The 57,671-nt window shown below is 68.6% G+C and carries 46 protein-coding genes and 1 pseudogene (2 of these 47 running past the window's edge); 27 read left to right on the forward strand and 20 right to left on the reverse strand.

The annotated features are described in order from the left end of the window. The 3 genes and pseudogenes from NR810_RS53000 to NR810_RS00450 form a co-directional block, all read right to left on the reverse strand. Positions 1 to 126: pseudogene (locus NR810_RS53000) on the reverse strand (AHH domain-containing protein) (its annotated part extends 599 nt beyond the left edge of the window); the annotation flags it as partial. Positions 127 to 228: 102 nt separating this feature from the next. Beyond that, positions 229 to 1,101, reverse strand: coding sequence for a DUF2381 family protein (locus tag NR810_RS00445; protein ID WP_257447735.1), 873 nt, complete (start codon positions 1,099 to 1,101; stop codon positions 229 to 231). Between the two features lie 46 nt (positions 1,102 to 1,147). Continuing rightward, entirely contained in the window at positions 1,148 to 2,815 is a 1,668-nt protein-coding gene (locus tag NR810_RS00450; RefSeq protein ID WP_257446104.1) for a serine/threonine protein kinase, read from the reverse strand. Between the two features lie 269 nt (positions 2,816 to 3,084). Between NR810_RS00450 and NR810_RS00455 the strand changes: the two genes are divergently transcribed. Further along, the gene (locus NR810_RS00455; RefSeq protein WP_257446108.1) at positions 3,085 to 3,243 is read left to right on the forward strand and encodes a hypothetical protein; all 159 of its coding nucleotides are present in this window, start codon (positions 3,085 to 3,087) and stop codon (positions 3,241 to 3,243) included. 174 nt (positions 3,244 to 3,417) lie between these two features. Here the strand turns inward: NR810_RS00455 and NR810_RS00460 are convergent, their stop codons facing one another. Then, positions 3,418 to 3,990 (reverse strand): hypothetical protein, encoded by a 573-nt coding sequence (locus NR810_RS00460; protein WP_257446110.1) that lies wholly within the window; start codon positions 3,988 to 3,990, stop codon positions 3,418 to 3,420. A 797-nt stretch (positions 3,991 to 4,787) separates the two neighbouring features. Between NR810_RS00460 and NR810_RS00465 the strand changes: the two genes are divergently transcribed. Continuing rightward, on the forward strand, positions 4,788 to 9,128 hold the full coding sequence (locus tag NR810_RS00465) for an AAA domain-containing protein (protein WP_257446113.1): 4,341 nt from the start codon (positions 4,788 to 4,790) through the stop codon (positions 9,126 to 9,128). A gap of 3 nt (positions 9,129 to 9,131) precedes the next feature. On the opposite strand, the gene NR810_RS00470 is transcribed toward NR810_RS00465, so the two are convergent. Further along, positions 9,132 to 10,712: an N-acetylmuramoyl-L-alanine amidase gene (locus NR810_RS00470; RefSeq protein WP_257446116.1), complete on the reverse strand. Its 1,581-nt coding sequence runs from the start codon at positions 10,710 to 10,712 to the stop codon at positions 9,132 to 9,134. 144 nt (positions 10,713 to 10,856) lie between these two features. Here NR810_RS00470 and NR810_RS00475 point away from each other — a divergent pair, with 144 nt between their 5' ends. After that, positions 10,857 to 11,786, forward strand: coding sequence for a hypothetical protein (locus tag NR810_RS00475; protein WP_257446119.1), 930 nt, complete (start codon positions 10,857 to 10,859; stop codon positions 11,784 to 11,786). Between the two features lie 9 nt (positions 11,787 to 11,795). Here NR810_RS00475 and NR810_RS00480 read toward each other — a convergent pair whose 3' ends face one another. From NR810_RS00480 to NR810_RS00490, 3 genes are all read right to left on the reverse strand, one after another. Then, positions 11,796 to 12,560 (reverse strand): DUF3592 domain-containing protein, encoded by a 765-nt coding sequence (locus NR810_RS00480; RefSeq protein ID WP_257446123.1) that lies wholly within the window; start codon positions 12,558 to 12,560, stop codon positions 11,796 to 11,798. A 9-nt stretch (positions 12,561 to 12,569) separates the two neighbouring features. Then, entirely contained in the window at positions 12,570 to 13,190 is a 621-nt protein-coding gene (locus NR810_RS00485) for a DUF2378 family protein (protein ID WP_257446126.1), read from the reverse strand. A 206-nt stretch (positions 13,191 to 13,396) separates the two neighbouring features. Further along, a complete protein-coding gene (locus NR810_RS00490) occupies positions 13,397 to 14,551 on the reverse strand; it encodes an SAM-dependent methyltransferase (protein ID WP_257446128.1) in 1,155 nt (384 codons plus the stop codon). A gap of 186 nt (positions 14,552 to 14,737) precedes the next feature. Between NR810_RS00490 and NR810_RS00495 the strand changes: the two genes are divergently transcribed. Continuing rightward, positions 14,738 to 15,757, forward strand: a complete 1,020-nt coding sequence (locus NR810_RS00495; protein ID WP_257446130.1) for a PKD domain-containing protein — start codon at positions 14,738 to 14,740, stop codon at positions 15,755 to 15,757. 52 nt (positions 15,758 to 15,809) lie between these two features. Here the strand turns inward: NR810_RS00495 and NR810_RS00500 are convergent, their stop codons facing one another. After that, the gene (locus NR810_RS00500) at positions 15,810 to 16,184 is read right to left on the reverse strand and encodes a hypothetical protein (protein ID WP_257446132.1); all 375 of its coding nucleotides are present in this window, start codon (positions 16,182 to 16,184) and stop codon (positions 15,810 to 15,812) included. A gap of 207 nt (positions 16,185 to 16,391) precedes the next feature. On the opposite strand from NR810_RS00500, the gene NR810_RS00505 reads away from it, so the two are divergent. Beyond that, complete coding sequence (locus NR810_RS00505) at positions 16,392 to 16,766, forward strand: YccF domain-containing protein (RefSeq protein WP_257446134.1); 375 nt, start codon at positions 16,392 to 16,394, stop codon at positions 16,764 to 16,766. Between the two features lie 86 nt (positions 16,767 to 16,852). After that, positions 16,853 to 17,419, forward strand: a complete 567-nt coding sequence (locus tag NR810_RS00510; RefSeq protein WP_257446136.1) for a 2OG-Fe(II) oxygenase — start codon at positions 16,853 to 16,855, stop codon at positions 17,417 to 17,419. A 13-nt stretch (positions 17,420 to 17,432) separates the two neighbouring features. On the opposite strand, the gene NR810_RS00515 is transcribed toward NR810_RS00510, so the two are convergent. Continuing rightward, on the reverse strand, positions 17,433 to 18,329 hold the full coding sequence (locus NR810_RS00515; RefSeq protein ID WP_257446138.1) for a LysR family transcriptional regulator: 897 nt from the start codon (positions 18,327 to 18,329) through the stop codon (positions 17,433 to 17,435). Positions 18,330 to 18,393: 64 nt separating this feature from the next. Between NR810_RS00515 and NR810_RS00520 the strand changes: the two genes are divergently transcribed. Beyond that, complete coding sequence (locus NR810_RS00520) at positions 18,394 to 19,023, forward strand: MBL fold metallo-hydrolase (protein ID WP_257446140.1); 630 nt, start codon at positions 18,394 to 18,396, stop codon at positions 19,021 to 19,023. Further along, on the forward strand, positions 18,986 to 19,174 hold the full coding sequence (locus NR810_RS00525; RefSeq protein WP_257446142.1) for an MBL fold metallo-hydrolase: 189 nt from the start codon (positions 18,986 to 18,988) through the stop codon (positions 19,172 to 19,174). Before NR810_RS00520 ends, NR810_RS00525 begins: the two co-directional genes overlap by 38 nt. Before the next feature lie 33 nt (positions 19,175 to 19,207). Here NR810_RS00525 and NR810_RS00530 read toward each other — a convergent pair whose 3' ends face one another. The 3 genes from NR810_RS00530 to mutS form a co-directional block, all read right to left on the reverse strand. Beyond that, positions 19,208 to 20,224, reverse strand: a complete 1,017-nt coding sequence (locus NR810_RS00530; protein ID WP_257446144.1) for a beta propeller repeat protein — start codon at positions 20,222 to 20,224, stop codon at positions 19,208 to 19,210. A 14-nt stretch (positions 20,225 to 20,238) separates the two neighbouring features. Continuing rightward, the gene (locus tag NR810_RS00535) at positions 20,239 to 21,000 is read right to left on the reverse strand and encodes a hypothetical protein (RefSeq protein WP_257446147.1); all 762 of its coding nucleotides are present in this window, start codon (positions 20,998 to 21,000) and stop codon (positions 20,239 to 20,241) included. 145 nt (positions 21,001 to 21,145) lie between these two features. Then, on the reverse strand, positions 21,146 to 23,767 hold the full coding sequence (gene mutS, locus NR810_RS00540) for a DNA mismatch repair protein MutS (protein ID WP_257447736.1): 2,622 nt from the start codon (positions 23,765 to 23,767) through the stop codon (positions 21,146 to 21,148). 306 nt (positions 23,768 to 24,073) lie between these two features. Between mutS and nhaA the strand changes: the two genes are divergently transcribed. Together nhaA and NR810_RS00550 are read left to right on the forward strand one after the other, a co-directional pair. Further along, positions 24,074 to 25,435, forward strand: a complete 1,362-nt coding sequence (nhaA, locus tag NR810_RS00545; protein ID WP_257446150.1) for a Na+/H+ antiporter NhaA — start codon at positions 24,074 to 24,076, stop codon at positions 25,433 to 25,435. Between the two features lie 67 nt (positions 25,436 to 25,502). Further along, entirely contained in the window at positions 25,503 to 27,191 is a 1,689-nt protein-coding gene (locus tag NR810_RS00550) for an ABC1 kinase family protein (protein ID WP_257447737.1), read from the forward strand. 12 nt (positions 27,192 to 27,203) lie between these two features. On the opposite strand, the gene NR810_RS00555 is transcribed toward NR810_RS00550, so the two are convergent. After that, a complete protein-coding gene (locus NR810_RS00555; protein WP_257446152.1) occupies positions 27,204 to 28,637 on the reverse strand; it encodes a sensor histidine kinase in 1,434 nt (477 codons plus the stop codon). Between the two features lie 252 nt (positions 28,638 to 28,889). Between NR810_RS00555 and NR810_RS00560 the strand changes: the two genes are divergently transcribed. From NR810_RS00560 to NR810_RS00595, 8 genes are all read left to right on the forward strand, one after another. Next, complete coding sequence (locus tag NR810_RS00560) at positions 28,890 to 30,203, forward strand: cation:proton antiporter (RefSeq protein ID WP_257446154.1); 1,314 nt, start codon at positions 28,890 to 28,892, stop codon at positions 30,201 to 30,203. Between the two features lies 1 nt (position 30,204). Continuing rightward, on the forward strand, positions 30,205 to 31,143 hold the full coding sequence (locus NR810_RS00565; RefSeq protein ID WP_257446156.1) for a universal stress protein: 939 nt from the start codon (positions 30,205 to 30,207) through the stop codon (positions 31,141 to 31,143). Positions 31,144 to 31,350: 207 nt separating this feature from the next. Beyond that, on the forward strand, positions 31,351 to 33,054 hold the full coding sequence (locus NR810_RS00570) for an ABC transporter substrate-binding protein (RefSeq protein ID WP_257446158.1): 1,704 nt from the start codon (positions 31,351 to 31,353) through the stop codon (positions 33,052 to 33,054). 121 nt (positions 33,055 to 33,175) lie between these two features. After that, positions 33,176 to 34,069 carry an ABC transporter permease gene (locus NR810_RS00575; RefSeq protein ID WP_306817754.1) on the forward strand — a complete coding sequence of 298 codons (894 nt, stop codon included), beginning with the start codon at positions 33,176 to 33,178 and terminating at the stop codon, positions 34,067 to 34,069. Positions 34,070 to 34,093: 24 nt separating this feature from the next. Then, positions 34,094 to 35,038, forward strand: coding sequence for an ABC transporter permease (locus NR810_RS00580; protein ID WP_257446162.1), 945 nt, complete (start codon positions 34,094 to 34,096; stop codon positions 35,036 to 35,038). Between the two features lie 19 nt (positions 35,039 to 35,057). Continuing rightward, positions 35,058 to 35,999: an ABC transporter ATP-binding protein gene (locus NR810_RS00585; protein ID WP_257446166.1), complete on the forward strand. Its 942-nt coding sequence runs from the start codon at positions 35,058 to 35,060 to the stop codon at positions 35,997 to 35,999. After that, the gene (locus NR810_RS00590; protein ID WP_257446168.1) at positions 35,996 to 37,084 is read left to right on the forward strand and encodes an ABC transporter ATP-binding protein; all 1,089 of its coding nucleotides are present in this window, start codon (positions 35,996 to 35,998) and stop codon (positions 37,082 to 37,084) included. The genes NR810_RS00585 and NR810_RS00590 overlap by 4 nt, the downstream gene beginning before the upstream one ends. A gap of 91 nt (positions 37,085 to 37,175) precedes the next feature. Further along, complete coding sequence (locus NR810_RS00595; protein ID WP_257446170.1) at positions 37,176 to 39,482, forward strand: beta-glucosidase family protein; 2,307 nt, start codon at positions 37,176 to 37,178, stop codon at positions 39,480 to 39,482. 94 nt (positions 39,483 to 39,576) lie between these two features. Here NR810_RS00595 and NR810_RS00600 read toward each other — a convergent pair whose 3' ends face one another. The 3 genes from NR810_RS00600 to NR810_RS00610 are packed head-to-tail and all read right to left on the reverse strand — an operon-like array spanning position 39,577 to position 45,242. Then, positions 39,577 to 42,708, reverse strand: coding sequence for an efflux RND transporter permease subunit (locus NR810_RS00600; RefSeq protein WP_257446172.1), 3,132 nt, complete (start codon positions 42,706 to 42,708; stop codon positions 39,577 to 39,579). Further along, on the reverse strand, positions 42,705 to 43,877 hold the full coding sequence (locus NR810_RS00605) for an efflux RND transporter periplasmic adaptor subunit (protein WP_257447738.1): 1,173 nt from the start codon (positions 43,875 to 43,877) through the stop codon (positions 42,705 to 42,707). Before NR810_RS00605 ends, NR810_RS00600 begins: the two co-directional genes overlap by 4 nt. 21 nt (positions 43,878 to 43,898) lie before the next feature. Beyond that, positions 43,899 to 45,242: a TolC family protein gene (locus tag NR810_RS00610; RefSeq protein WP_257446175.1), complete on the reverse strand. Its 1,344-nt coding sequence runs from the start codon at positions 45,240 to 45,242 to the stop codon at positions 43,899 to 43,901. A gap of 178 nt (positions 45,243 to 45,420) precedes the next feature. Here NR810_RS00610 and NR810_RS00615 point away from each other — a divergent pair, with 178 nt between their 5' ends. The 9 genes from NR810_RS00615 to NR810_RS00655 all read left to right on the forward strand — a co-directional run bounded on the left by NR810_RS00615 (position 45,421) and on the right by NR810_RS00655 (position 56,073). Continuing rightward, positions 45,421 to 47,355 (forward strand): MopE-related protein, encoded by a 1,935-nt coding sequence (locus NR810_RS00615; RefSeq protein WP_257446177.1) that lies wholly within the window; start codon positions 45,421 to 45,423, stop codon positions 47,353 to 47,355. 4 nt (positions 47,356 to 47,359) lie between these two features. Next, positions 47,360 to 48,058, forward strand: coding sequence for an ABC transporter ATP-binding protein (locus NR810_RS00620; RefSeq protein WP_257446180.1), 699 nt, complete (start codon positions 47,360 to 47,362; stop codon positions 48,056 to 48,058). Next, on the forward strand, positions 48,055 to 48,831 hold the full coding sequence (locus tag NR810_RS00625; protein ID WP_257446182.1) for an MlaE family ABC transporter permease: 777 nt from the start codon (positions 48,055 to 48,057) through the stop codon (positions 48,829 to 48,831). Before NR810_RS00620 ends, NR810_RS00625 begins: the two co-directional genes overlap by 4 nt. Positions 48,832 to 48,889: 58 nt before the next feature. After that, positions 48,890 to 49,819, forward strand: coding sequence for a hypothetical protein (locus NR810_RS00630; RefSeq protein WP_257446184.1), 930 nt, complete (start codon positions 48,890 to 48,892; stop codon positions 49,817 to 49,819). A 22-nt stretch (positions 49,820 to 49,841) separates the two neighbouring features. Then, the gene (locus NR810_RS00635) at positions 49,842 to 52,250 is read left to right on the forward strand and encodes a hypothetical protein (RefSeq protein WP_257446186.1); all 2,409 of its coding nucleotides are present in this window, start codon (positions 49,842 to 49,844) and stop codon (positions 52,248 to 52,250) included. A 75-nt stretch (positions 52,251 to 52,325) separates the two neighbouring features. Then, complete coding sequence (locus NR810_RS00640) at positions 52,326 to 53,069, forward strand: MlaE family ABC transporter permease (protein WP_257446187.1); 744 nt, start codon at positions 52,326 to 52,328, stop codon at positions 53,067 to 53,069. Further along, on the forward strand, positions 53,066 to 53,797 hold the full coding sequence (locus tag NR810_RS00645) for an ATP-binding cassette domain-containing protein (protein WP_257446190.1): 732 nt from the start codon (positions 53,066 to 53,068) through the stop codon (positions 53,795 to 53,797). Before NR810_RS00640 ends, NR810_RS00645 begins: the two co-directional genes overlap by 4 nt. Beyond that, a complete protein-coding gene (locus NR810_RS00650) occupies positions 53,790 to 54,803 on the forward strand; it encodes an MlaD family protein (RefSeq protein ID WP_257446192.1) in 1,014 nt (337 codons plus the stop codon). Before NR810_RS00645 ends, NR810_RS00650 begins: the two co-directional genes overlap by 8 nt. Positions 54,804 to 54,912: 109 nt before the next feature. Beyond that, positions 54,913 to 56,073, forward strand: a complete 1,161-nt coding sequence (locus tag NR810_RS00655) for an ATP-grasp domain-containing protein (protein WP_257446195.1) — start codon at positions 54,913 to 54,915, stop codon at positions 56,071 to 56,073. Between the two features lie 18 nt (positions 56,074 to 56,091). Here NR810_RS00655 and NR810_RS00660 read toward each other — a convergent pair whose 3' ends face one another. The 3 genes from NR810_RS00660 to NR810_RS00670 all read right to left on the reverse strand — a co-directional run. Then, positions 56,092 to 56,865: an alpha/beta hydrolase gene (locus tag NR810_RS00660; RefSeq protein ID WP_257446197.1), complete on the reverse strand. Its 774-nt coding sequence runs from the start codon at positions 56,863 to 56,865 to the stop codon at positions 56,092 to 56,094. Between the two features lie 178 nt (positions 56,866 to 57,043). Beyond that, complete coding sequence (locus tag NR810_RS00665; protein WP_257446199.1) at positions 57,044 to 57,487, reverse strand: hypothetical protein; 444 nt, start codon at positions 57,485 to 57,487, stop codon at positions 57,044 to 57,046. 2 nt (positions 57,488 to 57,489) lie between these two features. Continuing rightward, positions 57,490 to 57,671, reverse strand: the 3' portion of a protein-coding gene (locus NR810_RS00670; RefSeq protein ID WP_257446201.1) for an RHS repeat-associated core domain-containing protein. 11,596 nt of this gene lie beyond the right edge of the window; the window shows 182 of its 11,778 coding nt (coding positions 11,597–11,778); the start codon falls outside the window, past its right edge; it ends in the stop codon at positions 57,490 to 57,492.

Raw genomic sequence — 57,671 nt, forward strand, 5'->3', positions numbered from 1 at the left:
CTTCACGTCTCGGCGAGGGATGTAGACGCCAGGCTCGCCTGATCCTGTGTCCAGGCGGACGACCTTCGTTGGCGTACTGCACCCCACGAAGAAGGAGAACAGCAGGAGAACCGCCCAGCGTGCCATGGAGAGCCTCTTGGCCATGCTTCCCGTTCTCAGGAGCACCCCAAGATTAACAGGTAATATCCTGAGATGAGGTCGCTGAAAAGCACGGCGTGCTGACCCTCCCTATGGGAACATCATGCGTGGAAAGGTAACGACGCGCAGGCCCTCATCCCAGAGCTTCAGCTTCAAATAGCCTCGCGCCTGGGTCCTCTTGGCATTGGCTTCCACGATGACCACGCTGGCCCGGTCGGACACAATCGCCTCCTCCTGACGAATCTTCAAACCCGTCAGTTCCTCTCCATCGGAGTCAATCAGGGTTCCCCCCACCGTCGTCCAAGGCTCCGAGCCGGAATTTCTCAGCCAGATCTCCGCGGCGATCGTCGACTCGCCGCGATAGCTGAGGCCCCTGTCGAAGTAAAGAATCCCCCCCAACTCCGAGAACGCTTTCGGGTCGAGTTCCTTGGCTTGGATTCCATGGATCCCCACCGCCTCGTTGGCAACGAGGCTCCCGAGCTCCCTTATCCGCTCGAACCGAGCCCGCAGCCGCCGGTTATCCTCGCGGAGTTGCCGATTCTTCGCACGCTCCTGCTCCACCTCTTGCTGAAAGGATTCCCGGGTGCGCTTGTCCCGAAAGACCTCCACCTGATGGGTGGCCCTCCCTGAGTGAGCCACCAATGTGAAAGCGATGGACCCCTGGGCCACTCCGCCCCCGAAATGAACGACGAACCGCAGCCGCTCCCCAGACACCATATCTTGGGGTGGTAACAGCGTGAGAAGCTGGCGTCCACGCACCACCTCCTCGAAACGGACTTCGTCCTGCAGTTCCACGACGACAGGAGCATCGAAGAGGAATCCCGTCATGAGCCCTGGGCTGATGCATACCTCGCGTGTCGCCTCGGACGAAAGTGATAGCTCGATACGCTGCACCTCCGCACATGAGCCAACAGTGGATGGCTCCACGACGGGCGAGCCCCGAAGAAGCACCAGAGCCAGCATGGCAGTAAAGGATGTAGGGAGCACGGCTGCGGTCTCCGGTGCGTGGCTACTCGAAGCGCCTCACCGACATGACATGGAGGTTGTTGATGACGCGGACCTTCCTACCCATGCGCTCGGGCTGCATCGCGATACCCGTTCCGCTGGACGAGGTCACCTCCAAGCAGACCGGAGCAACCTCCCCACCCGGCAGGCGAATCCGCGTAAAGCGGCCATAGACACGACCGTTCCCGAAAAGCACCTTGCCATACATGGGGGTCCCCTCCGGGAGTCCCTTCCAGCCCCTGTCGACAATGGCGGTGACGTCGCCCTCCGCCAGATACAAATCAACAGGAGGACGGAAGAACTCGATGAACACGGGACCATAATCCCCCTCTTCGATACCGAATGGCTCGAGGGTATCCGCGGAGCCAGCCGGGCACGCCTCGGGCGGAGGGGGCGGACGCTGCTGCGGGCTGCTCACGCAGGCGGAGGTGGAGACGCAGAAGGAAACAGCCAGGGAACGGACCGTCTTGGACTTGAGCACCGGGTCTTCCTCGCTTGACGTCGCACTGGCGACGGGCGCGGGGGTGAATGACTTCGGAAGTTCCGCGCCGTGCTCAACCTCTCCCGTCATGCCGGTGGGCGCCAATTCCTGGCAGGAGTTGGCCTCTGACGTCGGCTGAGAGGGGGTCGACTCCTCGCGTGGGGTAGGCTCGGGGGAGTCGTGCCACGGGACGAGCGCGGAGAGAGCGAGACCGACAGCCCAGGGCCATCTCATCGAACGAGAACGAGCCGCCGTTGACGGACGAGGAACGAGGCGCTTCTCTCGTTTGCCTCCAGGGAAGAGCGGCGCGTGCCATGCACCATCCGCGCGGGCCAGTACCTCCTCCAGCGCCTGCCCGAGCGCTGTGGCGTCCGCATACCGGGACTCGGGCTGTTTCTCCAGCATCCGCAGGCACAGCTCGCCCAGCGCCGGGGGAACGCGCGGGTTGAGCACATGAGGCGCCACCGGATTCTCATGGAGGATGGCGTGCATCATCCGCGCGTCGTTCCGATCACCGAAGGGCAGCTCGCGCGTGAGGAGGAAGTAGAGCGTAACGCCCAGCGCCCACAGGTCGTCCCGTGGCCCGGACGGGTACCACTCGCCCTCCCACTCCCGGGCGAAGCGCCATGCCTCGGGGCTGCGGTACTCCCGGGTACCTGGCGGCAGCCGCATCGTCAGGCGTTGCGCGCCCTCGTATGCGGCAGCGCCGAAGTCCACCAGCACCGGCTGCCCGTCCGACTCGCGCATGACGATGTTGGCTTCCTTCACATCCCGGTGCACCACGCCCTCGGCATGCACCGCCGCGAGAGTGCGCGCGAGCGGCAACAACACCTGACGCACCAGCTCGAGCGCGGAGGGGTTCTCGTTCCTGGCCCACACGTCCAGCGGGTCACCCTTGACCAGCTCCAGCACCAGCACGAGGAAGTGCGGCTCGTCTTCCGGCCAGAGGCAGTACCCGCGGAAGCCGACGACATTGGGGAGCCGCGCGCGGCGCAACGCATCCACCTCGCGGTCCCCCCGTTCCCCCATGGGCACCAGCTTGAGGGCGAAGGGCTTCCCGTCCCGGGTGGCCTCGTAGACGATGCCGAAGCTACCGCTGGCGATCTTCCCCTCGATGGTAAAGCCCGCCACGCGCTCGCCAGGGGCGAATTCCAGCCAGGGCCCCTCGCCCGCGCCAATCGAATCCTTCATCCAGCCCACCTCCATCCGAAATCCGTGGAGGAGACCGCTCCGGTGAGGCGCCCGTCCAGAACCTGTGGGAGAGGGCCAGGGCACACGCCCTACCCTACATCCTGTCCGCCTGGTGCTCATGTCCGCCTGGCGTCAAACCCACGACGCGGGAGCCTGATGGAGACGGGGGCGCCCCCTCGCATTCGTGGTAGGAGGAGCGAGTCCCCCTGGAGGTGCACTCTGTCGGAGCCCCGCAACCGCTCTCCCGCCCTGCGAGCCCTGGCCGCCGCTTGGACGCTGAGGACGGGCTGGAGAACCAGGGCTCACCGCGCGTGCGAGGCCCGGCGAACCGGATGTGCACGCACGTGCTGGCCTTCGCCATCGGCGGCGCCCCGGTGCCCACCTGCCCGCCCGAGGTACCGGTGTACGTCGACCTCGCCTTCCTCTGAGGGCCCCGCGACTACAACCGGTAGGCGACGCGGCGCCGCCGCTCCACCTGCTGGGGAGAGCGCTCTCCGGTGAGCCGCCGATGGGAACTGCACTCGCTGCGGCTGCCTGGCACTGAGGTGCGCCTGTCGCTGCTCAACGCCATCCTCGGCTGGCGATGAAATCCGCCCGTGAAATCAAGGCAAGGATGCAGGCTCGCTCGTGAAAAATGCATGGAACAAAGTGGTATTGGGCGGCTCGATCGGCTCGACATAGAGCGGGATGGGGGTATCGGCGATCTCACGAGGAAGCGCACTCACCCCGAAAGTTGCTTCGATTTTCCTGGAAACAACATCCGCGGGGTGGCGCATTTCGGCTGGGAGAGGCTCGAAAAATGCTCTGGGATTGTGTCGCTTCTTTTCAATCCGTGAGTACTCCACCCCGTAAACAGTGTAAACGGGCGCGAGAATGCTGACACAGCCAACGACAGCGAAGCGGCGCGTGTTGGACAGGTCGCCCACGGGCGAGTATGCGGCGCAACGAAAGCAGGCATCGGGAGTCGCGGTCGCATCGCCAATCGTGAACCCGGGAAGCTCCTTCTTGAGCTCATCCAGGAACGCCCACCACCGCTCAATCTTCTTCAGCTCTTCTTCCCAGAGGCCGCAGAGCCGCTCATGCTCTGGGCTGCTGTCGGATCTGAAATGATAAATCTTGTCAGCGCGCCAGTAGTTCCGTGCAATAGCCAGCAGCTGCTCTGATGTGAAGGACATGGAGATTAGCGGCCGGTCCTCGCGGATTCAGCCTTGGGATGGCATGCCGTCTTCACGCGCGATCCAGCGATTGCGGCATTTAGCATCAAATGGAATGAGTTCTTGAAGCTTTCGCACGCGACACCAAGAGGCGTCTCAAGGGTTGTGGCCGTCAAGGCATGTTGCGCTGCACTGTTTGCGCAGTTCGCGGCGATGCGCTGGGCCAGTGAGAGGGAAATGAACCCATCCTCCTCGGTCTTTATCGGCATATCGACCCCCATCCGGCAGATGATTGCGTCCCCCGTATCGCTCTGGATTGGCAAGTGGAGACAGGCGGCACGCCACCCACCCGGGTCATTGCCGCGCTGCTCAACGATCGTGACAAACCGAAAGTGCCTCGGCTCGAGTTGCCCCTCGACCAGGGTAACGGACCTCGGTGCCGCACACCCCGACAGAAGCAAGAGCAACAAGGGGAGATTGCAAATAGACATTGGCACGCCTCACCATGCGAGCAGCCCGAGCCTGAAACCCCTCCCGTCGATTACAAAAACTGCTTACAACCATGTCAAGCCGTCGAGCCCAGCAAGGTGCTGGAAACGAATGGAAAGGTTGGGTTCCCTTTCAAGGCCGATTGCAAGGCGGGCGCTATCGTTCATGATCCGACGAAACTCCCGCTCCCAGTACGTCGGGCACGGGGGTTCAACACGAGGCTCGGGAGCCTGACGAAGGCGAGGGCGCTCCCTCTCATTCGTGATAGGAGGAGCGAGTCCCCCTGGAGGTGCGCCCTGTCGGAGTCCCACAACCGCTTCCTCGAGAAGATGCTCGATCGGCTGTACGCCTCGCTCGCCTCGGGCCCGAGCATCAACTGCCGTCCCCACAACAGCCGCCAGCGCGTGGACCTCACGCTGCTGAGCCGCCTGGATGGAACCTCGCCCCAGGCCGTGCTGGCCGGACTCCTCGGAGAAAAGGGCGCGGCGAAGCTCTCCGTGCGCGCCACGCCTCCCGCGAAGGATGCCGCGGACGCTCCCTCCAAGCGTGAGGACGACGAGCGGCAGGCACTGCTGCGCAAGCTGTCCACCATCGCCGAGGATGCCCGCACCTTCGAGCAGGACACCGGCGCCCAGGTGCTGCACGTGGGCTATCCCCTGCTCCACCTGCCTCCCGACGCCAAGGACAAGCGGGGCTTCGCCAACACCCGGCGCATCCTCGCCCCCATCGCCTTCATCCCCGTGCGTCTCACCCTCAAGAAGGGCCGCACGCCGGGCGTGGAGCTGGAGGCCGCCGCCGACGGCGTGGAGCGCGTCATGCCCAACACCGCCCTCATCGCCTGGGTGGAACGGCAGACGGGCAAATCCCTCGGGGCGCTCTTCGCCGATGAGCAGGGCGTCGAGCCCTGGCGCGAGATCAACGAACTGGCCGCCGCCGTGGCCAGGGCCCTGGAGCTGCCCGCTCCCGCTCCCTTCACACCGGAGACGCCCCTCTCCCCCACCCCGCGCTCCGAGGACGAGTCCACCACTGGAGCCTCCATCCTCCCGTGCGCCGTGCTCGGCCTCTACCCGCTGTCCAACCAGAGCCTCGTGGACGACATGCGGGCCCTCGTGGACGGCGAGCCCGTCCAGGGTCCCATCGAGAGCTTCCTGCGCGTGGGCGTCTCCCTCGGGGGCACGGGCACTCCCAGGCCGGAAGCGGCGTCCCAGGGCACCTGGCGCGCGGGGGAGGACCGGCTCGTCTCCCATGCGGATCCCTGCCAGGCGCGAGCGGTGCGGCTCGCGCGCAGCACCCGGGGCCTCGTGGTCCACGGGCCTCCGGGCACGGGCAAGTCCCAGACGATCGCCAATGCCATCGGAGACCACCTGGCGCGCGGCGAGCGCGTCCTGCTCGTCTGTGACAAGCGCACCGCGCTGGACGTGGTGAAGCACCGGCTGGAGCACCTCGGCCTGGGCTCCCTCTGCGCGGTGGTGCACGACGCGCAGCGCGACCAGCGCGAGCTCTACCTCGGCATCCGCGAGCAACTCGACAACCTGCCCGAGACCCGGGGCAACCCCGCCGCCCAGGCCGAGCTCTCGCGCGTGGACACCGAGCTGCAGACGCTCCACGACGAGCTGTCCTCGGCCGAGCGCGCCCTCTCCGAGCGTCCCGCCGGAGGCACCGAGCCCTCCTTCCACGAGCTGGTGGGCCAGTGGCTCGGCCAGGAGGCGCCCGAGTCCCTGGCGCGTGCGACGGAGAGCCTCGGCACCTTCCGCCTCGCCGATGCGCGCCCGCACGAGCGCGAGGTGCGCGAGGTGCTGGATCGCGCCGTGAAGGAGGGCTACCCGGACAACCCCTGGCGCACCGCGCTGGGCGCCGAGCTGAAGGACTACCTCTCCACGCCGCTCGCCACGTACCGCGAGCGGATGGCGTCCACCGTGGAGGCCGCGCGCGAGGCGGATGCGCGGTCCTCACCGGACGTACCGGCCTTCTCTCCCTCGGGAGACGTGGTGGCCGAGGGCCGGGCCCGCGCCGCGCTCGCCGACAAGCTGGAGCCGGTGCTGAAGGACGCGGCCCCCGAGACGCTGGCGCGGTGGATCTCCGCCACGCCCGAGGCCGTGCAGGCGGCGAAGACCCAGCTGGAGGGACTGGCGCCGCAGGTGCGGGTGTTGAGCGAGGGGCCGCTGGACGCGGAGCTGGCGCTCGTGCACCGCTCGGAGCCGCAGGGCCTGGGTGTGCTGGGACAGTGGATGGCGTTCCTCGCGGCCTGGATGGAGGTAGCGCGCAAGTGGTACCGCTTCCTCTTCTTCTTCACCCGGAGATCGAAGGCCGTTGAGGTGCTGCGGCGCTTCGGGCTCACCCTGGGGATCGAGGCCGTCGAGCGCGTCTCCCGCTTCCTCAACGGCGTGCGCGCGCGAGCCCTGCTCACCGACTATCACCAATCGGTCCTCTCTCCGGGCGCCACCGGGACGCTCGCGGACGACGCGCTGGCCCGTGGCCTGCGGACCCATGCCGCGCTGTTCGAGGTGTTGCTGACATTGGAGAGCGAGCCGACGCTCGCCTCCTGCCGGCAGATGGTGCGCGAGTCCCTGCGCGGCGATGAAGCGGCACGGGCACGCCTGCTCGCGGGCCTGCGCCAGTCGGCCGCGCGCGCCGAGGACGTGGCCGGGCTGGAGACGCGGCTGGCCGAGGTGGGCCTCTTCTCGTCCGCCTGGTGCGTGGCACAGGGCCGGGCGTTGCGAGCGGGCGCGCAGGCGCAGCCGCTGCTCTCGTCGCTCGCGGCGCGGCTGTCCAGCGTGGAGGGACTGCTGAGGATCCAGTCGGTGGTGGCCGGCCTGCCCGCGTCGCTCGGCGCGGCGGCCGAGAAGCTGGCCCTGGCTGGCGCGGACCCCGAGGACGGCTGGCGCGCGGTGCGCAAGACGGTGCTGGCCTCGGAGATCTCCGCGCGGGTGCGGGAGAATCCAGTGCTGCAGCACATCGACGCGGATCGCCACCACGCGAGCCAGACGCGCCACCGCGCCCTGGAGGCGAGGAAGCGCGAGCTGGTGCGCGACGTCATCCTGCACCGCTGGACGGAGCGCCAGCGCGAGCGCCTGCTGGCCTCCACGGGCGGGCGGCTCAACGGGCTCGGGGCGGAGCTGCGCCGCCGCCTGCTGCTGCGGGGCGAGCGCGCGTTGCGGGTGCGTCAGGTCATCGCCGCGGGCGCGGGAGCCGAGGGAGGCGATCCGCTCTTCGACATGCGGCCGGTGTGGATGGCGAGCCCGCAGACGGTGGCGCAGATCTTCTCCCGCCGCGAGCTCTTCGACGTGGTCATCTTCGACGAGTCCTCGCAGTGCCGTCTGGAGGAGGCGCTGCCGGTGCTGACGCGGGCGAAGCGGGTGGTGATCGCTGGAGACCCCAAGCAGCTGCCGCCCACGCGCTTCTTCGAGTCCGCCGTGGTCCAGAGCCAGGAGGAGCTGGACGCCGAGGACGAGCAGGGCCTCTTCGAGGATCAGCAGTCCGAGGTGGAGGATCTGCTCGGCGCGGCGCTGAACCTGGAGATCGACCAGTGCTACCTGGACGTGCACTACCGCTCGCGCAACGCGGATCTCATCGGGTTCAGCAACGAGCACTTCTATGACTCGCGGCTGCAGGCGATTCCGGGGCACCCGTCCAACCGGGTGGAGCACGCGCCGCTGCGGCTCGTCCATGCGGGAGGCCTGTACGAGAAGCGGGTGAACGTCGTGGAGGCGCGCGCCGTGGGAGCGCTGGTGAAGGAGCTGCTCTCGCGGCCGGAGCCGCCGTCCATCGGCGTGGCGTGCTTCAACCTGTCGCAGCGCGACGCCATCACCGAGGTGCTGGAGGAGCTGGCGGCGGCGGACGCGGACTTCGCGGCGAAGCTGGCGGCGGCGCGGACGCGGCGTGGCGAGGGCTCGTTCGAGGGCCTCTTCGTGAAGAACCTGGAGAACGTCCAGGGAGACGAGAGGGATCACATCATCATCAGCACCACGTATGGCCCGGACGCGAAGGGGCGCTTCTACCGGCGCTTCGGTCCGTTGGGGAGCGCGGGCGGAGGGCGGAGGCTCAACGTGCTGGTGACGCGGGCGCGGCAGATGGTGCACCTGGTCACGTCGATTCCTCGCGAGGTGTACACGGCGCTGCCTCCCGTGGAGAGCGGCCGGAAGCCGAACGGAGGCTGGCTGCTCTTCGCCTACCTCCAGTACGCCGAGCGGCTCGCGGAGGAGTACGCGCGCGAGTCCGGACAACCCGAGGAGGCCACCCAGGAGCGGCCGGAGCCGGTGGTGCGCGAGCGGGAGACGGAGGCGGGCTCGGTGTTCGCGCGGGCGCTGGCGGAGGGCCTGGCGCGCACGCACGGCGTGTCCTCGGACGTGCACTGGGGCAACGACGGCTTCTGCGTGGACGTGGCGCTGCACCACCCCCGCCGGGCCGGGGACGTGACGGTGGGCGTGCTGTGCGACGGCGCGCGCTACCCGAAGGCGGCGGATCCGGTGGAGTGGGATCTGTTCCGCACGGCCATGCTGGAGGGCCAGGGCTGGAAGCTGGTGCGGCTGTGGTCGCCGCACTTCTTCCGCGATCCCGAGGGCGCGACGGCCAGGGTGCTCCAGGCGGCCAGCGAGCAGATCGCCCGCCAGCCTCCGGTGACGGCGTCCGCCGCGAGCCAGGGAGAGCCGGCCCGCCGCGTCATCAACTGAGGCTCAATTCACCTGCACCTTGGCGACCTGACGGCCGCCGAGGAAGTCCTCCACGCCGTGGGCGATGGCCTGGGCCACGTCGTCCTGGTACTTCTCCGAGGCCAGCCGCTGCTCCTCCTCGGAGTTGGACAGGAAGGAGGCCTCCACGAGGATGGCCGGCATCTTCGCGCCGAGCAGCACGTAGAAGAGCGCCTCCTTGGTGCCCAGATCCTTCACGCCGGAGTAGCTGCTGGACAGGTGGCTCACGAGGTTCTTCTGCACCCGGGTGGCCAGCCGCGTGGACTCCTCGGTGTTGGCCTTGGTGGCCAGGTCCGCGAGGATGAACTGCAGGTCGCTGATGCCCTTCTCCGAGGAGGCGTTCTCGCGCGCCGCCAGGCGGATGGAGTAGCGGTCCGCCGAGGTGTTGAGCGTGTACGTCTCGATGCCCCGCAGCTTCGAGGTGTGCGCCGAGTTGCAGTGGATGGAGATGAACAGGTCGCCCTTCATCTCGTTGGCCATGCGCGCGCGCTCCTCCAGCTTCAGGTAGTGGTCGTCCTCGCGGGTGAGCATCACCTCCAGGCCCCGGTTGCGCAGCTCGTTCGCCAGCTTGCGCGCGATGGCCAGCGTCACGTCCTTCTCCCGGGTGCCCTTGCGGCCGATGGCGCCGGTGTCGTGTCCGCCGTGGCCCGCGTCGATGACCACCCGGCGCACCTTCAGCCCGAGCTGCTCCGCCAGCGTCAGCTCGGTGCCGTTGGACGCCTTCGCCACGGCCTTGAGGCGGGCCTGCGCCATCTTCTCGTCCACCGGGGCCGTCACCGGCTTCGCGGGCTCCACCACCGGCTTCGACTCCGGAACGGGAGCCGGCTGCGGAGCCTGGGCCACCTTGGTGGGCTCCGGCTCGGCTGGCTTGGACAGCTCGACGTGGATCACCGGCACCTGCTCCGCGGGGGCCTGCTTGTCGACCGGCTGCTTCTCGACCGGGGGCTGCTTCTCGGCCGGGGCCGGCTTGGGGGGCTCGGCCGAGGCGACGGCGGGCCTGGGCTCGGGAGCGGGCGGCGGCTCCGGAGCGCGAGCCGGTGCCTTGCGCACGGGCGCGGGAGTCTTCGGCGCGGGCAGCAGGGCCAGCAGCGCCTTCAAGTCCTTGGCGCGATCTCCCTTCGGGTTGGCCGCGAGGATGCCGTTGAGGACGCGGCGCGCGGACTCGGGCTGATCCAACTGCTCGAAGTAGATGCGCGCGAGCATGTAGGCCGCGTCGTCCGCGAGCCGGTGCCTCGGGTGGGACTCCACCACGCGCGAGTAGTCGGCGATCGCCGCCTGCTGATCCTCGGGGACGAAGGAGATGCGGCTCAGATCGTTGAGCAGCTCCGCGGCCGTGTAGAGGGCCTCCGGAGCCCGCTGGCTCTTGGGAAAGCGGCTGTACACGGACTCGAACTGGTGCGCCACCTTGAGCCAGTGGTGGCGCAGCTTGCGCCGGGCCGCGTCGTCCTTGAGGGTGTAGTAGGATCGACGCGCCTCCTGGTAGGCGGCCTCGGCCGGATCGCGCTTCGCCTGGGCGGCGAGCGGCAGCAGCAGGGCCAGCAGCAGCGGGGCGAGGCGTGGGCTCATGGGTCGAGTCCTCCAGACAAGGGCGAGGGCTACAGACGTGTGTCACGGCCCACCTACACCGGCAACTTTTCGCCCCACCGGGGTTTGAAGCCCCACCCCGCGCGCGAGTACACTCCGTGTTTTCACGGATTCTGGGGAGCTCCCATGTCGCAACCCCCCTCGGGACAGGGCAAGGGTCAGGGCGGTTCGGGTTCGGGTCAGCGCACTTCCACCAGTGGCTCCACCCCGGCGGTCCGGACGAGCACGGGCACCGGCATACCCCGGACGGCCACCAACGGCGCGGTGCCCGTGGCGAGGAGCCCCACTGGGGAGCAACCCGCCATACGCCGCAGCCCCACCCTGTCGGGGCTGCCCAACGTGCGCGCCGGCGTCAATGCCTTCGAGCTGGCCTCCACCCAGGACTCCAAGTCCTACAAGAAGCGCCTCGACCAGTCCGCCTTCGACGGCGAGGGGGAGCACACCCAGGTGGACGCCCTCCTGGGCGCGCGCCGCCAGCCCGCGGCGCCCCCCACGGAGGAGAATTCCGCGGCGGCGGGGAAGACCTTCGACGGCACCACGCCTCCCCCGGAGGTCATCAGCCGCGACGTGTGGAAGGCCATCCACGCGCCCCTGCAGAGCCGCCAGGGCCGGCGCTCCCCGGACCTCTACAAGCAGGTCATCAACCAGTTCGCCGCGGGCCACAACCCGCGCTACGAGTCGGCCGACCCCAAGCAGCTCCGCGCCCACATCTTCGTCTGGGACGTCACCCGCGCGATGAACGCGGAGATCCCCCACTTCGTCGGGCCGCGCGAGCTCACCCTCGTGCAGACGTGCGACTGGCTGCGCCACGAGGGCACCATGCGGGGCTGGCGCCGGGCGGACGTCGAGAGCGCCGCGGCCGCCGCGAACGAGGGCAAGCCGGTGGTGGCCGTGCCCAGGGACTCCAGCGTCCGAGCCATGGGCATGGTGCGGCCGGGAGGGCTGGGGCAGGACGGCCGCCCCCGCTTCGCCGCGGCGGGCCTCCAGCGGGGCAACGATCTGGGCACGAAGGAAGCCTTCGGCGTGATGGCGCTGGAGTACTTCGTCCACGACTGAGGGGGCGCCTCAGCGCACCCACCCCAGCGCCCGGGCCAGCGCCTCGTCGATGACACGGGCCTCGCCGGGCAGCGAGGACAGCACCGCCGCCAGCACCTTCTCCCCGTTGCGCACCGGAGCCCCGCCCGGGCGCAGGCGCGCGCGCACCGCGTGCTTCTGGTCCTGCTTCCAGTAGCTGGCTGGGAAGAGCACCTCCCGGCGGGCCTCGGGCAGCGGGCCCTCCGGGGTCAACCACACCAACATCCCCTTGCGCAGTGGCTCCAGCTCCGCGCGCAGCGTCCGCCGCAGCTCCCGGCCGAAGAGGCCCACCGCCACGAGCCCTCCGAGCGCGAGCCCCCACGGCACCAGCCCCAGCGTCCTCGCCCGCGAGCGCACGTAATCCGCCTCGCGCGGCCTGTCCGGCACCTGGGGATCCACCAGCAACCGCACGCGGGCCCCGGGGCCCAGGCCCTCGGCATACTCGGCCCGGGTACGCACCCCGCTGGCCGAGTACTGCACCTTCCCCACGGCGTAGATGACCTCGAGCCTCGCCTCGGCGCCCTCGCGCTCGTCCCGAGGCGGGAGCGTCATCGCCGCCACCTGGCCCTCCAGCTCCTCGGCCCGCGAGAGGAAGGCCTGCTCCTCCACCACGAAGCGGCCCAGGAGCGACGCCCCCACGCCGAGCGCCGCCATCACCGCGAGCCCCACCCCCCCCACCCGGACGAGCCGGGGGATGGCACCGGGCACTTTCGACAGGGGGACACTCCGGGGGGCCTGGGGGATGGCGAGCTGCATGCCCCCATCCTACCCCCAGGTCACCGTGTACTCGATGGAGAGTGGCCCCGTCGGCCGTCCCCGAACCCGCGGCTCACGCGTCCCCACCACCTCGAGCGCCGTCGCCAGTGCCCCCTCCACGTACTCGCGGGGGAGGAAGTCGCGATCCAGGACGACGAGCGCATTGTCCCGCGCCCCGAGCGTCACCGAGCACCGCCCGCCATTGGCCGAGGCCACCGCGTACGCCATGGGCAGGCTCTCCAGCAGCCGCTTCGGGTTGCCCATCAGCAACGCCTGCAACGGCCTGCCCGTCGAGGAGGACAGGAAGTCCGTCGCGCCCCGGCGTCCCAGCGCCCGCAGGGCTCCCTCGAAGCTCCCGTACCCGTCCCTCAGCAGATCCGCCGCCGACCACAGCAGCCGCAGGAAGGAAGCCGTCGGGTAGCAGGTGAAGTCCACGAACCGGCGCCCGCCGCACGCCTCCGCGCAGCGCTCCACGGCTGCTTCGTCTCCCAGCGCCCGCACCACCTCCAACACGCTGCGGAAGAACATGCCCCGCACGCTGTCCGCCGGGGTGGCCAGCGCCAGACTCCGCTTCAGCTCCGGTTCGGCTCCAAGCCCTACCGGTTGCTTTCCGGCGACACCACGCTTCATGTGCTCTCCGCCACTCCCCACCTGAGGTCAGCGCATACCCAATATCGGTGGGGATGACCCCTTCCGCCGCAACCTGGCCGCCTGGATTTTTGGATCCGAAACATCTGGGACGGTGGGGGACTGTCACATGTCCGACACAACCCCTCCCCGCAGGTGCCGAAGACGCCCCGGGGCCGGGCGGCAACCCCGGGGCAATCGGGCCAGGACTACTTCTTCAGATCGCGCTCGCCGAGGTTCACGGCGCCGAGCCACCGCCGGCGGTTGAAGCCATCGAGGTTCTTGTTGGCGACGACCTGGAAGCAGGTCGACGAGCCCTGGGCGGCGATCTCCACGGACCAGCCGAGGAACATCTGCCAGAGGCGGAACCACCACTCGCCGTAGACCTTCACGATCTCCTCGCGGTGGGTCATCCAGTTGTCGTACCAGCGGGAGATGGTGAGCGAGTAGTGGATGCCCACGTTCTCCACGCTGTGGATTTCGAAGCCCGCGGCCTCCATGTTGCTGACCACGAAGGAGAGCGGCATCGAGGCGTCGGCGCCCGGGAAGATGTACTTGTTCATGAACAGGCCCCACACGAGATCCTCGAAGTGGAAGCCCAGGGTGCCCTTCTTGGCGCGCAGCCCGGCGATCTGCAGGTAGAAGAGGCCGTCATCGGCGAGCATGCCGTAGACCTGCTCCATGAAGGACTGGAACTTCCTCACGCCGACGTGCTCGGCCATCTCCAGGCAGGAGATCTTGTCGTAGGGGCCGGGGGGGATGTCGCGATAATCCAGGGTGAGGATGCGGGCGCGATCGGCCACGCCCATGCGGGCGATCTGCTCCGTGCCGTACGCGGCCCCCTTCTGCGCGATGGTGATGCCCGTCGCGTCGACACCGTAGTCCCTGGCGGCGGTGGCCACGAGCGTTCCCCAGCCGCAGCCGATGTCCAGGTAGCGCTCCCCCTTCTTCATCTGCAGCTTCTCGCAGACCAGGCGCATCTTCTGGTCCTGCGCGTCCTCGAGACTCTGGTTGGTGTCGGTGAAGAAGCCCGACGTGTAGATCATCCTCGGCCCGAGGAACCAGCCGAAGAAGTCGTTGCCGCGATCGTAGTGCTCGCGGCCGATGCGGACATCCTGCTCCTGCGAGTGGACCAGCACCTCGGGCAGGAAGTTGGTGATGAGGAACTTGAAGTGGTCCGCGACGAACTTGTAGTCGGCCACGGTGTGGCGCTCGCGGATGAAGGTGCGGAAGTCCCCTTCGATGTCAAGGCGCTCGTGGATGTAGTCCTCGATGAGCGTGGTCATCGGGACCTTTCCAGCGGCATAGCGCGCGTTCAGGGACGGGTCTTTCGGCTTGAGACGGAACGAAACAGGTGCATCCATGTAATTCCTCCAGCAAAAAACTCTGTTCCACGGAGGAAGGCAGCCCGACGGTCCGGGCCATCCCCCGCGGAGCAGAGGGCCGGCACTGTAGATAAGCACGCTGGAGACCGTGAGACTTTCTGACGGACACGCATGCGATAGTTGGTGGTGCCGGGCACGCGGGTGAAGCCCGAGCAAGGGAGAGCCATGCACACGCTTCAGCGGAAGTCGCTCCATGCGGTACTGCTCCTGAGCCTGGGATGGATCGGATGCGATCTGTTCGACCCCGACCCCACGGACCCCAGCCCCAATCACGCCCCCACCCTCTCCAAGGTGACCGCCACGCCTGCCTCGGTCGACGAGGGAGCGAGCACAACCCTGGCGGTGACCGCCGCCGACAGGGACGAGGACGCGCTCACCTATACATGGACGCAGACCCCGGCAACTCCCGCTGGCACCTTCGGCCAGGAGACCGGGGAGAACCGCACGTGGACGGCGCCCGCGGTGCCGGCCAACACGACGTTCACCCTGCAGGTGACGGTCTCGGATGGGAAGGGAGGCACGGCCGAGGGCACGGTGGACGTGGCGGTGACGAACGTTCCCACCGTCAACCGGGCCCCCACGGTGGACGCGGCCATCCCCCCGCCCTCCCCGGCGATCGCGGGAGACACCATCAACCTCTCCATCGGCGCCACCGATCCGGACGGGGACACGCTCACCTACTCCTGGACGGTGAGCCCCGCGGGCGCGGGCACCTTCACGAACCAGACCGCCGCCGCCGCGCAGTGGCGCTCCGGCGACATCGCCACGGCCACCTCCTATACCTTCCAGGTGACGGTGTCCGACGGGCACGACTCGGTGACGCGCTCGGTGGACGTGCAGGTCGCCATTCCCTCCTACGCCAACGACATCCAGCCCATCTGGAATGCGCAGTGCACGAGCTGCCACAACAGCAGCAGCGGCACCCGGGGAGGACTCAACCTGGATGCGGGTAAGTCCTACGCCTCCATCGTCAACACGAACGGTGCCGGCGGGTTCCCCGCCGGCTGCGGCGCGACCGTGCGTGTCGTACCGAACCAGCCCGACAACTCCCTGGTGGTGAAGAAGATCAACGGCACCGCCTGCGGCAGCAGGATGCCACCGAGCAACCCGGCCTACTTCGATGAGCACCCCGGCGAGCTCACCCGTATCCGCTCCTGGATTCTCGCTGGCGCGCCCAACAACTGAGTGACTGGCACGCACTTCCCGGGCGCCTCCGTGTCCGGGAAGTGCGCGCTGGCTATGGCTCCTGCTCCGGCGCCCCCAAGACGGTCTCGTCCCACTGCCCCCCGCCATAGCCCGGTTGCAGGAGGTAGTAGTAAGCCGCTGGCGGTTGCAGGAGGTAGTAGCCAGCCGCGGGGGGCCGCTGAAGGGAGTCACCAGCCGCTGGCGGCTGCTGAAGCTGATAGCTGCCGATGAGGGGCTGCTGGAGGTAGTAGTTCCCCACCATTGGCTGCTGAAGCTGATAGCTGCCAACGAGGGGCTGCTGAAGGTAGTAGCTTCCCGCCATCGGCTGCTGGAGCTGATGGCTCCCTGCCATCGACTGCGCATGGGCCAGCCCCACGGCTCCCCAGGACACCGCCACGGCCGCGGTCGTCAGAAGGCTCTTGAGCATGTCCAACCCCTTCCTCCAAGGGTCCAGGCTCAATGTAGCCGTGGAGCCCCCGCCAGGCGCACTGCCCCTCCTCGGCCGTGGCTGCTCGCCTGAGGAGCATCTCGAGCACCCGAATCCACCTTCATTCCCCGCCGGGAGCGCGCACCTCCGTCGCTTTCCCCTGGAGGAGACAGGCATGCCGCGCTTCGGCGGCATTAAGCTGGGGACATGCGACTGCTCTTGAACCTCCTGTGGGCCATCCTCGGCGGTGGAATCGTCATCTGCCTCGAGTACCTGATCGGTGGCCTCCTGCTGTGCCTCACGATCGTCGGCATTCCCTTCGGGGTGCAGTGCTTCAAGCTCGCCGGGCTGGCGCTGTTTCCCTTCGGAAAGGAGATCGTCGAAGCGCCGGGGAGCAACCCCATCGGCTGCGTGCTGAACGTCTTCTGGCTCGTGGTCGCCGGAGTGTGGATCTTCCTGAGCCACCTCGCGCTCGCCCTGCCACTCGCCGTGTCGATCATCGGTATCCCTTTCGCCATCCAGCACGTGAAGCTGGCGATGATGGCCCTCACGCCCTTCGGAAAGAGCACGCGCGAGACGTGAGCGTACGGGCCGTCCCCACGCGGCCTCTTGCGCGCACCGAGCTTGGTGTGTAAATTACACCAAGCTTGTTCCGCAGGGGGATCGCCATGGGTACACCCGCGCAGGTGCTGTCGAAGCGGCCATTCATCCAGACGATGTCGGCCGTGCTCTCCGAAACGGAGTGCGAGGAGATGAGACAGCGCATCGAGTCACTGGGACCGGCCCCGGCGCCGATCACCACGCTCCGGGGCTTCGTGATGCGCCCGGACATCCGCAACAACGAGCGGGTGATGTTCGACGACGTGGCGCTGGCGGCGGAGCTCTTCGAGCGCGTGCGCCACTGCGTACCGCCGGTGCTGGGCCGCTGGAGGGCGGTGGGAACCAACGAGCGTTTCCGCTGCTACCGCTACCAACCGGGGCAGTTCTTCGCGCCGCACTTCGATGGGGCCTTCATCCGCTCGCCCGTGGAGCGGAGCATGCTCACCCTGCTCGTCTACCTCAATGGGGACTGCGAGGGCGGAGAGACGCGGTTCCTCGACCTGGAGCAGGAGGTCATCCCGGCCCGGGGCATGGGACTGCTGTTCGACCACGCGGTCCTGCACGAGGGCGCGGTGGTTCGAGGCGGAACCAAGTACGTGCTACGGACCGACGTGATGTACCAGCGCGACCCGTGAGCAGCTGCCGGGCTCACGCGCGGGAATGCCCCATCCCCACCTTCTCGAGCTCGGACACGAGGAGCTCCGAGACCCGGCGCACGCGGGGGATGTCGAGCGCCGACTTCGCGCACACCAGATGGAGCGAGCTGCGCGCGAAGGGGCCGAGCTCGATGGACAGTGGCACGAGCGACGATGGGCGGGCGAAGCGGTGCGGGAAGCGGGCCATTACCACGGCGCCGAGCCCGGCCTCGGCCGCGGCGATCTGGACGAGGTAGTTGTCCGAGGCGAACACCGGGGAGAACCCGGGAATGAGCTCCTCGAGCTGCGGATTGGGCGGCAGCATATCGAGCGGTGGCGCCCAGGCGATCCACGGGAGGTCGGCGAGGCGCGGTTCACGCGGCAGCTTCGCGGCGAGCGACTTCGAGACGAAGACGGCGTTCTCGAACTCGAGCGTCAGCACCCCCTTGAGGCCTTCCTGGGTGGGGGCCCTGTTGCGCAGCGCGAGGTCCGCCTCTCCCCGGTTGAGGTCGAGGTACTGGATGCTCGAGAGCACCTCGAGACGAAGGCCGGGGTGTGTCCGCGAGAGCCACGCCGCGAAGGGCGCGAGGAAGTCGGCGCACAGGTAGGGACTCGCCGTGATGCGGACGAGCCCCCGGGGCGACGTGTCCGAGGACTCCACGGCGCGACCCACCTCACCGGCCCACTCCGCCATCTTCCTCGCGGGCGCGAGCAGCCGCTCACCAGCGCTGGTGAGCGAGGCCCCATCGACACTGCGCCGGAAGAGCGCCGCGCCGAGCGAGTACTCCAACGCGGCCAGGCGGCGGCTCACGGTGGGCTGACCGATGCGGAGCTTCCGCGCCGCGCCGCTCAAGCTGCCTGTCTCCGCCACCGCCAGGAACAGCCGCACGTCTTCCCAGGGGATATCCATGAATGGATGGCATCATGACGAAACAGCCGGTTCCAATCCATGGGCGTATGGGTAGGGTTGGCGCATGCCCATGAGAATCCTGCGCGACTGGAAGGTGGACCGGAGCGGCCTCATCAACCTCGCTCACCCGCGAGCGAAGGAGGCGGGCCTCGCCGACGGTCCGGAGGACATCCAGGTGTACTTCCACGTGCTGAGGCACCCGGAGCACGGCACGTTCATCGTCGACACCGGCGTGGAGAAGGCGCTGCGCGACGAGCCCGGGAAGGCCGCTGTGAGTGGCATGGTGGCCTCGGTCATGAAGACCGAAACGATGAAGATCCACGAGCCCCTCGGGGACTGGCTGGCGAAGCAGGAGAAGCCGCTCCAGGGCGTGTTCCTCACGCACCTGCACACGGATCACATCATGGGGATGGCGGACGTCCCCGCGGGTACCGCTGTCTACGCGGGCCCGGGTGAGACCTCCGCCCGAGCGCTCCTCAACGCCTTCACGCAAGGCAGCACGGACCGTGCGCTCCAGGGGAAGGCGGCCCTCAACGAGTGGGCCTACCAGGCCGATGAGGCCGGCCGCTTCGCCGGAGTGCTCGACATCTTCGGGGACGGCTCGGTCTGGGCGCTCTGGGTGCCCGGGCCATACGCCGGGCAGCACCGCGTACGTCGTGCGCACGACGAAGGGCCCGGTGCTGCTCACGGGTGACGCGAGCCACACCCGCTGGGGCTGGGAGCACGACGTGGAGCCGGGCACCTTCTCCGCCGACATCCCCAGGAGCGCCGAGAGCTTCAAGCGCCTGCGCCAGCTCGCCACCGAGCACCCGGCCCTCGACGTGCGCTTCGGCCACCAGCACTGAGGCACACGGTGACGGGCGGGCCGTGGACCCCCATCAATGGGTGGGGACGCGCCCATAGAACTGGCCGAAGATGTCCCTGCCAACCCCCCACTCCCGCCCGTGGAGGGCCATGTTGAACACCACATCGGTCTCCATGTGAGCCCAGGTGCGGCCGCCGTCCTCGCTCTGGTGATACCAGACATCCAATCCATCCTTGAATGGATCCATGGAGTCAGTGATGACGCGAATGGTGTCACCCGAGACGGCGAAGGCCTCCACGTGGTGATTCCGAAAGTTGAAGGGTATCCATGGAGCCCCCGGAGCGTCGTGGCGGATGGCCAGGGTTCCGGCCACACGCCCGACGAGAATGCCATCGCTACCGTCCAGCAGCTCGACGCCCGGCATGACCTCGTGGGTCCAGCGCTCTCCCTGGTCCGAGATGCGGAAGAGTCCCTCGGGCTCGAGTAGCCACACGGTCCCGTTCGGACCGCGCGCGAGCCGATCTTTACTGTAATTGCGCTTCCCCGGTAGGGACACGATGGTGACCGTCCGGCCCCCATCCTTGCTGACGTAGAGTTCTTCTCGCCCGAGACCCCAAATCTCCTGCTCGGACACGGCAAGCAGCATCAACGGGCCGGGAACCTCGCCGAGTTCGTCCCAGGTGCGACCCTCGTCACGCGAGCGGATGAGCTTGCTACTCCACTCGTCCTTCCTGCCCACAGGGCCCGGCAGAGCCATGACGCCAAACCACACCCCCCCAGTACTTGCCAACGAGGAGATCCTGCCTGGGAATGAGGACCAGCGGCGCGGCCCGGTGGGGGTGATGCGCCAGAGCGTGGTGCTATCGTCGGGGTAATGGCTCTGCGTGTAGAACGCGGAGTGATCACCGATGAAGATCTTCTCCCAGATTTGCGGCCGATTGTGCTCGAGCCGTGGACCCAGGGGCTTCCACACGCTGGTGCCGGTTCCGATGCCCTGATCGCGAAGAGTGTCTTGAACCCAGGCGAATGCGCTGACACCGATACACAGGAAGCAGGGGCTGAAGAGGAGGACGAGAAGGAACTTGCGCATGGGCCCACCCAGCATCAATAGCCGCTCTGAAGCCAACCCTGCGCCATGCGCGCCTTCATCTCGCGCTGGATCTGATCCACCGTGGGCTGGACGTTGCGGCGTAGCGCCTCGTCAGGGGTCGCGGCCAGGATGGCCGCAACGTCGCTGCGATGCATTCTGTTGATGGCGACTTCTTTGATCTGCGCGCGCCCATCCGGATCCAAGAGATCTTTGAAATCCGGCGTCAAAAGGATGGTCTTCAAGTCCTGAATGGGAAGCTTGAAGAGACCCGCGTTGATGTAGGCATCCACGTGCGTGTCATAGGCGAACTCCTTGAACTTCTGCGGGTCGCGCTCGAGCTCGGCGAAGGAAGGCTCGGAAGGAGCAGGAGACGCCTTGCGCCGGTTTTCCATCGCATCCTGCAGGCCCTTCAGCGCCCGGTCGCGCCACGCGAGACCTTCGGGGGACAGCTTGTCGGAGCCCAACGCCTTGAAGGCCTGGACGTACTTGTCTCCATACTGGAGGTAGTACGGCGGGGGCGGCACCCCGGGATTCCGGTCAACGAAGTCGAAGTGGCGCTTGCGGTAGTAGTCCATCGTCCCGGTGGGGAACTCGCGCGGCGCGTCGGGCACCGCCGTAGACGCGGGCGCCCGGGTGACGGTGTTGGACTCCCACGAGGCCGCCGTCCTGGATTCCTTCGTGGACCCGGAAGACGGGGCGGTGCCCTGGGCGGCGGCGAGCTCGTCCAGTGAGGGGTGCACTTCACCGGCACGGCTGCCGGAAACGGGCGTCGTCATGGGTCAACTCCTGGTTGGGATGGACCCGACCCGGAGCAAGACGCCTGCCAGGGATGCTCCCCTCTGAACCGCTGCCATCACGCGCCTGCGGCCATCCACACTCGTGGATGACCCCTCCAAGCACGTGGACGGTCTACCGCCTCCCCTACTTCAGCTCGCGCTGCAGCTGGGCCAGGAGGTTGAGGGCCTCCAGCGGCGTCATCTCCTCCAGCTTCATCGCCCGGAGCGACTCCAGCACCTTCTGCTGGGCCGGATCCACCTTCGGCCCGGGCTCGGCCGCGCCACCGAACAAACCGAGCTGCCCCGGGGCCGGCGCGCGCGAGGTCTTCCGCGCCACCACCCGCGGCCGACCGCTGTCGTCGAACTCGCCCGACTCCAGGTTCTGCAGGATGTCCCGGGCCCGCGTCACCACCTCGGGCGGCAGGCCCGCGAGCCTCGCCACCTCGATGCCGTAGGAGCGGTTGGCCCCACCCGGCACCAGCTTGCGCAGGAAGAGCACCTTGCCGCCCTGCTCCTTCACCGCGATGCACATGTTCCTCACCCGGGGCTTCTCCCGGGCCAGGTCCACCAGCTCGTGGTAGTGCGTGGCGAACAGCGTGCGCGCCCCCACCTTGTCGTGGATGTGCTCGGCCACCGCCCACGCGATGGAGAGGCCGTCATACGTGGACGTGCCTCGCCCAATCTCGTCCAGCACCACCAGGCTGCGCCGCGTGGCGTGGTGGAGGATGTGGCTCGTCTCCGTCATCTCCACCATGAAGGTGGACTGTCCGCGCGCCAGGTTGTCCGCCGCTCCCACGCGCGTGAAGATGCGATCGCACACGCCGATGCGCGCCGCCCCCGCCGGTACGAAGCTCCCCGCCTGCGCCATCAGCACCGTGAGCGCCACCTGCCTCATGACGGTGCTCTTGCCCGCCATGTTGGGGCCGGTGATGACCAGGATCTGCCCGTCCCCCGAGTCCATCTTCACGTCGTTGGGAACGAAGGCCTCCCCCGCCCCCAGCACGCGCTCCACCACCGGGTGGCGCCCGGCGGTGATGGACAGCACCTCGGACTCGTCCACCACCGGCCGCACGTAGCCGTATTCGGCCGCGCACCGCGCGAAGGACAACAACGCGTCACTGGTGGCCACCGCCTCCGCCGCCGAGCGCAGCCGGGGCGCCTCCTTCACCACCTGGGCCCGTAGCTGCTCGAAGAGCTCCAGCTCCAGCGCGCTGCGCCGCTCCTCCGCCGTGAGCACCTTCTCCTCGTACTCCTTGAGCTCCGGGGTGACGAAGCGCTCGGCGCCCACCATCGTCTGCTTGCGGATGTAGTCCGAGGGCACCAGGTGCAGGTTGGCCTTCGTCACCTCCAGGTAGTACCCGAAGACCTTGTTGTAGCGGACCTTCAGCGAGCCGATGCCCGTCCGCTCCCGCTCGCGCGTCTCGATCTTCAGCAGGAAGTCCTTGCCGTCGGTGGACAGCGCCACCAGCTTGTCCAGCTCGGCATGGAAGCCCGGACGGATGAAGCCGCCTTCCTTGAGGCTGGTGGGCGGCTCGTCCACCACCGCCCGCAGCAGCAGATCCGCCAGCTCCGGCAGCGACCCGAGCGGCCCCGCCAGGGACTTGAGCAGCGGGGACTCGCAGCGCGCCAGCACCGCCGCCAGCCGGGGCAGCTGCGCCAGCGACAACCCGAGCGCCCTCAAGTCCCTCGCGTTGCCCGCGCCCAGCGACAGCCGGCCGCACAGCCGCTCGATGTCACCCACTTCCTTGAGGAGGCCCGTCATCTCCTCGCGCCACACGCTGCGCTGGGACAGCTCGTCCACCGAGTCCAGCCGGGCGTTGATCTCCGGCAGCGAGCACAGGGGCGCGGCCAGCCACCGGGCCAGCTTGCGCGCGCCCAGGCCCGTCGCCGTCCTGTCCAGCACGCCCAGGAGCGAGCCCCGGCGCCCTCCGTCCCGCAAGGTGCGCAGCACCTCCAGGTTGGAGCGGGACGCCTCGTCCATGAGGAGGTGTCCTCCGCGCTGCTGGCGGCTGATCCTGTCCACGTGGGCGGCGGGCGTCTTCTGGGTGTCCTTCAGGTAGCGCAGCGCCGCGGCGGCGGCCCCGGTGGCCAGGGGCGCGTCCTGCAACCCGAAGGCCTCCAGTGACTGCACCGCGAAGTGACTCCGCAGGTACACCGTGGCCCGCGCCGGCTCGAAGGCCGCCTTCTCCAGCTCCGCCACCGCCGGGGGCTTCGCCAGCCGCGACACCACCCACGCCGTGTCCTGGGAGTCCCGCTCGCCCTCGGGCACCAGCAGCTCCCTCGGCTCCACCCGGGACAGCGCCTCCACCAGTTCCTGAAGTGTCTCCGCCTCCAGACTGAAGAACTCGCCCGTGGAGGCCTCCAGCAGCGCCGCCCCGTAGCCCTGGGCCCCCGGATACACCGCCGCCAGGAAGTTGCTCGCCCTGGGCTCGAGCGCCTCCTCGTCCAGCACCATTCCAGGGGTGATGATGCGCGTCACCTCTCGCTTGACGATCCCCGGCCCGCTGCCCGCCTCCTCCACCTGCTCGCAGATGGCGACCTTCAGCCCGTGCTCCACCAGCTTGGCGATGTACCGGCGCGCCGAGTGGTACGGCACTCCGGCCATCGGCACCTTCTCCGCGTTCTTCGCCCGTGCGGTGAGGGTGATCTGGAGGATCTCCGAGGCGCGCACCGCGTCCTCGAAGAACATCTCGTAGAAGTCCCCGAGCCGGAAGAAGAGGATGGCGTCCGGGTTGAGCGCCTTCGTCTCGAGGTACTGCCGCATCATCGGGGTGAGCGCACCGATCTCCCGCGCCCCGGCCGGCTCGCCCGCCGCCTCCACCCGCGCCTCGGCCTCGTCCCCGTGTCCCTTGCCTGCCTTCGCTTGCGTCGCGCCCATCGCCGCCCCTTGTGTCATGCGTCCGGTCCTGGATCAACAGAACACATGACCTCCGCCGTCCACTCGTCCGCTCCTACTCCGCCGATGGCTAGCACGCTCCCCTGACGGCCAGCCGGATCGCCCCTGGAAAATCGTTGGAGGTCCGACCGAAAACGGTGGCCGGAACGGAATCCAGAGGGCAACCTGAGTCCCGCCATGGAGACCCGTACCGTCCCTCCCGTCCCCCGAATCTTCGAGGTCGCCGTCGCGCCCGTCCAAGCCTTCTTCCGGCTCGAGGCGAGCAGCGGCATCCTCCTGGCCCTGTGCGCCGTCGCGGCCATGATCTGGGCCAACTCCCCCTGGGCCGACAGCTACGTCTCGCTCTTCGAGGCCCGTCTGGCGCTCGGACAGGGGGACACCCTCCTCCACTTCACCTTCCGGGAGCTCATCAACGACGGGTTGATGACGATCTTCTTCTTCCTGGTGGGAATGGAGATCAAGCGCGAGCTTGCCGCGGGCGAGCTGCGCACCTTGTCCAAGGCGATGCTGCCGCTCATCGCGGCGTTGGGCGGCATGCTGGTGCCAGCGGCCGTCTACGCGGCCCTCAACGCGGGCACCCCGGCGCTGAAGGGGTGGGCCATTCCCATGGCCACGGACATCGCCTTCGCCATCGGCTGCCTCACCCTGCTCAAGGGGCGGGTGAGCCACGGGCTGGTGGTGTTCCTCACCGCCCTGGCCATCTTCGACGACATCGGCGGCATCCTGGTCATCGCCATGTTCTATGGCACGGGGCTGCACGTGGAGTGGCTGCTGGGAGCGGCGGCGCTCACCGGCGCGCTGTGGGTGTGCAACATCTACTACGTGCGCAACGGGGTGGTGTACGTGGTCCTGGGCGCGGCGCTCTGGTACGCCATGCACCATGGCGGTGTGCACGCCACCATCGCGGGCGTGGTGGTGGGAATGATGATCCCCGCCAAACCCACGCGCCGCGGCCGTGATGTGCTGGAGGAGCTGCACGGCTACATCGGTCAGATCCTGAAGGAGCCCGAGGACGAGTCCGTGCGCAGCGGGCAGTTGCTGCACATCGAGGAGCAGCTGGAGGACATCGAGCCGCCGCTCAACCGCTTCGTGCACCTGTGGCACGGGTGGGTGGCGTACGGAATCGTCCCGCTGTTCGCGCTGGCCAACTCGGGCATCTCCGTGAGCGGAATGCGCCTGTCGGATCTGCTGGAGCCGTTGCCGCTGGGCGTGATGCTGGGCCTGTTCGTGGGCAAGCAGGTGGGCATCTTCCTGTTCACCTGGGTGGCGGTGAAGGCGGGGCTGGCGCAGATGCCGGGGCGCGCCACGGTCCTGCAACTGCACGGGGTGTCGGTGGTGGCGGGCATCGGCTTCACGGTGGCGCTGTTCGTGGCGGGGCTGGCCTTCAGCAACGAGCCGAACCTGCTGGCGGAGGCGAAGCTGGGCATCCTGCTCGGCTCGCTGCTGGCGGCGGTGGTGGGCTACCTGCTGCTGCGCTTCGGCCCGACCCCCCGGCCCCAGGCCAGGCCGGACTCCGAGCCCGCCACCGGGGCGGCCTGAGGGAGCGTCGGCTGGACGACGCTAGGGTTTGCGGGGCGCGGGCGCTCGTGGAAAGGTGCGCGCCACCGTGCTCCTCCAGGATTTGAACCGCGTCCGGCAGATTGGGGTCATCGCAGCGCGCCACGGCTTCGGCGAGTGGCTCGAGCGCGCGGGGGTGTGGCGCCTTCTCGGGCGGCGGGAGAAGGTGGAGGTGTCGCCCGAGTCCCAGCGCGCCTCCACCGCGCGCCGCTTCCGGATGCTGCTCAATGATCTCGGCCCCACCTTCGTGAAGCTGGGGCAGATCCTCTCCACGCGCGCGGACCTGCTACCGGGCGAGTTCATCGAGGAGCTGGCCTCGCTGCAGGATCACGTGGAGCCCTTCCCGCTGGAGGACGTGTACGCGCAGATCCGCGGGTCGCTGGGCCGGGACGCCAAGGAGATCTTCAAGGAGATCGATCCCGAGCCGCTGGCGGCGGCCTCCATCGCACAGGTGCACCGGGCGGTGACGCTGGAGGGCGAGGAGGTGGTAGTGAAGGTACAGCGGCCGGGGATCGCCGAGCAGATCGACTCGGACCTGGTGGTGCTGCGCTCGCTGGCGAGGCTGCTGGAGGCGGTGGTGGAGGAGACGGGCATCTACACGCCCACGGGCATCGTCGACGAGTTCGATCGGGCCATCCACGAGGAGCTGGACTTCGTGCACGAGGCCTCGAACATCCGGGCCTTCCTGGAGAACCACCGCAACCGGCCGTACATGAAGATTCCGCGGGTGTATGCCGGGCTCAGCAGCCGGACGGTGCTGACGATGGAGTTCATCCGGGGGGTGAAGATCAGCCAGGCGGAGCTGTCGCCGGAGGACAAGCGGGAGGTGGCGGGCCACATCCTGGATGCGAGCTTCCGGCAGCTCTTCGAGGACGGGCTGTTCCACGGAGATCCGCACCCGGGGAACATCCTGGTGCTGGAGGGCAACCGGCTGGCGCTGCTGGACTTCGGGGTGGTGGGCCGGCTGTCGCGCGCCATGCAGGAGACGCTGGTGATGCTGGTGCTGGCGGTGGCGCTCAAGGACAGCGACTCGGTGGCGCGCATCCTCTACCGGGTGGGCGTGCCGGACGCGCGGGCCAACCTGGTGGGCTTCCGCAACGACATCGAGGGCCTGCTCGGCAGGCACCTGCCGACGACGCTGGGCGAGGTGGACGCGCGCAGCCTGATGAGGGACCTGCTGGACCTGGCGGTGAAGTACCGGATCCGGATCCCGAAGGAGTACGCGCTGCTGAGCCGGGCGTCGGTGTCGACGGAGGGGATGATGCGCACCCTGTACCCGGACCTGAACATCCTCGAGGTGGCGATGCCGTACGCCAAGGAGCTGCTGGCGGACCGGTATGACCCCTCCCAGCTCCAGGGCGGGCTGATGCGCACGCTGCTGCGCTTCCAGTCGCTGGCGGCGGACCTGCCCACGCAGCTGTCGCAGATCCTGTTGGATCTGGAGTCGGGGAAGTTCAGCGTGACGGTGCGGGCGGATCAGTTCGACAAGCTGAACGAGAACCTGCGAAGCGCGGCGATCGTGATGTTCATGGGCCTGTGCGCGTGCGGGTTCATCGTGGGGGCGTTCATCTCGTTCGCGCAGACACCGGTGATGTACCAGGGCGTGCCCGTGCTGGGGCTCCTGGGCATCGCCATGTCCGCGGCGCTCTTCGGCGCGACCTTCACCTGGTACGTGTTCGGCAAACGCTTCGGAAAGGTGCGCGTGAGCCGCTGGCTGGCGAAGAAGCGCGGCCGGTGAACGGAGCCCGGTTCACGGGGTTCGATTCGGGCCAGCGGCTCCACCCGCGACGGGCAGCTTCGCGTAGAAGGTCGAGCCCCTCCCTGGCTCACTCTGGACCTCCAGCGAGCCGCCATGTGCCGCCACGATCTTCCGCGCCACCGCCAACCCGAGCCCCACGCCAGGGATGACCCCTCGGGTGGAGGAGCTGCGGCGGAAGGGCTCGAAGATGCTCTCCTGCTCCGCGGAGGGGATGCCGACTCCGCTGTCCGTCACCGCGATGCGGTATCCATCCTCCAACGGCGCGACCTGGATGCGCACCGTTCCTCCTTCGGGCGAATACTTGATGGCATTGCTCAACAGGTTGTTGAGCACCTGGGAGATCCGCGTGGGATCGCAGCGCACGGGGGCCGGCTGCTCGGGAACCTGAAGCTCGAGGGTATGCAGCGGGGAGACGGGCCGGTGCAGCTCCACGGACTCCCGCACGAGCTCGATCAGATCATGCTCTCCCAGATGGAGCTCCAGCTGGCCGGCCTCGATCCGGGTCGTATCGAGCAGGTCGTTCACCATCCGCCCCAACCGCTCCACCTGCCGCTCGACCATGGCCAGGCGCTGCTGGGCCCGCTCGGGTGGAAGCTCGCCAGCGCTGGCCCCCCTCGTGGCCAATTGCAGCACCGAGAGCGGGTTGCGCAGATCGTGGGCCACCCCCGCCAGGAAGCTCACCTGTGCCTCCCGCTGCCGCTCCAGACGGGCGACCATCTCGTTGAAGGCCCGGGCGATGTCACGCAACTCCGTGGCCCCGCGCTCGGGTGCCGGCAGCCAGGGAGCCCCGAGCCGGAAGCTCACGAGTGCCCGTTGGATGACGTCCACCGGTTGATAGACGAGGCGCCGCTCGGTCCAGATGACCCCTCCAATGCCCGTCAGCAGCACCAGGACCGCGAGGATGCCGAGGATGTTGGCCCGCTGGTCCCAGGCCTGCGCCTCCTCCATGCGGTCGCGTGCATCGGCGACGTTGAGGTTCACGAGACGCTCGGTCAGCTCCAGGATGACCGCGAGGTCCGGGTCGTGCGCTCCGGCCGGGAGTGGGGCGCCCGTTCCGGTTCGCGCCCGGGTCAGGTACGCCTCGATCTTCCGCCGCACCTCCTCCATGAGCAAAGCCTCTGCCTCCCCACCCACGTGGCCGCGGGCCTGCTCCAACCAGTGGTGGACCTGGGACTCGGCCTCCCGCATCGCCCGCGCGTGCTCGGACGAGCCCGTCACATCCAGGAGCCGCCGCTCCCGGCCGTACAACAGGAGCGCGACCTCCAGCTCCTCCGCCACACGAACGCTCTCGCCGGACTCCCACAGGCGCCCGATGTCGCGCCCCATCCAGGAGGTGATGGCGATGAGCGCGCCCGCCGAGACGAGCGTCACCAGGCCCAGCAGCACGGCACTTCCGATACGTTGTCCCCGCAGGCTTGGTGTCATCTCGCTCCTTCGTGACCTGACGGCATTTCCCCCGTGTGCCAGGCCTCCGGGCAGTCTGGCATCCAGTTGGGAGAGATGCCCTGGTTTCCTCGGCAGTGGGTGGGAGATACCTCATCGCCGGGCTGGCGGGCGGGCTAGCCCAGGGATGAAAAGGACCCCTCCCCGCTGACTGGCGAGGGAGGGAGCAGCAGCTCTGATACGGGCCGACTCTCCCCCTAGCTTCATCCCAAAGGGGCAATAGGAGGGTCGGCAATGCGCAAAGTCCTCATCTATTCCGTCCTCCTTCTCGGAGGACTGCTGGCTTCGCAGGCGCTTCCAGCGCTCGGGGCAGGCGTCTACGAACCGCTGACGCACGTCATCCGGCTGCTCACCATGGTGGGGCTGGCCTTCATCATGATCCACGTCGGGCAGGAGTTCGACCTGGATAAGTCGAACCTGCGCCAGTACGGCTGGGATTACGTGGTGGCCGCCACCGCGGCCACCTTCCCGTGGATCTTCGTCACGCTCTACTTCGTCTTCGTCCTGGCGCCACCCGAGTTCTGGGGACAGTTCGACTTGTGGAAGGAGGCGCTGCTCCAGGGGCGGTTCGCCGCGCCGACGAGCGCCGGGGTGCTCTTCTCCATGCTGGCCGCGGCGGGCCTGGGCGCGACGTGGATGTTCCGCAAGGCCCGCGTCCTCGCCATCTTCGACGACCTCGACACCATCCTCCTCATGGTGCCGCTCACGGTCCTGCTCGTCGGCTTCCGCTGGCAGCTCGCGGGCGTCATCGTCCTCATCGCCCTTCTCCTCTGGGCTGGCTGGAAGTACCTGCATCGCTGGCACATCCCGTACACCTGGCCCTGGGTGCTCGGTTACTCGGTGCTGCTCGCGCTCGTCTCCGAGCTCATCTATCTGGGGACGGGGTACCTGGACCCCGACGCGGCGGTCCACTTCGAGGTCCTCCTGCCCGCCTTCATCCTGGGCTGCGTGATCGCCAATCCCGAGCACGGCCTGCACGAGCAGGACGCGTTGGAGGGTGAGCTCCCCGGGCTCGATACGCCCAACGAGCAGCGCGTCACCACGATCATCTCCGGCTGCTTCATGGTCCTCGTGGGCCTGTCGATGCCCGCCCTGGGTGGCGTGGAGGCGGCACAGGAGACGGAGCAGCGCGTCAGCGCCGCCGCGGGTGGCAGCCCGGGCTGGGGCCTCATCGCCCTGCACGTCCTGGCGGTGACCCTCCTGTCCAATCTGGGAAAGATGTTCCCAGCGCTGTGTTACCGCCGGGAGGCGAGCTTGCGCGAGCGGCTCGCACTCGCGGTCGGTCTCTTTCCACGAGGAGAGGTCGGCGCCGGCGTGCTCGTCGTGGCACTGGGATATGGCATCAGTGGCACGGCGGCGACCGTGGCCCTGCTGTCCCTGACACTCAACCTGTTCCTCACGGGCCTCTTCATCCTGGGGGTGAAGCGGCTGCTGGCCGGTCCTCGCCCCCGGACAACCGCGGTGCCGGCCCAGGAGCCGCCACGTCCTTCTCGGGACAAGGCGCCTCGGCCCCACGGGAACATCCCCATCCAAGAGGGAGGGCACTGACATGATGACGCACGAACCTATCCCCCACCCTGGCCACGCCGGTACCGGGCCGTCGGAGACGATGGGCCTGGCGCGCGTCCTGGTGGCCACGGACTTCTCCCCCCGCTCCGCCTGTGCGCTCGTGAGAGCGCTCCAGCTTCCCCTCCGGGAGGGAGCGGAAATCCTCCTCGTCCATGCACTGCCAGCGGGTAGCGCCGTGGGCGCCAGGCACGACGAGGAGGAAGCGCTCATCCGTCACGCCCTCCAGGAGGCCGTGCACCAGCATGAACGGGCCACGTACACGGTGCGCGGCGTGCTGGTGAAGGGACGGCCGGCGGAGGCCATCCTCCAGGCGACGCGGGACTTCGGCGCGGACCTGGTCGTCCTGGGGAGACCCCGCCGCCCCGGCTCGCTCCTGGCGCGGATCCGGGAGCGGGTGGCCGGAGGGATCATCCCGAGCATCCCCACCTCGCTCCTCGTCGTCGGGCCGCCCCCGGTGTGTCCGTACCGGCGCCCCCTGGTGGCCGTGGACTTCACGGCGGCATCCCGGCACGCGTTGGAGGCGACGTTCCGCCTGTGCCCGGACGCGAGCCGCGCGGTCGTGCTGCACGACTACGACACTTCCTACGAGCTCGTCCTCCACCAGTCGGGGGCGCCCTCCTCCCGGATCCTCGAGTACCAGCGTGAAGCCAAGGCATGGGCACGCGCCGAGCTGCACCGGTTCCTGGCGCCGTACCGTGAGACCGGGATGCACTTCGACGAGCTCGTCCGCTCCGGCGAGGCCTGCGAATCCATCCTGGAGATCGCACAGGAGGAACAAGCCGATCTGGTCGTCGTTGGACGGCACATGCGCGCGGGTCTGAGCCGGATCGTGCGCCCCCACCTCGCGGAGCAGGTCGTCAGGGAGAGCACCTGCGACGTGCTCATCCTCGAGCAGGAGCCTGGGGCTGATAGTCCATGACCGTCTTGGAAGCGCGACTGATAGGCATTGCCCCGAGAGTTCTCGAAGCCGAAGAAGGCCCGTTCGAGCAGTAGCAGCGTAATGTATCGAGGCGGCTGGAAGCCTCCCGCTCCAGTACCGGTTAACGCTTTGCGTCGAAAAATGAAAGCGCTTGCGAAGCGGAGAATCCGCGTATTGTTGACGCATCTTCACGGAGGGGATTGATCCATGTCACGTCGGCTGCTGATGCTCTGTATGTCCCTGCTGTCGCTCGGGGGCCTCACTCACTGTTCGAAGAGCCCGAAGGAGGGCGGCACCCAGCAAGCTGCCGCGCCGACCGCCAAGACCGAGGCCGCCGCGAAGGCCACGGCGCTCACGATCATCCAGGAGCAGCAGGCCTCCTGGATCCGGAACTTCAATCCCCTGATCGCGCCCAGCAACGCGCGCTGGCCGACCCGCTCCGGCATCTACGAGCCGCTCATGATCTACAACACGATCAAGGGCGAGATGGTGCCCTGGCTGGCGTTGAAGCATGAGTGGAGCCCGGACAACAAGACGCTCACCCTGACCCTGCGCCCCGGCGTGAAGTGGTCCGACGGCCAGCCCTTCACCGCCAAGGACGTGGCCTTCACCTTCGAGCTCCTCAAGAAGCACAAGGCCCTGGATTTCTCGGCGGTATGGGCCTTCCTGGAGGGTGTCCAGGCCAAGGATGACGCGACGGTCGAGTTCACCCTGGCGCGCCCGTTCGTGCCCGGCCTGCTCTACATCGCGCACCAGCCGATCGTGCCGGAGCACAAGTGGAAGGACATCGCCGACCCGGTCATCTTCAAGAACGAGACGCCCGTGGCGACGGGCCCGTTCACCGAGGTGAAGGTCTTCCAGAACCAGATCTTCGAGCTCGGGCGCAACCCGCACTACTGGCAGCAGGGCAAGCCCGCCGTCGAGAGCCTGCGCTTCCCGGCGTACCCGGGCAACGATCAGGCCAACCTCGCCCTGCTCACCGGTGAGCTGGACTGGGCGGGCAGCTTCGTGCCCGACATCGAGCGCGTCTTCGTCAGCAAGGACAAGGAGAACAACCACTACTGGTTCCCGCTCGTCGGCAACACGACGACGCTCTACGTCAACACCACCAAGAAGCCCTTCGACGACGTGCGCGTGCGCAAGGCGATCAGCATGGCGATCGACCGCGATCAGATCGTCAAGGTGGCGATGTATGGCTACACGAAGCCTTCCGACGCGACGTGCCTGAGCGAGACGCACGACAAGTGGCGCAACCCCGAGGCCGTGGCGGCGGGTGATTGGACGAAGCTGGACGTGGCCAAGGCCAACGCGCTGCTCGACGAGGCGGGCTTCAAGCGGGGCGAGGGCGGTGTGCGCGTGGGCCCGGACAAGAAGCCCCTGCGCTTCGAGGTCAACGTCGTCACCGGCTGGTCGGACTGGGTGCGCGCCGCGCAGATCATCACCCAGAACCTCAAGCAGATCGGCATCGACGCCACCCTGAAGACCTACGACTTCAGCCCCTACTTCGAGCGCATCCAGAAGGGCGAGTACGACATGAGCATGGGGTGGACGTCGGATGAGCCGACCCCGTACTACGTCTACCGCGATCTCATGTCGAGCGAGACGCTCAAGCCCACGGGAGAGATCGCCCTGCGCAACTGGAACCGCTTCTCGAACAAGGAGGCCGACGAGCTGCTGAAGGCCTTCGAGGCCACGAATGATGCCGAGGAGCAGAAGAAGATCGCCCACCAGCTGCAGATGATCTTCGTCAAGTACGCGCCGGTGATCCCCCTCTTTCCGGGCCCGTCCTGGGGCGAGTACAGTACGCGCCGCTTCACGAACTTCCCGAACAAAGACAACCCCTACGCGAAGCTCACGCCGAACAGCCTCCCCGAGAACCTGTTCGTGCTCGTCGAAGTGAAGCCCAAGTGACGGCAACGCGTTGAAGAAAGGCCCACCCGGTCCTCCCGTGAGACATCTCCTGCGAAATCTGGGCTTGTACGCGTTCGCCGCGTGGGCCTCTCTGACGCTGAATTTCCTGATCCCGCGCCTCATGCCGGGCGATCCCGCCTCGGCCATGTTCGCGCGCTTCGCGGGGCAGCTCCAACCGGAGGCCATCGACGCCCTGCGCGTGGCCTTCGGCTTCACCAACGAGCCGCTCCACCAGCAGTACTTCACCTACGTGGCCCACCTGTTCCAGGGCGATCTCGGCCTCTCCGTCGCGTACTTCCCCTCGAAGGTGACGGACGTGATCGCCACGGGACTGGGCTGGACGCTCCTGCTCTCGGGCATCGCGGTGGTCATCAGCTTCGTGCTCGGCACGACGCTCGGCGTGGTCGCCACGTGGAGGCGTGGCGGCTGGCTGGATTCGGTGATGCCGCCGGTGCTGATCTTCCTGGGCGCGTTCCCCTACTTCTGGCTCGCGATGGTGCTGCTCTACACCTTCGGGTTCGTGCTCGGCGCCTTCCCCGCCCGGCATGCCTACAGCGACACGCTCGCGCCCGCGTTGAGCGCCGAGTTCATCCTCAGCGTCATCCAGCACATGGTGATGCCCGTGACGGCGATCGTGATCGCCTCGCTCGGCGGCTGGATGCTCAGCATGCGCAGCACCATGGTGGGTGTGCTCGCCGAGGACTACATCACCATGGCGAACGCCAAGGGCCTGTCCCAGAAGCGGATCATGTTCCACTACGCCGCCCGCAACGCGCTGCTGCCCAACATCACGGGCTTCGGGATGGCGCTGGGGTTCGTCCTCTCCGGCTCGCTGCTGACGGAGATCGTCTTCTCGTACCCGGGACAGGGCTACCTGCTCATCCAGGCGGTGCGCAACCAGGACTACCCGCTCATGCAGGGCATCTTCCTGACCATCACGCTGGCCGTGCTGGGCGCGAACCTGCTCGTGGACATCCTTTACGTTTGGTTGGACCCCCGGACGCGGGCGCGTTGACGGGCGGGAAGCAGGGGGCCTGAAATGTCATCGTCGAAGCAAGCAAGCAAGCAACGCTCGGGTTTCATCTGGCAGTTGCTCGAGAACCGCAAGGCGTCGTTCGGAGCCGCGCTCATCCTCTTCTTCGTGCTGATCGGTCTCTTCGGACCGATGATCGTGCCGGGGGATCCGTCCGCCTTCGTGGGACCGCCGCACCAGCCACCCTCCTCCGAGTATTTCTTCGGAACCACCGGCCAGGGGCAGGACGTGCTCGCGCAGACGGTCGCGGGAGCCCGCACGTCGCTGGCGGTGGGCTTCCTCACGGGCTTCGCCGTCATGGCGATTGGCGCGCTCGTCGGGATGACCGCCGGTTTCTTCGGTGGGTGGGTCGACAGTGTCCTGTCGTTCATCACCAACGTGTTCCTGATCATCCCCGGGCTGCCCATGGCCGTGGTGATCGCGGCGTACCTTCAACCCGGACCCGTCACCATCGGGCTCGTGCTGGTCATCACCGGGTGGGCGTGGAACGCACGCATGCTGCGCTCGCAGCTCCTGTCGCTGCGGGAGAAGGACTTCGTCCTGGCGGCGATCGTGAGTGGCGAGGGACGCCTGCGGATCATCTTCCGGGAGATCCTCCCCAACATGACGTCGCTGCTGATGAGCGGCTTCATCTCGGCGACGGTCTACGCGATCGGCGCGCAGGTGGGGCTCGAGTTCCTGGGGATCGGCGACGTGAGCACGGTCACCTGGGGCACGAACCTGTACTGGGCCTCCAACGACGCGGCCCTGCTGACGGGCGCCTGGTGGACCGTCATCCCCACGGGCGTGTGTGTCGCGCTCATCGGCTTCGCGCTCGTGCTCGTCAACTTCGCGATCGATGAGATCACCAACCCGCGGCTGCGGGCCGAGCGGACGTGGACGAAGCTCCTCAAGAGTCATGACCTGGAAGGGGGGCTGTCGACCCCCGTGGTGAGGCACAGTGGAAACTAAGCCTTCGACGTTACTCTCCGTGCGGGATCTCCGGGTCGAATACCTGACGCCCACGGGTCCCGTGTGCGCCGTCGATGGCGTGTCGTTCGACATCGGCCGGGGCGAGGTGCTCGGGCTCGCCGGCGAGTCGGGCAGCGGCAAGTCGACCGTGGCGCAGGCCCTGCTGCGGATCCTCCGCCCTCCCGCGGTCATCACCGGCGGACAGGTGCTCTTCGAGGGCGAGGACGTGCTGGCGATGAGCGAGGCGCGGCTTCGGGAGCTGCGCTGGCGCAAGGTGTCGCTCGTCTTCCAGAGCGCGATGAACTCGCTCAACCCCATCCTCACGATCGGCGATCAGATCGTGGACGCCATCCAGGCGCACCAGCCGGTGAAGCGCGCCGAGGCCGTCGACAGGGCCGTCTCGCTGCTCAAGCTCGTGGGGATCGACAGCTCGCGGCTCACGAGCTACCCGCACCAGCTCTCGGGCGGAATGAGACAGCGCGTGGTGATCGCCATCGCCCTCGCGCTCGAGCCGCCGCTGATGCTCATGGACGAGCCGACGACGGCGCTCGACGTGGTGGTGCAGAAGGAGATCCTCCATCAGGTCGCGGAGCTCAAGGACAAGCTCGGGTTCTCCATCCTGTTCATCACGCATGATCTCTCGCTGATCCTCGAGTTCTCCACGCGCATCGCGGTCCTCTACGCGGGCAGGCTCATGGAGATGGCGCCCTCCCAGGAGCTGTTCCACGCGCCCAGGCACCCGTACACGAAGGGGCTGCTGGGCTCGGTCCCCTCGGTCCGAGGGCCCCGCCGGAAGCTCGTGGGCATCCCTGGCTCACCTCCGGACATGCGAAAGCTGCCCGTGGGGTGCCGCTTCCACCCGCGCTGCCCGTCGGCGACGGAGCTCTGCCGGACGGATGCGCCCGTATTGCGCGAGCTTGGCCCCGCCCACATCGAGGCCTGTCACCTGGACGCCCCATGACGATCATCGACCGGAAGAGCCAGGCAATCCTCGAGGCGAAAGGCCTCGGCAAATACTTCCAGGTGGGTGGGGGCTTCAAGCCGAAGCAGCTGCGCGCCCTCCACGATGTGTCCTTCTCCCTCGGGCAACGGCAGGTCGTCGCGCTCGTCGGCGAATCGGGCAGCGGCAAGAGCACCATCGCGCGGTTGCTCGTACGGCTGATGGAGCCGTCCTCCGGGAAGATCCTCTTCCATGGCAAGGACATGCTTCAGGAAGAGCCGCGGCAGGCCTCGCTCGCCTACCGGGCGCAGGTGCAGATGATCTTCCAGGATCCGTTCGGCTCGCTGAACCCGGTCCATACGATCGGCGAGCACCTGGAGAGGCCCCTCCTCCTCCACGGAAAGGCGAAAGGCGACGCCGAGCTCAGGGAGCGCGTGAACGAGCTGCTGTCGACCGTGGACCTGAACCCGGCGGCGGAGATCGCGGCCCGCTATCCGCATCAGCTCTCGGGCGGGCAACGACAGCGCGTGGCGATCGCGCGGGCCCTGGCACCGGGCCCCTCGGTGATCCTGGCCGACGAGCCGATCTCCATGCTCGATGTGTCCATCCGTGTCGGCGTCCTGAACCTGATGGAGCGCCTCAAGGAGGAACGGGGAATCGCGTACCTGTACATCACGCATGACATCGCGAGCGCCCGCTACTTCGCGGACCGGACGATGGTGATGTACGCGGGGAACATCGTGGAGGGCGCGCCGAGCGAGGAGCTGATGCAGCGGCCCGCGCACCCCTACACGCAGCTCCTGCTGTCCGCGGTGCCGGATCCGAATGGCTCGATGAAGAGCGCGCTGAAGGCGAAGTCGGGTGCGCCCAAGCTGATCGATCCGCCTCCCGGCTGCTCGTTCGCCGACCGGTGCCCGAACGTCATGGCGGTGTGCCGCCAGGAGACGCCGGGCATCACGCAGCTCGAGCAGGATCGCTGGGTGCGGTGCCACCTGTTCGGACAGGGCTCCAAGTCCGGTACGGTGGGCTCGCAGCCGGTGAACGCCGCTGACCCGCAGAGCGAGCTGCCTGGAGTCGCGGCGCGGCGTCTCGAGGAAGCGCGCTGAATCGAGGTCCCAAGTCCCTGAGGAACCCCCCGCGTTCTCCGCGTCATCGCGGAGAACGCCTTGCCATGCCCTGAACCCGAGGCCCCCTGACATGTCCAGACAATCCAAAGACTACAAGGCAAGAGCGCAGGAACTGGTGTCCCAGATGACGCTGGAGGAGAAGGCCCTGCTCTTGTCTGGCAATGGCGCGTGGACGACGCATCCCATCGAGCGCCTGGGTATCCCCTCCATCTTCATGACGGATGGCCCGCATGGGCTCAGGAAGGCGCAGGGGCTGAACATCTCTGAAAGCGTTCCCGCGACCTGTTTCCCCACGGCTTGCGCCCTGGCCTCCACCTGGGACACGGAGCTCATCCAACAGGTGGGCGCCGCCATGGCCCGGGAATGCCAGGCGAACGACGTCCAGGTGCTGCTGGGGCCGGGCATCAACATGAAGCGCTCTCCCCTGGGCGGGCGCAACTTCGAGTACTTCTCCGAGGACCCCGTCCTGGCCGGTCAGCTGGCGGCGTCCTACATCCAGGGAGTCCAGAGCGAGGGCGTGGGGACCTCGTTGAAGCACTTCGCGGTGAACAACCAGGAGTTCGAGCGGATGGTGAACGACTCGATCCTGGATGAGAGGACCCTGCGCGAGATCTACCTGCCAGCGTTCGAGATCGCGATCACCCAGGCCCAGCCGTGGTCGGTGATGTGCGCCTACAACAAGGTGAATGGTGTCTACGCCTCCGAGAACCCCTTCCTGCTCGATCAGCTCCTGCGGAAGGAGTGGGAGTTCGAGGGGTTCGTGGTGTCGGACTGGGGCGCCGTCCACGAGCGCGCCAAGGCCGTGATGGCCGGGCTGAACCTGGAGATGCCCGGCAGCGGCGACGTGAATCGCAAGAAGATCATCGAGGCCGTCAACGCGGGACAGCTGCCAGTCTCACGCCTGGACGAGGTGGTCGGCGCTCTGCTCGCCGTCATCCTCAAGGCCGCGGAGAGCCGCCGGACCGGAGTCCGCGTCGACGCGGAGCAGCACCATGCCCTGGCGAGGCAGGTGGCGGGTGAGAGCATCGTCCTGCTGAAGAACGACGACCAGCTCCTGCCTCTGGACGCGGGCGGGAAGAAGAAGATCGCCCTGATTGGCGCCTTCGCGAAGGAGCCCCGCTACCAGGGCGCTGGAAGCTCGCAGGTGAATCCGACCCGCATCTCCAACGCGTATGACGAGCTGCTGGCGATCCTGGGCGGGAGCGAGCGCATCGGTTACGCGAGCGGCTACGACGCGGAGGGGGTCACCACCGCCCAGCTGCTCGACGAGGCGCGGCAGCAGGCGAGGAACGCGGACGTGGCCATCGTCTTCGCCGGCCTGCCGGACAGCCACGAGTCCGAGGGCTTCGACCGCGCCAGCCTGGAGATCCCCGAGGGACACAACCGGTTGATCGACGCGGTCAGCCAGGTCCAGCCCAACACGGTGGTGGTGTTGATGAACGGCGCCGCCATCACCATGCCCTGGGTGGGCCGGGTGAAGGCCATCCTGGAGGGCTGGCTGACGGGACAGGCGGGCGGAGGCGCCATCGCCGATGTGCTGACCGGCAGGGTGAACCCCTCGGCGAAACTGCCGGAGACCTTCCCGATGCGGCTCGAGGACACGCCGACCGCCACCGAGTTCCCCGGACTGAATCAGAAGGCCCACTACGGCGAAGGCGTCTTCATCGGCTACCGGTACTACGACAAGAAGAACCTCACGCCGCTGTTCCCGTTTGGTTTCGGGCTGAGCTACACCACCTTCGCCTACTCGGACCTGACCCTCAGCGCGCAGTCCATCCAGGACACCGGGAGCCTGACGGTGCAGCTGAAGGTCAAGAACACCGGCAACGTGGCTGGAAAGGAGATCGTCCAGCTCTACATCCGTGAAGACAGGCCCGTGGTGAGCCGTCCGGACAAGGAGCTCAAGGCCTTCACCAAGGTGGCGCTCGAGCCCGGTCAGGAGAAGACGGTGAGCTTCACGCTGAAGCGGCGGGATTTCGCCTACTACGACGCCGCCCACCACCGCTGGTCCGTCAACCCTGGCCGGTTCGACATCCTGGTCGGTGGCTCCTCCAGGGACCTGCCCCTGAGGAAGCACGTCATGGTGGAGACGGCCCAGGTGCCCGTCCCCAAGCTGACGCGCGAGTCCATGGTGAAGGAGTTCAAGAACCACCCCAAGGGCAAGGCGTTCTACCCGGTGCTGAAGAACGTCATCATGGGCAGCTTCGAGGAGCAGAGCAGCGTGAAGCGCACGCCGCGCGAGGAGCACGCCCGGAAGAAGGCCGAGATGTCGACGCTGGTGTTCGTCCACGACATGCCGGCCTACAAGCTGATCAACTTCTCCGAGGGCAGGTTCACCGAGCAGATGCTGAACGACATCCTCGCGCAGGTTCAGTAGCGGGGCGGGACGCTGGCCCGAACGTAGAACGGCCTTGCTTCAGGAGCTCCTGAAGCAAGGCCGTTTCGTTACGAGCGGCGGGAACGCTTCGTCGTCAGCTTCCCGCGAGCCGGGGCTTTTCGCTCTCGGCCAGGGGGACGCCCTCGCCACCGGAGCCCGAGCCGTGCTCATCCGAGCCCCGGCCTCGCCTCCGGTCCAGCCGCGTCTTCATCCGGTCCGCCACCACGTAGAAGGCGGGCACCACCAGCAGGCTGAGCACGGTGGAGACGGAGAGTCCGCCCAGCACCGCCACGGACATGGGGGCGCGCGTCTCGCTGCCAGCGCCCAGCGCCAGCACCGCGGGCACCGCCGCCATCATCGTGGCCAGCGACGTCATGAGGATGGGCCGCAGGCGCACCGGTCCCGCCCGCTGCATGGCCTCCACCGCGCCCGCTCCCAGCTCGCGCTGTTGCAGCGCGTAGTCCACCAGGATGATCGAGTTCTTCTTCACGATGCCCATCAGCAGCAGCAGGCCGATCATGCTGAAGATGTTGAGCGTCGTGCCCGTGATCCACATCGCGAAGGCCGCTCCCGCCACCGACAGGGGGAGGATGGTGAGCACCGTCACGGGGTGGAGGAACGAGTTGAACTGCGAGGCGAGCACCATGTACGCCACCCCGATGCCCAGGAAGAGGGCGAACAGGAGGCTGCCCATGGACTCCTGGAAGGCCACGCTGGAGCCGCCGAACACCACGCGGGTGCCACCAGGCAGTTCCTTGGCCAGCCGCTCCACCGTCTCCAATGCCTCCTGCTGGGTGGCGCCGGGGGCCACGTTGGCGAAGATGCTGATGGCGCGCTCGCGATCCTTGCGGGTGATGGCCTGGAGCGCCGGGCGCTCCTCCTGCGTCACCAGCGAGGCCAGGGGCACCAGCTCGCCGGAGCGGGTCCGCACCTTCAACAGCGCCAGATCCTCCGGCCGCGAGCGCTGATCCTTCAAGAGACGCAGCCGCACGTCGATGCGCCGGCCTCCCGTGCTGTACTTGCCCACGCGCACCCCGCCCACCAGGGCGTTGAGGGTGGAGCCCACGTCCTGCATGGACACGCCCAGGTCCGCGGCGCGCGCCCGGTCCGGGGTGATGCGCAGCTCCGGCATGCCGAGCTGGTAGTCCGTGTCCACGTCCACCACCTTGCCGCTCGCCTGGAGCTTCTCGCGCATCTCCGTGCTGGATTCGATGAGCCGCTCCCAGTCCGAGCCGCGCACGCTGAACTCCACCGGGAAGCCGCGCGAGGCCGTGAAGCCGCTCTGCGACAGATCCATCACCACCGCGCGCAGGCCCGGGTACGAGTTGAGCTCCTTGCGCACCACCTGGCTGAACTCGGCCATCGACATGCGCTGGTCCTGCGGCACCAGGGTGACGAACAGCATGCCGCCGTTCACCCCGCCGCCACCGCCACCCACCACCGAGAACAGGCGTGTCACCTCGGGCCGGTTGCGGAGGAACTCCTCGGAGCGCAGGAAGAGCCGGTTCGTCTCCTCCACCGTGCTGCCCACCGCCGTCTGTAGCCGCACCATGACGCGGCCCTGATCCTGCGAGGGGACGAACTCGCTCGACAGGCTCTTGAAGGCCAGGCCCGACAGCGCCAACAGCACCACCGCGCCTCCCAGCACCCACCAGGGCCGCGCCAGCCCCTTGGCCAGCACCTTCCCATACTGGTGCTCCAGCCAGGTGAAGGCCCGGTCCACGGCCAGACCCACCCTGCCGCGGCCCTCGCGGCTCGTCTTGAGCAGCTGCGCGCACCGCGCCGGTGCCAGGGTGATGGCCTCCACGTAGGACAGCAGCACCGCCACGCACAGCGTCACGCCGAACTGCAGGAAGAACCTGCCGATGACCCCTTCCATGAAGACGACGGGGAGGAAGATGGCCACCACCGCCAGCGTGGCCGCCAGGGCCGCGAAGGTGATCTCCTGCGTGCCCTCGCGCGCCGCGCTCACCCGCTCCTTCCCCTCCTCCGCGTGCCGGAAGATGTTCTCCATCACCATGATGGCGTCATCCACCACGATGCCCACCGCCAGTGACAACCCCAGCAGCGTGAAGGTGTTGAGCGTGAAGCCCAGGAAGTAGATGACCGCCACCGTGCCCAACAGCGACATGGGGATGGCGAGGATCACATTGAGCGTACTGGACAGTGAGCCGAGGAACGCCCAGCACACCAGCGCCGTCAGGATGCACGCCAGCAACAGCTCGAACTCGATCTCGTGGACGCTCTCCTCGATGAACCGGGTGGAGTCGAAGTTGATGCCCACCTCCAGCCCCTCGGGCGCGTCCTTCTGCACCTCGGCGATCTTCGCGCGCACGCCCTGCGCCACGGCCACCGCGTTGGCGCCGCGCTGCTTCCTCACCCCCAGGCCCTGGGCGGGCTGGCCGTCGACGCGGGCGATGCGCCGCTCGTCCTCGAAGCCGTCCTCCACCAGCGCCACGTCGGACAGGTAGATGGGGGAGCCGCCCCCCTCGCGTACCACCAGGTGGCGCAGCGTCTCCATGTCCAACGCCTCGCCCATGACGCGGACGTTGACCTCGCGGCCCTCCGTCTCGATGCGGCCCGCGGGCAGCTCCACGTGCTCTCGCTGAAGCGCCGTGACGATGTCCGCGACGGTGAGGCCCCGCGCGTCCAGCTTCTCCGCGTCCACCCAGATGCGCACGTTGCGCTCCAGCGAGCCGCCCAGCGTCACCTCGCCCACGCCCGGCACCGTCTGCAACGTCTCCTTCAGCCGGTAGCGGGCGAAGTCGGAGATGAACTGCCGCGAGAAGGGACCCGACACGCCCACCTGCACGATGGGCTGATCCTCCGGGTTGCTCTTGGAGATGACCGGCGGATCGATGTCCCGCGGCAGCCGGTTCTGCGCCTGGCTCACCTTGGACGTCACGTCCTGCAGCGCCTGGTCCACGTCGCGCGACAGGTCCAACTCCACGGAGATGCTGCCACCGCCCAGGCTCGACCTGGAGGTGATGGCCTTGACGCCCTCCACCTGCATCGCCGCTTCCTCGAGCGGCTCGATGATGTCGCTCTCCACCGCCTCCGGCGAGGCCCCCTCCCACGTCACGCTGATGCTGATGACGGGGTAGTCCACGTCCGGGAACTGGCTGATGCCGATGCGCTGCGCCGCCACCAATCCGAAGACGATCGTCGCCGCCATCAACATCCAGGCGAAGACGGGCTTCTTGATGCACGCCTCGGTGATGTTCATCGGCCCGCGCCTCCACTGCTGGCGTCCGCCTCACGGCGCGGCTCACCCGTGAACGAAGGCTTGGGGCCCTCGGCGATCCGCACCGCGGCGCCGTCCTTGAGCGCCTCTCCACCGCGCACCACCAACTGCTCGCCGGCCTTCACGCCCTCGCGCACCTCCACGAGGCCGTCCGCCGTGCGCAGGCCGAGCTCCACCACGCGCTCGCGCGCCTTGCCGTCCTGCACCACGAAGGCCAGGAAGCCGCGCTCGCTGGGCCGCACCGCCGTCTGGGGGATGACCGGCGCGCCCTGGGCCGTCTCCACCGGCACCGTCACCGTGGCGAAGGCGCCCGGCCGCAGCGCCTGGGCCTCCTTGCCGCTCACCTCCGCCGTCACCTTCACCATGCGGCTGGCCGGATCCGCGGCGTCCGCCACGTAGCTGATGCGGCCCGTGTACGTGCCCCCGTCCGAGCGCACCGTGAAGCGCGCCGGCATGCCCGGCTTGAGCCGCGCCACGTCCGCCTCGGGCACGGAGAAGCGCAGCAGCAGCGGATCGCGCCGCAGCAGCGTGGCCAGCACCGTGCCCGGCTGCACGTACTGCCCCGTCTGCACCGTGCGCGACTGCAGCACCCCTTCCATGGGCGCCTTCACGTAGGCATCGCGCAGGTTCAGCTCGGCCTGGTCCAGCGCCGCCTTCGCCGCGCTCGCGTCCGCCGCCGCCGTGCGCGCCCGCGCCTGGGCCGTGTCGAGCTGCTCGGCCGGCAGCAGGCCCGGCTTCGCCTCGTTGACCGCCGTGCGCCGCCCGGCCGCCGACTCCGCCTCGTCCTTCGACGCCTGCGCCTTCTCCAGCGCCGCCTGCGCCGAGCGCACCGCGATGCTGTAGCGCGTGGGCTCTATCTCCGCGAGCACCTCGCCCTTCTTCACCGTCTGGCCTTCCATGAAGCGCACCTGCTCCACCACGCCCGCCACGCGCGCGGTGATCTGCACCTGCTCGAAGGCCTCCACCGAGCCCACCGCCGAGACGACGTACTCCACGTCCCGCGCCTCCACCGGCGCCACCTCCACGGGGAACTGGATGGGACCGCGGGCGCCCGGGCCACCCTTCGCGCCACCCTTGCCCGCGGGCGTTCCACCGGCCGCCTCCTTGCCACCACACCCCGTCCCCAGGGCGAGCGCGGCGCCCAGTGCCATCGTCACCACACGGATCTTCACTTACGGCTCCTTCCCCAGCGGATCGAGTCCCACGGCGGCCCGCAGCTCCAGGAGCGCGGATCCCAGTGAATAGCGGGCCTGTGCGAGCGATACTTCGGCCTCGAACAGTCTCACCTGCGCATCGCTCAACGCCAGGGACGTGGCAAGACCCTGGCGATAGAGAATGCTCGTCTCCTCGGCATTCTGTCTGGCGGCCTTCACGGCCACCTCGCCGAGCTCCAGGGCGGCCTGGGCGGTGCGCAGCGACACGCGCGCGCTCTCCACCGCCACGTCCACCCGCCGCACCCGCGCCTGCGTGTCCAGCTCCTGCACCCGCGTCAGCGCGAGCCGCTCGCGGCGATCGGCGTAGCGCTCGCCTCCGTCGAAGAGGTTCCAGGTCAGGTCCACCGTGAGAAAACCATTGAACGTACGGCCGGTGAGGCCCGCCTCGTTGGTGGCGCTGCCCTGCGCGGAGGCCGTCAGCGAGGGGAAGAGCCGCGCCAGGGGCTCCCGCGCGAGGGCCTTCTGCTGCTCCACCCGCAGCCGCGAGGAGAGGATGTCCGGGCGGCGCTCCAGGGCGTTCTCCGCCAGCCCCGCGAAGGAATCCACGGGACGGGAGGCGTCGGAGAGCAGCGTCTCGGGCGCGGCCAGCGGCTCCTGCACGGGCGCCACCAGCAGGTAGCCCAGCTCCAACCGGCTCTCCGCGGCGTTGCCCACCGCGTCGGCGAGCTGCGACTGCGCGGTGGCCACGTCCAGTTCCGCGCGCGTCACGTCATTGGTGCTGGCCAGCCCCGCCTGGGCCCGCGCCCGGGCCTCCTCGAGGGACTGCTTCGCGAAGGTGAGCCTCCGCTCGGCGGCCTCGGCCACCTGCTGCTGTCCCAGCGTGGTGAGGAAGGCGTTGGCCGCCTGGAAGCCCACCTGCCGGCGTGCCTCCACCGCGTCCAGCTCCGTCGCCTCGCGGTCCCGCTTCGCCGCCTCGTAGAGCGGAAAGCCGCGTGCATCGAAGAGCGTGATGCGGGCCACGGCGTTGGCCCCCAGGGCATTGAAGCGCTGCAGCACCACCGTCTGATCTCCCACCTGCCGCGTCGACTCCTGGGGACGGCGCGTATAGCTGCCGTTGAGGGTGAGCCTCGGGAGGAAGAAGGCCAGGGCGCGAGACACGCGGGCCCGGGCGGCCTCGGAGCGGGCCTGGGCCGACAGCGCGGTCTCGTTGCGCTCGGCCGCGAGCGATACCGCGCGCTCCAACGTCAGCGGCTCCTGCGTGACCTCGGGGGTGGGCCGCGGCTCCTGCGCGCGCGCCTCGGGCGCACATAGGGCGAGCCACACACACATGGGGACGGCGACGGCGGATCGGATCAAGGACATGTTCGTGCGGAGGGGTGTGATCCGGAGGGGGAAGGACAGCAGGCCCATATATAGGAGCCAGCCGGGCACGGCCACGGGAACCGCCCGTCTGGACGCTGCATCGCGCATCGGGCTAATGGGGAGGGGGACGAAGGGGTTTCTTCACGTCGGGCGCAGGGCGCCCGGGAATGCACGAGCGATGCGTTTATTCCTGGTGACGGTAGGAATGTTGGCGCTGGCCGGTTGCAAGCGGGATGAGGCCGGAGCGGGAGCCGTGCGCGTGGAGGTCTTCTACGCGACGTTCCACCCCGGGTGCCTCACGGTGACGGTCCAGGACGAAGCGGACCCGAGCCGCACCGAGACGCAACAGCTCACGGTGGACGGGGGGAACAGCGACACGAAGACGGTGGCGGTGTTCCGCAAGGCGGACTGGGGCCGCACCCTCCGGGTGACGGCGAGCGCGCGAGAGATTTCGTGCGCGGGGCCCGAGGTGGCCACCAGCTCGCAGGTGGTGGAGGTGCCCGAGAAGGGCGCCACGGCGGCATACCTGGATCTGCGCGCGGAGGACCTGGACGGAGACGGGTACGTCTCGGCGAGCACGAAGGGCTCGGACTGCGACGACACCGACGCCACCGTGCACCCGGGGGCCGAGGAGAAGTGCGGCGGCAAGGACAGCAACTGCGCCAACGGCGATGACGACGCCACCGACAAGCGCCCGTACTACCCGGACGCGGACGGTGATGGGTACGGTAACTCGTTGCAGGGGACGGTCGCATGCGCGCCGCCGCCGAACATGGTGGCCCAGGGCGGGGACTGCCACGACACCGACCCCACCGTGCACCCGGGCCGGGCGGAGCTGCTCTGCGACGGGCAGGACGAGGACTGCGACGGCAAGGCGGACGACGACTTCCAGCTGGGCGCCTCGTGCGAGGCGGAGCTCGGCTGCGCGGGCAAGCGCATGTCGTGCAGCGCGGATCGCACGGAGGCTCCGTGTGTGCGCACGGAGGAGCCCAAGCAGTGGTACGTGGACAGGGATGGGGATGCTCGCGCCGGCACGTCCGTGGGCCTGTCCTGCGAGATGCCTCCGGACGCGGTGGCCACCCCGAACGACTGCGACGACACCTCGCGCTTCATCGGTGGCACCGAGGTGTGCGACGGGCTGGACAACGACTGCAAGGGCGGTGTGGACGAGGGCACAGTGTGCGGCTCGCATGACTGGAAGACGGAGACCGTGAGCGGCGAGAGCGAGTCGTGGCCCGTGGTGACGACCTACGCCCCGGGCAAGGCGTGGCTCGCGGGCGACGGCGGCAGGCTCGCGCACGTGGACATGAGCGCACAGACGCGCGCCACCCGGTTCAGCTGCACGGGAGATTGGAAGGCGGCCTGGGCGAGGCCGAGCGATGGACGCGTCTTCCTCGGCGGGTCGCAGGGCGTGCTCGCCACCACCACCACGGCGTCGAACGCGACGTGCACCACCGCCTCGGTGCCGGGAATGACGAGCACCCTCAATGGCCTGGTGGGCTTCGAGCGCAACGGCGTCACCACGGTGTACGCGGTCTCCAGCGGCGGCCACGTGCTGCGCTGGGAGTGGCCGGCCACCCAGGCGGAGCCCTCCGCGCCGGTGATGATGGAGCGGCTGGCCGCGAACCTGCGGAGCATTCACGGTCTGAGCACGGACACGCTGCTGGCCGTCGGCGCCGAGGACTACCTGCTCGACACCGTACCGCGCGTCTTCAGCCTCGACACGGCCTCGGGGAAGTGGAAGCGCGAGAACCTGCCCAACAATGTGGGGACGGGCTACCTGCGAGGCGTGTTCGTGGTGGACGGCGGGCTGGCCTACGCCGTGGGCGACAAGGGACTCGTGCTCAAGCGTGAGAACGGAACGTGGAGCAAGCCGTCGTCTCCCACCGGCGCGGGGTCGGATCTGCGGGACGTGGTCGCCTTCCACCCCACCCGCGTCTTCGTCCTCTCCAACAAGAGCAACACGTACCTCCACCGCTTCGATGGCACGGCCTGGAGCGAGCCCCTCAACCCGGCCCAGTCGCTCCTGTCCCTCGATGCCCTCCGGCCCGAGGAGATCTGGGCCTCGGGAGGAAACGGAACGTGGACGCGCTGGGGGCAGCAGAACCCATAGTCCCATGGAGCTGCGCGCGGACAGGCTCTCGGTGCGGCAGGGGGTGCGGCCCGTCCTTCGGGACGTGGACTGCACCCTTCCGCCGGGCAGCCGCGTGCTCGTGATGGGGCGCTCGGGCGCGGGCAAGACGACGCTGTTCAAGGCGCTCGCGGGATTGGTGGCACCGGCCAGCGGCCGAGTCCTCTGGAAGGGCGAGGACGTAGCCGGGATGACGCCCGCGGAGAAGCGCATGCGCCAGGCGGCGTTCGGCATGGTGTTCCAGACGGATGCCCTCTTCGACTCGATGACGGTGCGGGGCAATGTGCTGTTGCCGCTGGAGCGCCGGCACGTGCCCCGCGAGGAGGCGGAGGCGCGCGCGGACGAGGTGCTGCGCGCGGTGGGGCTCTCGGAGGCCGCGGACACGCTGCCGGAGCGGCTGTCCGGCGGCATGCGCAAGCGGGCCGGCATCGCGAGGGCGCTGGCGGCGAGGCCTTCGGTGCTGCTGGCGGATGATCCCTTCGCGGGGTTGGACCCGGGCACGGCGCGGCAGGTGGCGCGGGTGCTGCTGGAGGTGGCCGGGAACGGCACGCTGATCGTCGCCGCGCACGATGCGCCACCCGAGCTCTCCTTCTCCCGCTGGCTGTACCTGCGCGAGGGGCAGCTCGTCTACGACGGCCCTCCGTCCCCCGAGGTGGAGACGCTGGCGGACGAGGCGCTCGCATGAGCGGGACGCTGGTGTGGCTCGGCCAGGAGGCGCTGGGCGCGGTGAGGGCGGTGGGGGCGCTGGCGATCGTGCTGGCGCGGACGGTGCTGGGACTCTGGCGGATGGATCGCCGCGAGCTGCTGCGCGGGCTGGAGGAGTTCGGCTGGGGCTCGCTGCCGCTGACGCTGGCGGTCGCGGCGCTGACGGGGGCGACGGTGGTGGTGCAGACGTCGCTGTACGTGCAGCGCTTCGGGGCGCGGGCGTTCCTCGGGTGGGCGGCGGGGTACGCGGTGCTGTGGGAGTTCGGCCCGCTGCTGCTGGGGCTGGTGATGGCGGCGCGGCTGGGGGCGCGCAACGCGGCGGAGCTGGCGACGATGCAGGTGGGCGGGCAGCTCGAGGGCCTGCGCGGCATCGGGTTGGACCCGTTCGCGGTGCTGGTGGCCCCGCGCGTGGTGGCGATGACGGTGAGCGTGACGGGCCTGTCCACCCTCACCTTCCTGGTGGCCGTGCTCTTCGAGGCGGTGGCGGCCTTCTTCACGCTGGGGCTGCCGGTGCGCGCCTTCTTCGACAGCTTCGAGCGCATGCTGCACGCGACGGACGTGCTGGGCGGTGTGGTGAAGTCGGGCGCCTTCGGGCTGGCGATCGCGCTGGTGTCCACGGCGGTGGGGATCCGGGCACGCGGAGGCGCACGGGCGGTGGGCCAGGCGGCCGCGGGCGCGGTGGTGATGGGGTGCGCGGCCATCTTCCTGCTGGACTTCCTGCTCACCTCCTCGCTCTCGTTCCTGCTGAGGTGAGGCCGGGACTTCGCTTCACTTTGAGCGAAAGCCCTGGAGTTCTCGTAACATCACACCCATGTCCCGCTCGTTCCCCCTCCGGAGTGCCGGCGCCGCGGCGTTGGCCCTCGTCCTGTCCGCGGCTCCGACGACCTCCGCGTGGGCGGCCCGGCCCAAGAACCGCGCGCAGAAGCCGCAGCCGGCGCCAGCTCCCCAGCAGCCACGTGCCGAGGAGCCGCAACCGGTCCTGCGGACGTACCTGAACGCCGCCCTTCGCTTGTACGAGAGCCTCGAATACGAGCGCGCGCTCGATCAGATCCGCCGCGCGAGGAGCTACACGCGAAGTGTGGACGATGACGTCACCGTGTCGCTCTTCGAGGGCGTCATCCTGGCGGACATGGGGCGCAAGGAGGAAGCGATCGCGGCCTTCCGCACGGGACTGCTGCTGCGGCCGGAGGCAACGCTGCCGGTGAAGGTGTCCCCCAAGGTGGAGCGCGACTTCGAGACCGTGCGCCAGGGAGTGCGCCGCGAGCTGGCCACTCTGCAGGCGAAGCAGCAGGCGGAACAGAAGCCCCCGGAGCCCGGCGAGGAGACGCCCGAGTCCACCCCGGAGGCACAGCCCTCCCGGACCGCGCTCGACGCACCGGCCACGTCCACCCCGGACGCGGCGGTGGCCACCCCGGCGGCTCCACGTTCGAAGACGCTCTCCTATGCCCTCATGGGCGGGGGCGTGGTGGCGACGGGTGTTGGCGCGTACCTGGGCGTGTCCGCCCTCTCCTACAACCAGCGCAGGCTGGAGCTGCGCGCCGACGATGCAGTGAAGGCCCGCTCCCGGGCGGAGACGCAGCTCACCGCGGGCGCGGTGCTGGTGCCCGTGGGGCTCGCCGCGCTCGGCACCGGACTGGTGATGATGTTCCTGCCGGGAGACGCCGCTTCCTCCCCTTCTTCCACCGTCACGCTCGCGCCGCTTCCCGGGGGAGTCTCCCTGGGTGCCACCGGGCGCTTCTAGCCGCCTCTCCGAGGACTCGCCGATGACCTTTCGTCCCTTCCACCTGATGGTGTGCTGCCTCGTGGTGAGCACGGGGTGTGGCTGGCTGCTGGAGGACTACTCCGGCGTGCTGTGCAACGAGGACGGCAGTTGCCCCTCGGGCTACTTCTGCGCGGCGGACACCGGGCGCTGCCAGCCCGGAGAGGCACCCGTCGTCGAGGACGCGGGCGTGTGCGCCAGTGTCTCGGCCTGCATCGCGGACGACGGTTGCTGCCCGAGTGACTGCAACGCGAACACCGACACCGATTGCCAGCCGGCGTGTGGCAACGGCCAGGTGGAGACGGACGAGGTCTGCGACGACGGCAACACGCTCAACGGCGACAACTGCGATCCGACCTGCCGCTACTTCAACGGCGTGTCCTTGTTGTCCGGCGTGCCTGGCTCGCGAGGTTACTCGGATGGGCCGCGTGGCGTTGCCCGCTTCCAGGGGCCGAGCCATCTCGCCCAGGGCACGGGCGCACTCTTCCTGGTGGACACGGACAACGCCACGATCCGCCGCATCCAGCTCTCGGACGGCACCATCACGACCGTGGCGGGAGCCCCCTTCGAGAAGCAGTACGTCGACGGACCCATGGCCGGTGCGCGCTTCGTCCAGCCCGAGGACGGGGTGTACTTCAACCAGGAGCAGGTCCTCTATCTGCGGGATCACCTGCTCCTGTCGGACGGAGGCACGTCGAGCCAGCAGGTGCTCCGACGCATCTCCCTCGATGGCGGCACGGTGGAGACGGTGGACGCCGGCATGGGCTTCACCAATCTCCGTGGACTGGGCAAGGACAACCAGGCCCTGCTCCTGCTGGACGACAACGGTCTGCGCCGGTGGGACCCGTCCACGGGCACGAAGGAGACGGTGGTCACCGCCGCCCAGCTCACGGCCATCGCCGGCTCGAACGAGTGTGCGGGCGTGACGGCCTCCGCGAGTGGCACCTATCCATATTACCTCGCCTGCGGCCAGCTCATCCTGCGCGTGGACGACGCCACTGGGAACATCTCGGTCCATGCCGGGAACGCGACCTACTCCGGGTGCTCGGACCCGACGGATGGAGGCCTGGGCTCGGCCACCTTCACCCAGGCACGCAACCTCGCCTGGGGGAGCATGACCGCACTGTCGCAGGGGCCCTTTGGAACCCCCATCATCCGCACCTACTCCTATCTCTTCATCGCGGACCCGGGCTGCCACACCATCAGGGTGCTCTCCTCGGGCACGCTCACCACCCATGCCGGTGCCGCTTATTCCCCGGGGTATGTCGACGCGGTGGATCCGCTCGCTGCCCGCTTCAACCGGCCGAGCTCGCTCGCGGCGATCAACTCCGGGATCAACGCTCCTCCCACGCTGTATGTCGCGGAGCCCGGAAACGGGGTGGTGCGCCAGGTCATAGGCATCTACAACTCGTCGTTCCCGAGCTCCGTGAGGACCTATGCGGGTGCGCCTCCCAACACCACCTTCGCCTACTCGGACGCGGGGACCACGGCGCGCTACACCCAGGTGACCGACCTCGTCACCGATGGGGATGCCGGGGTCGCCTACGCCACCTCGCGCACGGGAGGACGCGTGTTCCAGGTGTCGCTCGACACCGGCGCCTCCGAGGAGTTGGCGGCCTTCTCCAGCCAGGCCGTGGCCATCACCCGGCTCGAGGGCATGCTCTACGTGGCCCTCGCCGACGGGACGGTGCGCCGGCTCACCCCGGGCTCGGCCACCCTGGAGCTCTACGCCGGCAAGAGCGGGCAGACCACCCCGGCGGTGGACGGCGATCGCAGGACGACCGCGGTCCTCTCCGCCACGGCCCTGGCCACCGACGGCAAGGTCCTCTTCTTCGTCGATGACAAGGCACGCAGCATCCGCAAGCTGGATCCGGCGACGAACTTCGTCACGACGCTCGCCGGAGGCGACAGCACCGCCGGCCCGCCCGCGGTGGTCGATGGCACCGGCCGCACCGCGCGCTTCGAGACCCCGAAGGATCTCGCCTATGACGGCCAGTTCCTCTACACGCTGGACGGCAACGGTTCCGTCGTGCGGCGGATCAGCATCGGCACTGGCGAGGTCACCACGATCGCCGGCCAGCTCAACGCCCTGGGCGCGCTGGATGGCTTCGGCAAGGAGGCGCGGTTCGCCGGGGCGCGGGGGCTGACCACGGATGGCCGCTACCTCTTCATCTCGGATCCGGGCGGTGGGCCGATCGTGCCCCCGGATTTCACGGGCCCGACCATCCGCGCGCTGGATCTGCGGACGCTCGCCGTCACGACGATGGCGGGAATGCGCGGACACTGGAGCGTCATGGCCGGCCCGGGGACGAGCGCCCGGCTCAACACGCCGGGCCCCATCGCCTTCGATCCGATCCGCCAGACGGTGGTGTTCTACGACGAGCGGGAGAACAGCTTCCTGCGCATCCGGTGAGCCAGGCGCCCGGGTGGTTTCGCTCCCCGCGCCGGGCGCGCTACGCTCGGGGCTCCCCCAGGGCCCCCACCCGGAATGAACATCCTCAGCTTCTTCGGAGCCCCCGCATTGATGCTCGCGCGCACGGTACGTGCGAGCGCGCGTGATGGCCTGTCCTGGCACGAGTGCCTGCGCCAGCTGCACGAGCTGGGCGGGCGCAGCGCGTGGCTGGTGACGTCGGGCATGGCCTTCTTCGGGGCCGTGATGGTGACGATCGCGGACAGCCAGGCGAGGAAGATGACGGGGAACCTGCCGGTGGTGGGCCCGCCCTACTTCGAGCTGATGGTGCGCGAGTTCGGCCCGGTGATGTCCGCGCTGCTGACGGCGGCGCGAGGCGGGGCGAGCCACGGCGCGGAGCTGTCCACCATGAGCGTGAACGAGCAGGTGGAGGCGCTGGAGATGTCGGCGGGAGATCCGCACGCGGACCTGGTGGCGCCGAGGGTGGTGGCGGGGCTGTTGGGAGTGCCGCTGCTGTGCGTGCTGGGGACGATGGCGGCGACGCTGTCGGCGGTGGCCACGGCGAGCTGGGTCTTCGGGGTGGACGGGACGGCCTTCATGGACGCGCGGTACGTGGACGGGTGGGACGTGGTGGCGGGGCTGGTGAAGGCGGCGGGCTGCGGCCTCTACATTCCGCTGGCGGCGGCGGTGGCGGGCCTGTCCGCGCGAGGAGGCGCCGAGGCGGTGGGCGAGGCCACCACGCGCGGGGTGGTGGCGGCGTGTCTCGGCTGCCTGCTGATCGACTTCGTGGTGGCGCTGGGCTTCCAGGCGCTGCGGGTATGAGCGGGATGCTGCGCTTCTCGGAAGTGGCGGTGACGTTCGAGTCCGGCCGGCGGGCGCTGGTGGGGCTGAGCGCGGAGCTGTCCACGCGCGAGCTGACCTTCGTGGCCGGAGCCAGTGGCGCGGGCAAGAGCGTGCTGTGCCGGCTGGCGGTGGGACTGCTGAGGCCCGTGTCGGGCCAGGTGGAGCTCTTCGGCGAGCGGGTGGACACCCTGCCCGAGCGGGCCCTGCGCAGGTTGCGCCAGCGGGCACCGTACCTGGTGCAGGGCCCGGCGCTGCTGGACTGGCGGACGCTGCGGGAGAACGTGACGCTGGCGGCCCCGGACCTCCCGGCGGACGCGGTGCACGAGGCGCTGGCCCAGGTGGGGCTGGAGTCCGCGGCCGATCGGCTGCCCACCGAGCTGGGGCCCGGGGCGAAGAAGCGGGCGGCGATCGCGAGGGCGCTGGCGCTGCGGCCGGAGTACCTGCTGCTGGACGAGCCCACCACGGGGCTGGACCGGAGGGCGGCGGCACAGGTGGAGGCGGTGCTGGCCTCACTCAAGGCGCGAGGGCTGGGCGCACTGGTGGTGTCACACGACTACCACCTGCTGCGAACACTGGCGGATCGCGTGCTGGTGGTGGGAGGGGGGCGCTGTGCCTTCCTGGGCACGCCCGAGGCGTTCCTGGCATCCTCGGAACCCGAGCTGCGGGCCCTGACGGCGCCCTTCCTGGAGAGCGCAACGGATGGATGAGCGTCGCTTGGAGATGAAGGTGGGCGCGCTGGTGCTGGCGGCACTGGTGGGAGTGCTCGGGCTGCTGTGGCTGATGGGCGAGCTGCGGACGGGTGGCGAGACGGTGCTCTCGGTGGACTTCGCACACACGGGCAACGTGGTGAAGGGCGCGCCGGTGAAGCTGGGAGGCGTGGCGGTGGGCCGGGTGGAGGAGATCCACCTGCAGCCGGACCGGCGCGACGAGCAGGGCCGGCCGCTGCCGGTGCGGATGGGCGTCTGGGTGAAACCGGAGGTACAGGCGGCACTGCGGGCGGACACGCGGGTGACGGTGGCCACGGTGGGGCCACTGGGCGAGCCGTACCTGGAGCTGAACCCGGGCTCCGCGTCCGCGTCTCCCCTGTCCTCTGGAGTCGCGCTGCGGGGGACGGATGCGCCGCGGTTGGACCTGGTGGCCCAGCAGCTCTCGGCCTTCCTGGACGTGGCGAGCGGGGCACTGGCGGACGACCCCGAGGGGCTGCGGAAGCTGGCGGCCAACGTGTCGCGGCTGACGACCACGATGGAGAGCGTGCTGAACGAGAACCGGGGAGACTTGCGGACGCTGGCGGGCGAGCTGTCCGCGGCGGCGAAGGACCTGCGGACGCTGGCGAGGGTGGCCCGCGAGACGATGCAGCCCGGAGGCGCGGGGGCGCGGCTGCTGGGAGACGCGGCGGACGCGGCGGCGCTGGTGAAGCGCGAGCTGCCCGACATCTCCGGCACGGCGGCGAGGACGCTCAACGGGCTGTCGGCGGTGACGAGCCAGCTGGACGCGAAGGATGGCGAGCGGCTCAAGCTGGCCCTGGAGCGCTACTCGGCGGCGGGCGAGAAGCTCGATCAGATCGCCGGGCGGGCGGACCGGCTGCTCCAGCGCATCGAGGCCGGCGAGGGCACGGTGGGAGCGCTGCAGAAGGACAAGCAGATCTACGAAGACCTGCGGGGGCTGCTCTCGGACCTCAAACAACACCCCTGGAAGGTGCTCTGGAAGGAGTGACGGGGAGCCGTTTGATGGCGCCTCGCGTCATTACCTCTGTCGTTGGAACGGGAGAGTCCGCTATCCTGGGTTTTCCCGTCCGGAAAGCCGTGCCGCAGGAGGCGCAGTCATGAACGTCGTCTTCATCTCGCCCCACTTCCCGCCTCAGTTCTTCCACTTCGTCACCGCCCTGCGCGAGCGGGGCGTCAACGTGCTGGGTATCGGCGACGCGCCCTACGACACCCTCCGCCCCGAGCTGCGCGAGGCCCTCTCCGAGTACTTCTTCACCCCGAACCTCAACCACTACGACAGCCTGCTGCGCGCCACCGGCTACTTCACCTGGCGTCACGGCCGCATCGACCGCATCGACTCGCTCAACGAGTCGTGGCTCGAGGTGGAAGCGCGCCTGCGCGAGGACTTCCACGTCCCCGGCCTGCAGCCCGCGGACATCGCCATGCTGCGCTCCAAGCTCGGCATGCACGATGTCTTCAAGAAGGCCGGCATCCCCCACCCCGATGCCATCCCCGTCCAGGACGCCGCCGGGGTGAAGGCCTTCGCCAGGAAGGTCGGCTACCCGCTCGTCCTCAAGCCGGACGTGGGCGTCGGCGCCGCCCGCACCTTCAAGGTCTCCAACGACGCCCACGTGGACGAGGCCTTCTCCGAGCCCCTGCACGGCTACGTCGCCCAGGTGTTCGTGCGCGGCACCATCGTCACCTACGACGGGCTCGTCGACGCGCGGGGACGGATCATCTTCGCCTTCAGCCACGAGTACAGCGACGGAATCATGGAGTCGGTGCTCGAGCAGAAGGATCTGGCCATCTGGAGCCACAAGGAGCTGCCGCCCGCGCTGGATGAGCTGGGCCGCCGGGCGGTGGCGGCGCTCGGGCTGCGCGAGCGCTGGTTCCACCTGGAGTTCTTCCGCCTCGCCGACGGGAGCTACGTCGCGCTGGAGGCGAACCTGCGCCCGCCGGGAGCCTTCCTGACGGACATGATGAACTACGCGTGCGACATGGACGTGTACCGCCTGTGGGCGCGCATGATGACCGGCGACGACCTGAGCGGATTTCAGTACACGCCCCGCTACCACGTGTGTCACGCCGGCCGGCGCACGGGGCGGCAGTACCGCCACCGGCACTCGGAGGTGGTGGACCGGCTCGGAGGAGCGCTGCTGCAGCACCGCGAGCTACCCGCCGTCTTCAAGAGCGCGCTGGGGGATGAGATGTACCTCATCCGTCACCAGGATCTGCCGGCCATGCAGGAGGCCCTGCGCTTCATCCAGGCGCGGGGCTGAACGCGGAGGGCCAGGCGCTCAGCAGAGCAGCCAGCGCATGGCGAGTGGCAACCGGCGCTGCCAGTCCTTCTCGTGGTGGAGCCCACCCGGCTCCAACACGAGGAACAGCTCGTGGTCGGCGTAGCCCAGGCTCTTGAGGTGGTGGAAGAACTCCCGCGTGGCGTCGCCGTAGTACATGGTGTAGCCGACCGGATCGATGGTCTCGTGGAGACCGGCGTCCAGGTAGATGCGGGACCAACGGCGAGTGTGGGCGGACCACTCGGAGAACATCCGGTTCCAGCCCCACATGACGGAGGGAGACAGGCCGCCGATGCGGCCGAACAGCTCGGGGTGCTTCCAGCCGAGGTACAGCGAGATGAGACCGCCCAGGGACGAGCCCATGACGGCCGTCCACTCAGGGCCCTGGCGGGTGCGATAGGTGGAATCGATGTAGGGCTTGAGGGTCTCGACGAAGAAGCGGGTGTAGGGCCCGCCACGGGCCTGGACCTGGCTGCGCGGCTCGTCCCAGGGCGAGTACTCGGAGAGCCTGTTGGACGTCGAGTCCACCGCGACGATGAGCCAGGGCTCCAGGCGCCCCTCGGACACCATGCTCTCGAGGGCGGTGTTGGCACACCAAGTGTCGTAGATGGCGGACTCGGGGTGGGCGAAGACGTTCTGCCCGTCCTGCATGTAGAGCACGGGGAAGCGCCGGTGGGGCTCGTGGTCGTACGCGTCCGGGGTGTAGATGCGGACGGTGCGGGAGAACCCCTCGTGCGGGGAGGCGAAGTCTCGGATGATGTGGACGTGTCCCATGGAGGCTGCCAAGTGCTACGGCGTCCACGCACCATAGGATGACGGGCACTCCCCCGTCATCCCTCCTGCACGCTCCGACCTTCCGCTCTTTTCCCAGGGCATGAGCTCAACCGCCAGTCGGGCAAATTCGTCGCACTGTTCCTGTGTCACGCAGGTGAACCACGTGGACAGATCGAAATCACCCCATCCCTCCAAGAATACATTCAACAGCTTCTTCGACCGAAAGAGCCAGCCTCAATTCGGTTCGCTCCTCGTCTTCGATCAAGGATTGCACGCGCGCCCTGTTCGCATCCGAGCAAACCAGCGTTAATCCGTATCCTTCAGCGGGCAGCTTGAATCGATTCAGAACATCTCTCCAATAAAACAACATATCTCCACCTGGATACTCCAATTCCCGGAGATCCAACACGAACCCCTGACAAGAACCCCGAGGATTCGCCATGGCAGCACCAACAATCATCGCAATAAACACTCCTCCTTCGGGACTACCAGGCCCCATCCAATACTTCCCTGAAAGCTTCACACACAACACTCGTTGACGACCATCCTGCCGCTTCCAGATGGAGATCTCAAAACCCAATCCTAGAACGCCGCTCCACATTACCTCTTTGAAAACTGACATGCTCATTTTCCCGGCACCGGCGCCAATGTTGTTCCCTCCGGCATACGCTTCCAGCACCTGAAGCAAAAGGGCTTGCTCGGATCGTCACGCATGTTCTCGAATCCGGGGAGAGAGCGAAGATCGGCCTCGATCATCTCCTCCAACTTCATCACCTCCATCGTATTAGACATTACCTCGCGAGAAA

This window comes from Archangium lipolyticum (assembly GCF_024623785.1).
In the GTDB taxonomy this organism is placed as follows: domain Bacteria; phylum Myxococcota; class Myxococcia; order Myxococcales; family Myxococcaceae; genus Archangium; species Archangium lipolyticum.

Bases quoted from the DNA above. Each gene is read 5' to 3' on its own strand.
- NR810_RS00445 (WP_257447735.1), bottom strand. From the start codon at position 1,101: ATGCTGGCTCTGGTGCTTCTTCGGGGCTCGCCCGTCGTGGAGCCATCC.
- NR810_RS00450 (WP_257446104.1), bottom strand. From the start codon at position 2,815: ATGAAGGATTCGATTGGCGCGGGCGAGGGGCCCTGGCTGGAATTCGCC.
- NR810_RS00460 (WP_257446110.1), bottom strand. From the start codon at position 3,990: ATGTCCTTCACATCAGAGCAGCTGCTGGCTATTGCACGGAACTACTGG.
- NR810_RS00465 (WP_257446113.1), top strand. From the start codon at position 4,788: ATGCTCGATCGGCTGTACGCCTCGCTCGCCTCGGGCCCGAGCATCAAC.
- NR810_RS00470 (WP_257446116.1), bottom strand. From the start codon at position 10,712: ATGAGCCCACGCCTCGCCCCGCTGCTGCTGGCCCTGCTGCTGCCGCTC.
- NR810_RS00475 (WP_257446119.1), top strand. From the start codon at position 10,857: ATGTCGCAACCCCCCTCGGGACAGGGCAAGGGTCAGGGCGGTTCGGGT.
- NR810_RS00480 (WP_257446123.1), bottom strand. From the start codon at position 12,560: ATGCAGCTCGCCATCCCCCAGGCCCCCCGGAGTGTCCCCCTGTCGAAA.
- NR810_RS00485 (WP_257446126.1), bottom strand. From the start codon at position 13,190: ATGAAGCGTGGTGTCGCCGGAAAGCAACCGGTAGGGCTTGGAGCCGAA.
- NR810_RS00490 (WP_257446128.1), bottom strand. From the start codon at position 14,551: ATGGATGCACCTGTTTCGTTCCGTCTCAAGCCGAAAGACCCGTCCCTG.
- NR810_RS00495 (WP_257446130.1), top strand. From the start codon at position 14,738: ATGCACACGCTTCAGCGGAAGTCGCTCCATGCGGTACTGCTCCTGAGC.
- NR810_RS00500 (WP_257446132.1), bottom strand. From the start codon at position 16,184: ATGCTCAAGAGCCTTCTGACGACCGCGGCCGTGGCGGTGTCCTGGGGA.
- NR810_RS00505 (WP_257446134.1), top strand. From the start codon at position 16,392: ATGCGACTGCTCTTGAACCTCCTGTGGGCCATCCTCGGCGGTGGAATC.
- NR810_RS00510 (WP_257446136.1), top strand. From the start codon at position 16,853: ATGGGTACACCCGCGCAGGTGCTGTCGAAGCGGCCATTCATCCAGACG.
- NR810_RS00515 (WP_257446138.1), bottom strand. From the start codon at position 18,329: ATGGATATCCCCTGGGAAGACGTGCGGCTGTTCCTGGCGGTGGCGGAG.
- NR810_RS00520 (WP_257446140.1), top strand. From the start codon at position 18,394: ATGCCCATGAGAATCCTGCGCGACTGGAAGGTGGACCGGAGCGGCCTC.
- NR810_RS00530 (WP_257446144.1), bottom strand. From the start codon at position 20,224: ATGCGCAAGTTCCTTCTCGTCCTCCTCTTCAGCCCCTGCTTCCTGTGT.
- NR810_RS00535 (WP_257446147.1), bottom strand. From the start codon at position 21,000: ATGACGACGCCCGTTTCCGGCAGCCGTGCCGGTGAAGTGCACCCCTCA.
- mutS (WP_257447736.1), bottom strand. From the start codon at position 23,767: ATGATGCGGCAGTACCTCGAGACGAAGGCGCTCAACCCGGACGCCATC.
- nhaA (WP_257446150.1), top strand. From the start codon at position 24,074: ATGGAGACCCGTACCGTCCCTCCCGTCCCCCGAATCTTCGAGGTCGCC.
- NR810_RS00555 (WP_257446152.1), bottom strand. From the start codon at position 28,637: ATGACACCAAGCCTGCGGGGACAACGTATCGGAAGTGCCGTGCTGCTG.
- NR810_RS00560 (WP_257446154.1), top strand. From the start codon at position 28,890: ATGCGCAAAGTCCTCATCTATTCCGTCCTCCTTCTCGGAGGACTGCTG.
- NR810_RS00565 (WP_257446156.1), top strand. From the start codon at position 30,205: ATGATGACGCACGAACCTATCCCCCACCCTGGCCACGCCGGTACCGGG.
- NR810_RS00570 (WP_257446158.1), top strand. From the start codon at position 31,351: ATGTCACGTCGGCTGCTGATGCTCTGTATGTCCCTGCTGTCGCTCGGG.
- NR810_RS00575 (WP_306817754.1), top strand. From the start codon at position 33,176: ATGCCGGGCGATCCCGCCTCGGCCATGTTCGCGCGCTTCGCGGGGCAG.
- NR810_RS00580 (WP_257446162.1), top strand. From the start codon at position 34,094: ATGTCATCGTCGAAGCAAGCAAGCAAGCAACGCTCGGGTTTCATCTGG.
- NR810_RS00590 (WP_257446168.1), top strand. From the start codon at position 35,996: ATGACGATCATCGACCGGAAGAGCCAGGCAATCCTCGAGGCGAAAGGC.
- NR810_RS00595 (WP_257446170.1), top strand. From the start codon at position 37,176: ATGTCCAGACAATCCAAAGACTACAAGGCAAGAGCGCAGGAACTGGTG.
- NR810_RS00600 (WP_257446172.1), bottom strand. From the start codon at position 42,708: ATGAACATCACCGAGGCGTGCATCAAGAAGCCCGTCTTCGCCTGGATG.
- NR810_RS00605 (WP_257447738.1), bottom strand. From the start codon at position 43,877: ATGGCACTGGGCGCCGCGCTCGCCCTGGGGACGGGGTGTGGTGGCAAG.
- NR810_RS00610 (WP_257446175.1), bottom strand. From the start codon at position 45,242: ATGTCCTTGATCCGATCCGCCGTCGCCGTCCCCATGTGTGTGTGGCTC.
- NR810_RS00615 (WP_257446177.1), top strand. From the start codon at position 45,421: ATGCGTTTATTCCTGGTGACGGTAGGAATGTTGGCGCTGGCCGGTTGC.
- NR810_RS00620 (WP_257446180.1), top strand. From the start codon at position 47,360: ATGGAGCTGCGCGCGGACAGGCTCTCGGTGCGGCAGGGGGTGCGGCCC.
- NR810_RS00625 (WP_257446182.1), top strand. From the start codon at position 48,055: ATGAGCGGGACGCTGGTGTGGCTCGGCCAGGAGGCGCTGGGCGCGGTG.
- NR810_RS00630 (WP_257446184.1), top strand. From the start codon at position 48,890: ATGTCCCGCTCGTTCCCCCTCCGGAGTGCCGGCGCCGCGGCGTTGGCC.
- NR810_RS00635 (WP_257446186.1), top strand. From the start codon at position 49,842: ATGACCTTTCGTCCCTTCCACCTGATGGTGTGCTGCCTCGTGGTGAGC.
- NR810_RS00640 (WP_257446187.1), top strand. From the start codon at position 52,326: ATGAACATCCTCAGCTTCTTCGGAGCCCCCGCATTGATGCTCGCGCGC.
- NR810_RS00645 (WP_257446190.1), top strand. From the start codon at position 53,066: ATGAGCGGGATGCTGCGCTTCTCGGAAGTGGCGGTGACGTTCGAGTCC.
- NR810_RS00650 (WP_257446192.1), top strand. From the start codon at position 53,790: ATGGATGAGCGTCGCTTGGAGATGAAGGTGGGCGCGCTGGTGCTGGCG.
- NR810_RS00655 (WP_257446195.1), top strand. From the start codon at position 54,913: ATGAACGTCGTCTTCATCTCGCCCCACTTCCCGCCTCAGTTCTTCCAC.
- NR810_RS00660 (WP_257446197.1), bottom strand. From the start codon at position 56,865: ATGGGACACGTCCACATCATCCGAGACTTCGCCTCCCCGCACGAGGGG.
- NR810_RS00665 (WP_257446199.1), bottom strand. From the start codon at position 57,487: ATGTCAGTTTTCAAAGAGGTAATGTGGAGCGGCGTTCTAGGATTGGGT.